Below are 57671 nucleotides of genomic sequence, written 5' to 3' on the forward strand. Positions count from 1 at the left end.
TGGCGGCCATAGCGAATTGGACCCACCCCTTCCCATCTCGAACAGGGCCGTGAAACGATTCTGCGCCAATGATAGTATACTTCTCGTATGCGAAAGTAGGTCACCGCCAGGCTTTTATTTAAAATTCACTTCTGTGAGTTTATGCAATAGCCCTCTATATGAGGGCTTTTGTTTTTGTTTTATCAATTCTATTTAGAGATTGATATAATGGGATTCTTTGGGATGGGCGTTAAGCCCATTTTTTATTTGTGAAAACCGTGGTTTAGGGTTTGATATGCAGGATTTATACACATTGTTGGATAAGTCTCTGGCTCAATTGGGCTATGAGCTGGTTGATATGGAGATGTCCAATCGCGGCAAGTTGATACGCTTGTTTATTGACAAGCCTGAGGGTATCGACATTGATGATTGCGTGTTGGTGAGTAACCATCTGAGTGACCTGCTGGCAGTTGAGCATGATATTGATTACGACAGGCTCGAGGTTTCATCGCCTGGTATTGATCGAGTATTGAAAAAAGAAACAGATTATGTGCGTTTTGCTGGCGAGCGAGCGCAGGTTAAATTGCGCGTTCCGGTTGAAGGCAGGAAGAATTTTATAGGCATATTGCGTGGCTTGGATCAGGGTAGCCTAGTGATTGAATGTGATGGTGTAGAGCAACGTGTTGCATTATCAAATATCGACAAGGCAAGATTATCCCCTGAGTTCTAAGCACCAAATTTTTTGGCGGAGATTGAAATGAGTCGCGAAATATTATTATTGGTTGATGCACTGGCCCACGAGAAAAATGTGGCTAAGGCTGTGATTTTTACTGCATTGGAGCTAGCTCTGGCTTCTGCAACCAAAAAACGTTTCACTGAAGATGCCGATGTCCGTGTAGAGATTGACCGTGAAAATGGCGAGTATAATTCCTTCCGTCGCTGGCAAGTGGTGGCTGAAGATGTACTGGAAAATCCAGATGCTCAGATCGCCATAGGCGATGAACGCGCTCAAAATCTACCAGAAGGCGAGTATATCGAGGAGCCTTTGGAGTCGGTGGAATTTGGTCGTATTGGTGCGCAAGCTGCAAAGCAGGTTATTCTGCAAAAAGTGCGGGAAGCCGAGCGTGAGCAAATTCTCGATGATTTTCTCGCTCGTAAAGAGCATTTGGTCACTGGTGTGATCAAGCGCATGGAAAAAGGCAATGCCATCATCGAGGTGGGCAGGATTGAATCGATCTTGCCGCGCGAGCAGATGATTCCTAAGGAAAATCTGCGTGTGGGTGATAGGGTGCGTGCGTATTTATCCCGCATTGAGCGCGGTGGACGGGGTCCACAATTAATTTTGTCACGTATTGCACCTGAGTTTCTTATCAAGTTATTTGAACTTGAAGTACCTGAAATTGAAGAAGGCTTGTTGGAAATCAGGTCTGCGGCACGTGATCCTGGATTACGTTCCAAGATAGCCGTTAAATCCAATGATCAGCGTCTTGATCCTGTGGGTACTTGTGTCGGCATGCGTGGTTCACGTGTACAGGCAGTTACTGGTGAATTGGCTGGTGAGCGTGTGGATATCGTACTCTGGTCGATGGAGCCTGCACAGTTTGTTATTAATGCCATGGCACCTGCAGAGGTATCAGGCATTGTAGTCGACGAAGATGCCCATAGCATGGATGTGATTGTTGACGAAGAGCAGTTAGCTCAAGCGATTGGCCGTAGTGGTCAAAATGTGCGCTTGGCCTCTGAGTTGACCGGTTGGACATTGAATATTCTGACCGAAGAAGAAGCTGCAAAGAAAAACGAAGAAGAGCATACCGGTATTCTGCAGTTGTTTGTAGACAAGTTGGATGTGGATGAAGAGGTGGCTGATATTCTGGTGCAAGAAGGATTCAGTACACTGGAAGAGATTGCTTACGTGCCATTGTCCGAAATGAGCGAGATTGAAGCATTTGATGAAGACACCATCAACGAGTTGCGCAAACGCGCACGTGCAGCACTATTGACCGAAGCCATTGCTAAGGAGGAAAAGGTTGAGGAAGCTTCCGAAGATCTGTTGACGATGGACGGAATGGACGAGGCTACGGCTCGTACTTTGGCTTCAAAGGGTGTTTCTACGATGGATGATTTGGCCGATCTGGCGGTAGATGATCTGGTGGAATTGACCGGCATGGATATTGAGCGCGCTAAGCAGTTAATCATGACAGCACGTGCTCCCTGGTTTGCTTAAGCCGCAAGAGTGGATTTGCGCAAAGTAGATTTAGCATAGCTAAAAAGAAATGCACTGTGAAACAGTGCAAACAGAAGAGACTGGAGTAACAGAATGGGACAATCGAGCGTAGCACAGTTTGCCAATGAATTAGGGCTGCCGGCTGAACTGCTTCTGGAGCAACTGAAAGGTGCTGGCGTTAATAAATTAGCGTATGAGGATACCCTGACGGAACAGGATAAGACCTCGTTGCTAGAGTATTTGCGCAAAGAGCATGGCGGACAGGCGCCCAAGGACAAGATTACGCTTACCCGTAAGCAGGTAACTGAAATCAAGAAGTCAGATAGCAGCGGCAAGGCTCGTACCATACAGGTTGAAGTGCGCAAAAAACGCGTGCTGGTCCGTCGGGATTCCCCACTTGATTCTGTCAGCGAAGAAGAGCCATTGATTGAAGTGTTGGCAGAGCAGCCTGTTGAGGTTGCCGCTGAACTTCATGTTGAGCCTGAAATTGTAGCGCCGGTTGAGGTTGTAGCTGAAATTGAGCCTGAAGTGGCTGAGCCTGTGATTGAAGCCGTGCCACAAGTGATTGAGGCTGAAAAAGCACCTGAAGAAGTGAAGGCGGAAGAGTCTGCCCCAGCACCGGTGCCTGAAAAAGCAGTTGAGCCTGCTGTCCGTACCAGATTGACGGCTAAAGAGATTTTTGGGGCAGATGAGCTTGCCTTGCGTGAAAAGGAAGCCAAGCGGCACGCTGCTCTGGCTGCCATTCAGGCTGATGATTTACGCAAGAAGCAGGAACTGGCGCAGCGTCGTGTGGAAGAAGAGGCAAAACGTGCTGCCGCTGCTCTGGCTGCCACTACCAAGCTGTCTGAAGGGACGTTGCATAAGCCTGCGGCAAAAGAAGCGCCAAAAGTGGATGACAAGGGCGCCAAGAAGGGTGCCAAGACTGCCAAGGTGTGGCCCGATAGCGATAACAAGAAGCGCGGCGGTGTTAAAGGACGTGGTGATTCAGCTGGCGCCACAGGATGGCGTGCGCACAAGGGCAAGGCATCCAAGTCGCAAAAGAATGATAGTGATCAGCAACATGCATTCAATGCGCCAACAGAGCCTATTGTGCATGAGGTATTGGTCCCGGAAACTATTTCCGTGGGTGATCTTGCTCATAAGATGGCAGTGAAAGCCAGTGAGGTGATCAAGGCGCTCATGAAGATGGGCATGATGGTCACAATTAACCAGGTATTGGATCAGGAAACCGCGATTATTATCGTGGAAGAAATGGGCCACAATGCCAAAGCGGCTGCTTCAAATGATCCGGAAACTTTCCTGGATGATGAAGAGCATGCAGAAGCCATACAGGAATCGCGTCCGCCGGTAGTGACCGTGATGGGTCATGTTGATCACGGTAAAACCTCGTTGCTGGATTATATCCGCCGTAGCCGTGTGGCTTCTGGTGAGGCCGGTGGGATTACCCAGCATATTGGCGCTTACCATGTGGAAACTCCACGCGGGATGGTGACTTTCCTCGACACCCCTGGCCATGAAGCGTTTACTGCAATGCGAGCCCGTGGAGCCAAGGCGACTGACGTCGTGGTCCTGGTCGTGGCAGCCGATGATGGTGTGATGCCGCAAACCATTGAAGCGGTACACCATGCCAAGGCGGCTGGAGTGCCACTGGTGGTGGCTGTGAACAAAATTGATAAGCCTGAAGCCAGTCCGGAACGCGTCAAGCAGGAACTGGTGACGCATTCCGTGGTGCCTGAAGACTGGGGTGGTGACACCATGTTTGTGGAAGTCTCTGCCAAAACCGGTGTGGGTATCGATAACTTGCTGGAAGCGGTTCTGCTGCAGGCTGAAGTGCTTGAGCTTACAGCCGCCAAGAATACGCCTGCCAAGGGATTGGTCATTGAAGGCCGTCTCGATAAGGGTCGTGGTCCTGTATCTACGATTCTGGTGCAATCTGGAACGCTGAAGCGTGGCGATATGATATTGGCGGGCACTGCGTATGGACGTGTACGTGCAATGCTGGATGAATCCGGTGCCGACGTGAAGGAAGCTGGTCCATCAATCCCGGTTGAAATTCTGGGCTTATCGGATGTGGCAAGTGCTGGCGAAGAAGTAATTGTGTTGAATGATGAGCGCAAGGCCCGTGAAATCGCCCTGTTCCGTCAAGGCAAGTTCCGCGACGTTAAACTGGCACGCCAGCAGGCGGCCAAGTTGGAGAACATGTTCCAGCAGATGGGTGAAGGCGAAGTCAAGGTATTGCCGCTGATCATTAAATCGGACGTGCAAGGTTCTTACGAAGCATTGGCGACTTCTTTGCAGAAATTGTCTACTGATGAAGTCAAGGTCAACATTATTCATACCGGTGTGGGTGCCATTACCGAGTCTGACGTCAACCTGGCTGCAGCATCCAAAACGGTGGTGATCGGTTTCAATGTGCGTGCAGATGCAGGGGCGCGTAAGTTGATTGAAAGCTCAGGCGTTGATGTGCGCTACTACACCATCATCTACGAAGCCGTGGATGAAGTGAAAGCGGCGCTGGGCGGCATGTTGTCGCCAGAGCAGAAGGAAAGCGTGATTGGTACCGTGGAAATCCGCGAAGTCTTCCGTATTTCTCGAGTAGGTGCTGTCGCTGGTTGTTATGTGCAGGATGGTGTCATCCGCCGTAACTCCAAGATTCGCCTGTTGCGTGACAACGTTGTTATCCATACCGGTGATTTAGATTCATTGAAACGCTTCAAGGATGACGTCAAGGAAGTGAAATCCAACTTTGAATGTGGCTTGTCTCTGAAGAACTACAATGAAATTGAAGTTGGCGATATCCTCGAAGTATTCGAAGTCGTTGAAATAGCGAGAACCCTCTAAGCTTATGGCTAAGGTATTCTCAAGAAGTGATCGAGTGGCAGAGCAGATTCAGCGAGAAATGGCTGATCTGCTCCAGTTTGAGGTCAAAGACCCACGCGTGGGTATGGTGACGGTGACAGAGGTTGAAGTCACTGGTGACATGGCACATGCAAAGATCTATTACACCGCCTCAGCAGGCACTGCGGAGTTGCAAAAAGGGCTGGAGAAAACCGCGGGTTTTCTGCGTAGCCAGCTGGCCAAACGCTTGTTGCTGAGAACAGTACCGCAACTGCATTTTGTTTATGATGCCTCGATTGATCGTGGCATGCACATCGCCAAGCTGATTGATGATGTGCTCTCATCACCTTCAGTGGATGATGAGCAGGGCAGCAAGTAATCACAAGGCTGGATAGGGTTTGCAGTTCAAACGCATCAAACGCCATGTCAATGGCGTTCTGCTACTGGATAAGCCGCTGGGAATTTCTTCCAATCAGGCATTGCAGATAGTGAAACGGCATTACCAGGCTGCCAAAGCTGGTCATACTGGTAGTTTGGATCCCTTGGCAACAGGCTTGCTACCGATTTGCCTGGGTGAGGCGACCAAGTTTTCACATTTTTTACTGGATGCAGATAAAAGTTATCGGGCATTGGTCAGGTTAGGATCAACGACGACGACTGGCGATGCGGAAGGGGCAGTGCTTAGCACTGCCGAAGTAGATGTAAGCCTGCTGCAGATAGAACAGGTCTTGCTGAAGTTTACTGGCGAGATTGAGCAAGTTCCGCCTATGTATTCAGCGCTGAAGCATCAAGGCAAGGCCTTGTATGAGTATGCGCGGGATGGGGTGGAGATTGAGAGACCGGCGCGCCGTATTACTATCCACGGAATCAGGTTGGAAAAGTTTGATATTGATGCGGGTGTGCTTGAAATAGTGGTGAGCTGTAGCAAAGGTACTTATATTCGGACTTTGGCCGAAGATATAGGCTGTGCGTTGGGCTGTGGTGCTCATTTGGGCGGTTTGCGCCGTTTGAGCACGGCACATTTTCAGCTACAGGATGCATTTACGCTGGAACAGCTTGAAGCCATGAGCGCTGAGGCTAGAGATGACATTTTGCTCTCGCCGGATGCGGCAGTGGCGGATATGCAGGTAGTAAAACTGGATGACGATAGCGCTTTTTACCTGTTACAAGGGCAAGCGGTATGGAAACCTAATACCCGGATTGATGGATTATTCAGGATATACCGGGAGAGTGGCGAATTTCTTGGGTTGGGCGAGCAGGATGCCAGCGGAAAAATCGCTCCCAAAAGATTAGTCGTAATAAAAGCATGAAAAATTATATATTTAATATTAGAACCGCTTGTTAAGTAATAGATTTTAAGGTTAAAATGCGCGGTTCAAGAATAGGAGAAAAAGATGTCTATTTCGACTGCTGAAAAAGCCAAGATTGTTGGCGACTATCAACAAGCTGCAAACGATACTGGCTCCCCAGAAGTGCAAGTGGCACTTTTGAGCAGCCGCATTAGTACATTAACTGATCACTTCAAGGTTAATGCCAAGGATCACCACTCACGTCGTGGTCTGCTGAAAATGGTAAGTCAGCGCCGCAAGTTGCTGGACTACCTCAAGCGCAAGAATGCTGATCGTTATCGTACATTGATCGAGCGCCTGGGTCTGCGTAAGTAATTATCGCGCACTTGTGAATTCATAAGATAAGCCGAAAGCAAAGCGGAAACGCGATGCTTGTCGGCTTATTTTTTTATCTAAAGGACATATATCGTGAAAGCAATTAAAAAAACGATTGCCTACGGTCAGCATGAGCTGACCATTGAGACTGGTGAGATTGCTCGCCAGGCTGATGGTGCTGTAGTGGTGAGCTACGGTGACACCGTAGTGCTGGTGACTGTGGTTGGAAAACGTGAAGTCAAGGCTGGCCAGGATTTCTTTCCCCTGACTGTGGATTATCAAGAGCGTACTTACGCGGCTGGTAAGATTCCTGGTGGTTTCTTCAAGCGTGAAGGCCGTCCTTCTGAGAAGGAAACACTGACTTCCCGTTTGATCGATCGCCCATTGCGTCCTCTGTTCCCGGAAGCCTTTCTGAATGAAGTTCAGATTGTCGCTACTGTGATGTCATCAGATAGCGAAATCGATTCTGATATTCCAGCCATTATTGGTGCTTCCGCTGCTCTAGCTGTTTCCGGTATTCCATTCTATGGCCCTATCGGTGCTGCACGTGTTGGTTACATCAATGGTGAGTATGTACTCAATCCAACAGCTAGCCAGCTGAAAGAAACTGAGCTGGATCTGGTGGTAGCTGCGACTAACAGTGCTGTGCTGATGGTGGAATCTGAAGCCAAGGAACTGCCAGAAGACATCATGCTGGGCTCCGTGGTCTATGGACATGAGCAAATGCAGGCTGTGATCAATGCGATCAATGAGCTGGCTGCTGAAGTGGGTAATGAGCCATGGGATTGGGCTCCACCTGCAGAAAATACCGCTTTGATCGAAAAAGTAACGGCAGCGGCTGGCGATGATATTAATGTGGCTTACCAGATCAAATCCAAGGGCGCACGATCTACCAAGCTGGATGAAGTAAAAAGCCGTGTACTGGCTGAGCTGGTGACTGAAGAAACTTCCAGTGCCGAAGCTGGTGAAATCAAGAACATTCTGCATAATCTGGAAGCCAAGATTGTACGTAGCCAGATCCTGAATGGTGAACCTCGTATTGATGGTCGTGATACCCGCACTGTGCGTCCTATCAGCATCCGTACTGGCGTATTGCCGCGCACTCACGGTTCTGCATTGTTCACCCGTGGTGAAACACAGGCTCTGGTGGTTGCTACCCTGGGTACTGGCCGTGATGAGCAGATCATTGATGCACTGCAAGGTGAATACACTGATCGCTTTATGCTGCATTACAACATGCCTCCATACGCGACTGGCGAAACTGGCCGCGTTGGTACACCCAAACGTCGTGAAATTGGTCATGGTCGTTTGGCCAAGCGTGCTTTGCTGGCTGTATTGCCAAGCAAGGAAGAATTTGGTTATACCATCCGTGTCGTATCGGAAATTACAGAATCTAACGGCTCCAGCTCCATGGCATCCGTCTGTGGCGGCTGTTTATCCTTGATGGATGCTGGTGTGCCAGTCAAGGCTCATGTCGCGGGTATTGCGATGGGTCTGATCAAGGAAGGTAACCGTGTAGCGGTCTTGACAGACATTCTGGGTGATGAAGATCACCTGGGCGATATGGACTTTAAGGTAGCGGGTACTGAAAGTGGTATTACTGCATTGCAAATGGATATCAAAATCACCGGTATCACTGCTGAAATCATGCAGGTTGCATTGTCACAAGCCAAGGAAGGCCGTTTGCACATTCTTGGCCTGATGAAGGAAGCCATGGGCGAAACCCGCCAGGAACTTTCAGCCTTTGCTCCACGCATCATCACCATGAAGATCAATCCGGAAAAAATCCGTGACGTGATCGGCAAGGGTGGCGCAGTGATTCGTGCCCTGACTGAAGAAACTGGTACCACCATCGATATCGAAGAGGATGGCACCATCAAGATTGGTTGCATCAGCGCCGAAGCCGGGGAAGAAGCCAAGAAGCGTATTGAGGCGATTACAGTTGAAGTTGAAGTTGGCCAAGTGTACGAAGGTACCGTGATCAAGCTGCTTGATTTTGGCGCGATTGTGACCCTGTTGCCAGGTAAAGATGGCTTGCTGCATATTTCTCAGATTGCCCATCAGCGCGTCAATGCGGTGAGCGACTTCCTGAAGGAAGGCCAAGTTGTTAAGGTCAAGGTACTTGAAGTTGATGAAAAGGGTCGCGTCCGTTTGAGCGCCAAGGCTTTGATTGAACAGCCTGCCGCGGAAGAGCCAGCAGCTTCCGAGCAGCAGGATGCTTGATTAGCGACATGAAGCAATAAATAAAAAGGCCGGATATCCATCCGGCCTTTTTTATGTCTTTAACTTAGGCGCTATGCAGTGCCGGCAAATTTTGGCTATGCCATCCCACGCCGATAATAACTAGGTCGGCATGATTTACGCACTGTTTACTTGGCGACCTGCTTCTCGCGGATTTCGTCCAGTGTTTTGCAGTCTATGCACAGGGTTGCTGTTGGGCGAGCTTCCAGCCGTTTCAGGCCAATCTCGATGCCGCATCCATTGCAATAGCCGTAATCACCTTCATTAATCTTGGACAGGGTTTCGTCAATCTTCTTGATCAGCTTGCGTTCACGGTCGCGGTTGCGTAACTCAAGAGCCATGTCGGATTCCTGGCTGGCCCGGTCATTAGGGTCAGCAAACATGGTGACTTCGTCTTGCATGGTGTGGACCGTGCGGTCAATATCATGACTAAGCTCTGCTTTCCAGTCGTTCAAAATCTTGCGGAAGTGATCGCGTTGCTTTTCATTCATGTACTCCTCATCAGCCTTGGGCTGGTAAGGAACAAATTGTCGTGTAATTGCTTCAGCCATGTGCGCCTTGAAGTTAATTTTTGATTAACAGAAAAATAAAGCAGGCGCAAGTGTACACCGAATAATTCAGTGATGCAAAAGCCTTAACCACCTAGTGTCGGAATAAAAGCAGATAGCTTGATACCAGTGGTTTGCTTTCCTGGTCAGCTTGGTGTTTTTTCGCGCAACTCAAGCGCTGTCAGCGTGTTCTGCATCAGGGTAGCCACCGTCATTGGGCCTACACCACCAGGGACGGGCGTGATCCAGCCTGCTCGTTCCTTGGCCACGGCAAACTCCACATCACCGCTGAGGGTTCCATCATCCAGCCGGGTAATGCCGATATCAATGACGATCGCGCCAGGCTTGATCCATTCCCCCTTGACGAGACCTGCCTTGCCAGCTGCTGCCACCACGATATCGGCGCGTTCAACATGACCACGCAGATCCTTGGTGTGTCGATGGCAGCTGGTGACTGTACAGCCTGCTAGCAACAATTCCAGCGCCATGGGGCGACCCACATGGTTGGACACGCCAACCACGACAGCATCCATGCCCAGAATCTTGATATCGGTGGACTCCAGCAGCTTGATTACACCAAACGGTGTGCATGAGCGCAAAGTGGGCTGCCGGACAGCGAGCCTGCCAATGTTGTAGGGATGGAAGCCATCCACATCCTTGGCTGCGCTGATGGTTTCTATGATCTTCTTTTCTTCTATATGGGCAGGCAGTGGGGACTGTACCAGGATGCCATCCACCTCATCATCGGCATTGAGCTGAGTGATCAGGCTCAAAAGATCGGCTTCTGTAATGGTCGCTGGCAGATCATACGAAAGGGAACGTACACCAGTTTTCTCACAGGCCAGTTTCTTGTTACGGACATAGATGGCGGAAGCGGGATCAGCGCCTACTAAAATCACTGCCAGTGTTGGCGCACGTAAGCCAGCGGCTAAACGATTGGCTATTAATGATTTTGTCTCGCTTAAGGTGATTTCGGCGATCGCTTTTCCATTGAGGATGTTGGCAGTCATAGCAATTTTTTTGAAAATAATGCGCTATTTTAGCAGAATCAGTTTGACCTTCCCTCTGGGATGCGCTATATTTCTCGCCCTCGGGGTGTAGCGTAGCCTGGTAGCGCGCCTGCTTTGGGAGCAGGATGTCGGGAGTTCGAATCTCTCCACCCCGACCAGTTTCAAAAAATGTCTAGATTGCCCGACAATCTGCCCGTAGCTCAATCGGATAGAGCACCAGCCTTCTAAGCTGGGGGTTACAGGTTCGATTCCTGTCGGGCAGGCCATTTTCTGGTTCCCCAGTTTCAATGGTGGCTGTAGCTCAGTTGGTAGAGTCCTGGATTGTGATTCCAGTTGTCGTGGGTTCGAGTCCCATCAGCCACCCCATCAATGTTCTATATTAAAATTCCAATAGCAGTCAGCGTGTATCTGCGTATTACTTTCCAATGCATTACGTCAAAAGCAGGTGATGTGATGCAGGAAAGCTCTTATGGATAGTGGCTTAAATAAAGGCTGAGCTTTTTTACAAGCCACTAACCATCATTACTCTTCGTCGTACTCCTCTTCCTCATCTCCCGCATTATCAATAAAGCCTTGTACATCATCGACAGTGATGCCTGTGCCATTATTAATGGATTCGATTTTTTTCGATGAAAAGGCCAATACCTCGGTGGCAACATGTTCTGCCGAGTATTGGTTGATCCTGTAGATGAGCGACTCCATGAACTCGGCAAAAGTCGTATCTTCCGTTACCACTTCATAGGTGTGATCCAGCGCAATTTGGGCGATGGATGGAAAATAGTCGTTGATGGCATTGATGGCGTTTTCGTCTAGAGACATAGCTAATTCCTCATGAATGGTCGGATAATTATCCACTAAAGTGCGTGAGGCTTCTTAATTTCTCACATTACCCGCATGTCTAGGCGCTTGCCTTGTGTGATTTGGGGGATGTGCTTATAGTAGCGCCATGAAATTCACACTTTCACCGCCCAGATTTTTTCATGAAAGCTGCCTTGATGGCTGAACAGCGCCCCGCATTAATCATTATTGATGACGATCCACTGATCACAGATACCTTACATTATCTGTTGGGCAAGGATTTTGAAGTCTATGTGGCCGAATCACGTGCCCAGGCAAAGAGTCTGTTGCGGCAGCTGGAAGAGCCACCTTCATTGGCCCTAGTTGATCTTGGCTTGCCCCCAGTACCCCACAAGCCTGATGAAGGCTTCAAGGTCATTGGCGAGTTGCTGGCGCATGCGCCTACGATGAAGATACTGGTGCTGTCTGGCCAGAATGAAGAGGTTAACGTTAAACACGCACTGGCATTGGGCGCGGTAGATTTTATTCCCAAGCCGTGCAATGTCGAACGCTTGCGCGAGCTATTGCATAATGCCTTGAAGTTGCAAGATGCAGAGTTGGGCGAAGAGCTTAAAGCGCAGGAGGGTTGCGGTCTGCTCGGTGATAGTCTGCCCATGCAAACCCTGCGTACGCAGATGACGCAATTTGCTGATGCACCTTTCCCTGTGTTGATAGAGGGGGAGTCAGGTAGTGGCAAGGAGTTGGTTGCCAATTGCCTGCATCGATTGAGTCGGCGCTCTCAACAGCCTTATCTTTCTATCAATTGCGCTGCGATTTCGCCCACCTTGGCGGAGTCCATCCTGTTTGGGCATGGCAAAGGCTCCTTTACCGGGGCAGCCAATGCCCATAGCGGATACTTTGAAGATGCCGGTGAAGGCACCTTGTTCCTGGATGAAATTGGTGAGCTGCCTCTTGAGCTACAAGCGAAGCTATTACGTGTGCTGGAAAACGGTGAATACCAGCGGATTGGTGAAACGCAGACCAGGCGCAGCCGTGCACGGATCGTTGCGGCAACCAATCGTGATTTGCGTGAAGAGGTACGTGCCGGGCATTTCCGGATCGATCTCTACCATCGTCTCAGTGTGTTCTCGGTACGGGTTCCGCCATTGCGGGATCTGGAAGAGGATCGCTATCTTCTGTTGGAGCATTTCAACAGTTTCTACTCGCGCGAGACCGCACAAAAACCGTTTGAACTGGACGACAAGGCAAGACAGCGCTGGCTGGGTTACCACTTTCCCGGCAATGTGCGTGAATTGCGCAATATCATTATCCGCCTGATTGCAAAATATTCGGGGCGTGTGGTGACTGATGTGCAACTGGCAGCTGAGCTGGATCTGATGCATGCCGGCATGACTACAGGAGCGGTGGAGGCGTCATTGGCAACGGATGATGCTTCCATGGCGAACCAGGCATATAAACACCTGCAGACTCAGGCCAATGTCAACCTGGACCAGGTGCTGAAGTCCTGGGAGCGTGCCTATGTGGATGCTGCAATGAAAATTACGCATGGCAATCTGAGCCAGGCAGCCAAGCTGTTGGGGATTAACCGTACAACTTTGTACAGTCGCATCCAATTGCAGCAGGACTTCAAAGGCGAATAGTGTATTACGCCCATTTCGGCTTGAAAGAGCCGCCATTCAAGATCACACCGAATACGGATTTCTTCTTTTCAGGAGGCAATCGGGGTGCGGTGCTTGAGGCATTGCTCTATGCCATTACCAGTGGCGAAGGCATCGTCAAGGTGGTGGGCGAAGTGGGTAGCGGTAAAACCATGCTATGTCGCATGCTGCAGACCATGTTGCCTCCCCAGGTAGAAAGCGTTTACCTGGCGAATCCCAGCATGGCGCCGGAAGACGTGTTGCAAGCAATTGCGCTGGAGTTACAGCTGGTGCTCCCGGCAAATGCAGACCGTCTGCAAGTCATGCAGGCGTTGCAGCGTTATTTGCTGGAAAAACATGAAGCAGGAAAGCACGTCGTTGTTTTTGTTGAGGAGGCTCAGGGCATGCCGTTGGCAACCCTGGAGGAAATTCGCTTGCTGACCAATCTGGAAACGCGGCATGATAAATTGCTGCAGATTGTGCTGTTTGGTCAGCCAGAGCTGGATGAAAACCTTGACCAGCGTCATATCCGCCAACTGAAAGAGCGCATTACCCACAGCTTTTATTTGGGGCCATTGCAAGAAAACGAAATTGCCGAGTATTTGATCTTCCGTTTGAGGGCTGCTGGTTATTTTGGCCCCCCTTTGTTTACCAAGGCTGCGATACGCTTGCTGTCTCGCACAGCGCAAGGGTTGGTGCGACGTGTCAATATCCTGGCCGACAAAGCCTTGTTATCTGCATTTGCAGCCAATGTGTATCAGGTTGATCAGAGGCATGTGCGAGCCGCCATCCAGGATAGTGAGTTTGCTGCAGCATTGCCTCCTAACAAGCGAGGTGTGAACCTACTGCTAGGTGCGGCATGTTTAGTATTGCTCACGGTGTTTGGGAGCTTGACCTGGTTGTGGTTACATCAGCCTCATGTGGATGATGCACAGGTGGCGAGCAGTCAACAGCCGGAAACTGTAGTGGCGGAAGCAGAGCCGATAGATACATCAGGTAATATTGTTTCTGATGTGCATCACAATGTATTGCTTGAAGATAGGCTAGCATCCACCGATGCCTGGCTGGAGCAGCAGTCAGAGGGGGGCGTGACCATCCAGCTGATGCGTAGCGAGGATGAGGATGCGGTCAATCAGCAGCTGAAAGAGCTGACCAGCGTGCTAGAGCTGGATAATATTCATGCCATTCGGACTAAAGTTGAGTCAAAAGCTTTCGTTAGCGTATTGTATGGCGCATATTCGAGTCGTCAGGATGCCGCGACGGCACTGAGATTGTTACCCGAGTCGGCCGCCGCCATGCCACAATTGCGGACAATCGCAGGAATCAGGGAAGAAGTGAAGCAACATCAATAGCTTCGTTGCAATCGCATCTGGATTGTGGGATAAATCTCTGCAAATCATTACATTAAAAATAAGGGGGTATTTTGCCCGGTCAGCTGCATAAAATTGCCAGTATCTTGATCCTGCCATTGCTTGGCCTGGCAAGTTGCGCTCATCAGTCCACAGTATCTCCTTCCACTGGGCATATTTCCGAGTCCACTGCAGTGCCAGTTGCGCCCGCCAGCATTCCGAAGCCAGTGAAAAACACCACCTTTTTGCCACCTCCCACCCCTCGAGTCAAAGAACAAACCTATAGCGTCGTGGTGAACGATGTCCCGGTAAAGGAGATATTGTTTGCGCTGGCCAGGGAAAGCAAACTCAATATTGATATTCATCCTGCCATACAGGGGCGGGTGACCTTGAATGCGGTGGACCAGACCTTATCCGCGATTCTGGAACGGCTTGCCAAGCAAGTGGATCTGACTTACAGGGTGGATGGGCATGTGCTGAGCATCACACCGGACATGCCGGTGTTGCGCAGTTACAAAGTGGATTACGTCAACATGTCGCGTGATACCACAGGCTTTATTGGCGCTGCTGCTGAAATTGCCAGTACCGGGCGTAGCGCCTCGACGACTAGTGGTGGTGCAGGTGGTGGCTCAACAAGTGGTTCCTCATCTGGCACAGGAGCCGCAAACAGTTCAAGAACTGCAGTGAATAGTCTGGCGACTAACCATTTCTGGGAAACCCTCATTCAGAACCTGAAGGACATTCTTACCGAGACCGATAAAGAGGTCATTATTACCCGCAGTGGTACAGCGGCATCTCAACAAGCTGCTGAAGTCGCTGCTGCAGAGAATGGTGACAGGGCTGCCACGCAACAAGCCCCCTCGCGGAATGTGACGCAAGAGCGTGAGGAAGCACGTACAGAGTACAAGACCCTATTTGCTGCCACGGTCATTGCTAGCCCGGAAACGGGGATTGTCAGTGTGCGTGCGACGCATCGTCAGCATGAGAGGGTGCAAGAATTTCTCGATAAGGTCATGAGCAGTGCCAAGCGGCAAGTCTTGATAGAGGCCTCTATTGTTGAGGTAACACTCAATGATACTTATCAAGCTGGGATTGATTGGACCAAGTTGGGTAATGGTTTCAATATGACGAATCAATTAGGCTTGAGTACCTTGCTTGCGCCTGCGGGTGTGGCGGGGACAGCAGGTACGACATTGCCTTTTAGTATTGGCTATTCCAGTGATAACAGCAGCGTGGATTTTAATTTACGGCTATTGCAGCGATTTGGCGATACCAAGGTGCTATCCAGCCCTAAATTGATGGTGCTGAATAACCAGACCGCGGTTATGAAGGTGGTAGATAACCTGGTTTATTTTACGATCCAATCCCAGGTGTCTCAGGGGGTTGGTCAAGGCTCTACGAATTTACAATCAGTCACTACAACACCTAATACTGTGCCTGTGGGTATGGTGATGAGTGTGACGCCACAAATCAATGATGCCGGGCAGGTCAATATCAATGTGCGCCCGACCATTTCTCGTGTCTTGAGTTACGTGGATGATCCTAATCCGCAATTAACCTTAACCAATGGAACTACCACGACCAGAATCGAGAGCCGGATTCCACAAATCCAGGTACGTGAGTTTGAGTCTGTCTTGCGGGTGAATAGTGGCGATACTGCTGTGTTGGGTGGCTTGATGCAGGACAATGTGCAGCAGGCGACAGATAAGGTGCCTGGCATTGCCAAGCTGCCATTGGTAGGCAAGCTATTTACCGCGCGCAGCAATTTTAATGTCAAGACCGAACTGGTGATTTTCCTGCGTCCTGTGGTGATCCAGAATGCCAGCCTGGAAAGTGATGAACTGACTACTTATAAGCAGTATCTCCCGGCACAACAATTGCAGAAACTGATCAATGAGTCTGTTAATTAAAGCGCTGCAAAAAGCCGAGAATGGCAAGAATGATCAGCAACTGGATAAGGCTGAGGTAGAGGACTTTTTGCTGGAGCTGGCCCCGGTCGGGGCTTCTGAATATGATCCCCGGGCGGGATTGTCGACTAGTCGAGAAACTACCGCGAAAAGCAGCCCCGATACAGCCGCTTCTTCCAGTCAGCAGGTGGCAGCCAAGTTGCTGGCAGCAAAATCTACCGGGCCAGTAAGGGTGGACTCCCGCATTTCTCCCTTAGTGTTGGGATTCTTGTTACTGGGTTTGATTCTGGCGATTGGTGCTGGGTTTTTCTGGTACCTGAATTCCCTGACACAACCCGAAGTAATTGTGCCGCGACCAGTGGCACTCAAGCCAGTAGACGTGCCGGAGGTGCCTGCTCAGCTAGAATCGGAGCTGGTGGCACCGCCAGAAGAGAATGTTGAGACTAAGGCAGCATTGGCAGGGCCAGTTGAACCAGTACAAAAACCAGACACTATTGCAGCAGCACCATTAGCTAATCCACGACTACCCACTGCGGCCAAGCCAGTTATGGCATTTGGTGAGCCGGTGGAACCTAATGCGAACAGCAATGTGCAAATCAGCCGTAACCGTCCAGTTACCGGCATCAACAGCACCGTCATGCTGGCCTATCAGGCATTTAATCGAGGGGATGATGCCGGTGCGCAACAGGCTTATCGTCAGGTATTACAGAGTGATGCGCGCAATGTCGATGCTTTGCTGGGGATGGCGGCCATTGCCGCTCGGCAGCAGCGGTATCAGGATGCGCTGGGGTGGTATGCAAAGGTGCAGGAAATTGAGCCTCGTAATAACATTGCGCAAGCAGCAAAACTTGAATTGCTGGGGCAAGGCGATCCATTGACGAGCGAGTCAAGGCTGAAGAGCATGATTGCCCAGCAGCCCGAAGCGGCTTATTTGCAGGCAGCCCTGGGTAATCTCTATGCTGAGCAGGCACAATGGCCTCTGGCCCAGCAAGCATATTTTCAAGCGCATCATTTAGATGCGGCCAATCCTGAATATGCGTTTAATCTGGCGATCAGCCTGGATCAATTAGGCAAGTCAGTCCTTGCGCTACAATATTATCGTCAGACCCAAGCATTATTGGCGGTACGAAATTCTGCTGCTGTGGATAGAGCACAGCTTGAGGTGAGAATCCAGCAGCTCCAATAACCAGCTATCCGCTCATAGGATGTCTGGTTAGATAACAAGCCTGGGCCCTGGCCTGGGCAATAACCAAGATAAAGACCCGCATTTCATGGTAGAACAGCGTCGCAAGCTCCGGTTGGGCGAATTGATGGTACAGCAGGGCCTGATCAGTCAGGACCAATTGCGTATTGCCCTGATGGAGCAGGATCAAAGCAATATTCCACTGGGTAGGCAACTGGTACGCCTGGGATTTGTCACCGAAGCGATGGTGCGCGACCTGGTGGCGCATACCATAGGCCAGGAAAGTATAGACCTGGCGACAGTGGTTGCTGATGGAGAAGCCTTGCGCATGGTGCAGGAGGGTTTTGCCCGCCGCTATCACTTGTTGCCAGTGGCCTATGATGCCCTCAGTAATCAACTGACGGTCGCCATGTCCGATATGTTCAATGTGGTAGCGCTGGATCAATTGCGTGCCATTATTGGTGGCCAGATACAAGTCAAACCGGTGCTCGCTGCAGAGGCGCAGCTTGAAGAATATATTGACCAGTTTTACGGCTATGAGCTATCAGTTGATGGCATTTTGCGCGAGATCGAAACCGGTGAAATTGATTATCAAAGCCTGCAGACCGGAGGTGACGAATATACCCAGCCGGTAGTGCGATTGGTCGGGGCATTGCTGATGGATGCGGTCAAGCGTGGTGCCTCTGATATCCACTTTGAACCTGAATATGCATTTCTACGCATCCGTTATCGTATTGATGGCGTGTTGCAGCAGATACGCAGCCTGCACAAGACTTACTGGCCTGGGATAGCAGTACGGCTCAAGGTCATCAGTGGTATGGATATCGCGGAAACGCGTTCCCCTCAGGATGGTCGTCTGAATATGAATTTGTCAGGGCGGCCTATCGATTTTCGTGTCGCCAGCCATCCCACCATCCATGGTGAAAATATCGTGTTGCGGGTACTGGACCGCGAGAAGTCCATCATCCCACTTGAGCGCATGGGCTTGCGTGACCATACGCTTGAGGAACTCAAGCTCATGATGACCCGCCCGGAAGGCATCCTGGTGGTGACCGGGCCAACGGGTAGCGGTAAAACAACCACGCTTTACTCCTTGCTGTCTTTTCAGAACACCGAGGCTGTGAACATCATGACACTGGAAGATCCAGTGGAATATCCTGTGACCATGATGCGGCAGACCTCAGTAGCGGAAGTAAACAAGGTGGATTTTGCCAATGGCATACGCTCCATCATGCGGCAAGACCCGGACATCATCCTGGTGGGGGAAGTACGGGATGCAGATACGGCCACCATGGCATTTCGCGCGGCCATGACCGGTCATCAGGTCTTCACTACACTGCATACCAATTCAGCGTTGGGTACCTTCCCGCGCTTGCTCGATATTGGCATTTCGCCGGACATCATGGCGGGCAATATCATAGGCGTGGTGGCGCAACGCCTGGTGCGTGTGCTATGTCCGGAATGTAAAGAGGCTTACTCACCGAATGATGATGAACGTAAATTGCTGGCGGACAAAGCCAGGCCAGATATCAGGATTTACAGGCCAGTCGGCTGCAAGCAATGTTCTCACAGCGGTTACCGTGGACGGATGGCCATCATGGAGTTGCTGCGCATAGACAGTGATATGGACTCACTGATTGCCCGGCGTGCGCATTTTGATGAAATGCGCACCATGGCATTGGAAAAAGGATTTACCACCCTGGCAGAAGATGGCATCCGGCGCATAGTAGAAGGGCATACCAGCCTGGCTGAAGTGATGCGCGTGATTGATTTGACCAGTCGCGTCAGGTAACACGGCAATGCCGACATTCAACTACAAGGCAGTGGATCAAGTCGGTAAATCTGCACAAGGGCAGATTGATGCCCTGAATGAAATTGACCTGGAGTTACGTCTCAAGCGTATCGGGCTGGATTTGATTACTTTCCGGCCGGCCCCCAAAACGCATTCTATCTTTACGCGCAAGAAGGTGAGCCTGCAGGATCTGGTGATTTTTTGCTTTCAGCTGGAGCAGTTGAGCAGTGCCGGGGTACCGTTGCTCGAGGGCTTGGTCGATTTGCGTGACAGCACGACCAACCTGCATTTCCAGAAGGTGATTGGCTCGCTGGTGTCATCGGTTGAAGGTGGCAAGATGCTCTCACAGGCACTGGCAGAACATCCGCTGGTGTTTAATCGGGTATTTATCAGCCTGATACGCGCTGGTGAGCAGACAGGCCGTCTTCCCGATATCTTTCAGCATCTGGCCAGTACCTTGAAATGGCAGGATGAGTTGATTGCCCAGACCCGCAAGTTACTCGCCTACCCTGCATTTGTGCTGGTGGTGGTGCTATCTGCCGTGGTGTTTCTGATGACGTATCTGGTGCCACAGATGGTGTCTTTTCTTACCAACATGGGGCAACAATTACCCTTGCAGACGCGGATACTGATTGCGGTGTCCAATGCTGTGGTCAATTACTGGTGGCTGATGATCTCCTTACCCTTGATCCTGTTTGCCGGGCTGGCGATAGCCATCAAGAACAGCCCGGAAATGCGTTACCGGTTCGATATGCTCAAGCTCAAGTTGCCCGTCACCGGGGATATCCTGAATAAAATCATCATGGCGCGGTTTTCCCGCTATTTCGCATTGATGTACCAGACCGGCATCCCGGTACTGGATGGGATGCGGAATTGCGAAGAGATTGTGGATAACCGTGTGGTCGCAGATGCATTGAATCGTGCCTGGCAACAAATCAATGCGGGCGATAGCATGAGTGAGAGTTTTCGCAATGCGGGATTGTTTCCACCCCTGGTTGTGCGCATGATCCGAGTGGGAGAAAGTACGGGCGCACTGGATAAATCCCTGCTGAACATCAGTTATTTTTATGATCGGGATGTGAATGAGTCGGTCGAGAAAATGTTGAAGATCATAGAACCGGCATTGACCGTATTTTTAGGTGGCATTCTGGCCTTGATAATGTTTTCAGTGCTCGGTCCGGTGTACGATTCGTTTAGTCAACTTAAACTCTAGCGCCTGTTCATCATTCATGTTCGAGAGAATCATCCTTTGTGCCAGCCATGACCGCCTCACTGCAGGGCGCTGGAGTTTTGGTCGCTTGCGCAATTACGAGCTGTTCAATAATGATGCGCAAGGCCAGCAGGCGTTTGCCCATTTTCTCCAGCGTTACGCGTATGCGCCGATTTATTTGCTGGCGGATGCACAAGAAGAAGACTTTCATCTAGAGACCTTGCCGCATACCACAGGCAAGGCTCGCCAGGAGATGTTGCAGCGCAAGCTGAACCAGGTGTATCGCGGTGCTGATTTCCGTACTGCCCAGTTCGTCAATCGGGAGCGGGATAAACGCAAGGATGACCGATTTCTGTTTGTGGCGCTGACCAACGGGGATTTCCTGCAGCCATGGCTTGAAGTTATTGGCGCGCAGCAAGCTCCACTGGCGGGCATTTACAGCCTGTCCATGCTCAGCCAGGTTTTCTTGCGCAAGATGAACATCACGGCCCCCAATATTCTGTTGAGTGAGCATCTGGCATCTGGGCTGCGGCAAAGTTTTCTGCATGAAGGTAAGTTACGCATCAGCCGGTTGGTACATATACCCCCTGAGGCCTACGAGCAGTTCGCTTATTTTCATTTGGTTGAAACAGATAAAGCGCGTCTTTATCTGTTGAGCCAGCGTTTGATTGCACGGGACACGGCCTTGCAAGTGGTTCTGCTCACAATTGATGAAAATGCGGAACAGATTTGCCGTAACATTGAGCAAGAGCAAGGCCTGAAGTGCCAGGCAGTCAAGCTGACTGAGGTGGCGCGCCGCTATGGATTACCCTCGCATCTGATTGAACATGTGCCAGAGTTGTTGCATATGCATTTGCTGGCACGGGGCAATAGGCCAGACAATCTTGCGCCTGACCCGCTCATCAAGACCTACAAGCTGGAATTATTGCGCAAGAGCATGATGGCAGTGGCGCTATTGATTGCTCTGCTGGGTTTACTGCTGACTATTTTCTATTTACACCAATCGATTGGTGAAGCACATGAAATTCAGCAGGCGATGGCAATAACCAGCGAGCAGGAGCAACGGTATAACGAGGTTGCCAATGACTTTCCGGTGACACCGCTGCCTGGCATGGATCTGCAAGTGGCAGCCGAGGTACGCGATGCTATCCAGCGGCAGGAGGGTTCACCACAGCATATGATGCATGTATTGAGTCGTACTCTGGAGAGCATGCCCAATATTCAGCTCAACCGTTTGCGTTGGGTGCTGAGCAATGATCTGGCCATCAAGGACGAAGAAGGTTCGGCTACCCAGCCAGTCACCGTAGCTAACGCCACGGTGTTTACCCCACAGCAAAACGTGCTCTACCAGGTGGGGTTTGTGTCTGGGGAAATTCGCGGATTCACGGGTAATTATCGGGCGGCATTGGACACTGTCCATCGATTGGCAGAAATGCTCAAAGCGAACAATGCGGTGGCTGACGTGGTGATTCTGCAACAACCTGTGAATGTGAGTTCATATACCAGCTTGCAAGGCAGTACTACGGATGAGCGCACTGCCCAGCGCCAGGCGGCCATATTCAAAATCAAGCTCGTGCTAAAACCGGAAGTGCCAGCATGAAGTTGACCACGCAAGACTGGCGCCGATTGAGTGTTCCGTTGATAGCACTATTGCTGGCACTCGTGTTTGCGGTATTGATTGTCAGTTTTGCCCAGGCGTATCGAGACGAAACCAGCCAGAGGCTGCAACAACAGCAAAGCCAGCTGATGCAAGCGCGGGCACGTTTGCAGTCATCAGGACAGGAGCGCGAAAATATCATTCGTTACCTGCCGGTGTATCAGCGCCTGATCAACCAAGGGTTTATAGGCGAAGAGCGACGTATCGAGTGGGTCGATGCCTTGCGCAATATCCATCAACAAGAGCGCATGTTTGGCATCAAGTACAGCATTGGTGCACAAGAGCTTTTTAAACCAGTCTTTATCAGTCATCTCGGACCATTCAGCCTGTATCGCTCGATCATGAAGTTGGAGTTGCCACTGCTGCACGAAGGGGATTTGCTGGTCTTGCTGGATTCACTCAAACGTCAACAAGCAACGCCTTTTCTGGTGCGGGAATGCACCATCAAGCGTACAGGTACAGTCAGTGCCACCATCTTGACGCCTGTAGTGACTGCAGAGTGCGAGCTTGACTGGCTGACACTGCATGAGTCCACCTTGGGAGCTACACCATGAAGCATCTGCTATGGGTATTACTGCTGGTGGCACATAGTGTAATAGCGGCAGAAGATGTTGGCCGCTTGTTTACCACCCCAGCAGAACGAGACGCTCTTGATAGGTTGAGACAAAATACCCGCGGCCAGATGCTGGAGCAAATACCCACTCCGGAAGTAACGGAGACAACACCAGCCGTATCTGCTGCGCAGAGGATTTCAGTACAGGGATTTGTTCGGCGCAGCGATGGCAACAAAAGCACAGTATGGATCAACCACCAGCCACTGCAAGAAAACTCGGAGAGTGGCAGCGTACGGATAGGCAAACTCACCACTGGCAAAAACACGGTCTCCATTACCCTGCCAGATCAGGGACGCAGCATTTCATTGAAAGCAGGTCAGTCATATGACCCTGCCAGCGGTGGAATTATCGAAAACAATGTCCATGCTCAGCCTGCCCAGGAAAACTCAGCACGCGTGAATGGTGCTGAAGAGGGCACTATCAGGTAGATGATCTCAAGATGCTAAGGCGGGAGGCACACAATTCATTCAGCTTTCCTTACCAACAAGGGGCTGCGCTTCTTTTATTGATTTTTATAATAAGCATGGCAGCACTTACTTATTTGCTTAACTCTCTTAATACGCCCTCATTAAAGGCGCGCCAGGCTGAAAAATCTGACTATATCCTGAGCAATGCCCGTGAGGCTTTATTGGCATACACCTTGGGTCGAATAGGGACTGGTGAATGGCCGGGCGGCATGCCTATACCTGATTATCTGGCGGAAACACCGCCAGTTTATGATGGAGAGCCTGATGGCGGATGTATGAATGCCAGTAAGCCGAATGGTTTGCCACTGATTAATAATGGCCAGAATATGCGCTGCTTGGGGCGTTTGCCTTGGCGTAGACTTGCTATGTTGACTAGCAGTTCAAGTCAGCAAGATAGTATGGGCGAAATGCCCTGGTATGCTGTTTCTGCTAATTTGGTGGATGGTTCATGCATGATGGTCAATCCTGGGATGTTGAGAATGAAATACCAGGGATATGTGTGTAATCCTTCAGGAGCCAACCTTGCACACCCATGGCTCACAGTCCGTGACGAGCGAGGTAATGTGGTGAGTGACCGGGTTGCATTCATCGTGATATTGCCAGGGCCACCACTAGGCAGTCAGTATCGCTCTGACATGCTTGCAGCCGAGGTGACAAATTATCTGGATACACTAGTAGTGCCTGATAACTGTGTTAAACCTTGTGTGCCTGGTACTTATAGCAATGCCAATCTCGATAATGACTACATTATTCCTGGGGCGACGCAGATAGGGATGGCAAATGACAGGTTACTGTATGTGACCATTGATCAACTGATGCCTTTGTTAGAAAAGCGAGTAGTGCTGGAGGTTAAGAAGGCATTAGATTATCCGCGTATTTATGGCATTGCTTATAGACCATGGTTGTTGCCTTTTAGAAGTCCAGAAGTTCTTGCAAACTTTACTTGGATTGATGGTGAGTATAGTTCTAAAGGTTTGGTGCCGTTTGTGATTTGTGACACCAGTGGCTCACAAAAAAATTGTAATCCCAATCAATTGTATCGATTGCGCTTGATTTTAAGATATCCAGAATTGAAGGAACATTCTGGAACACTTAGTGGAATGACATTAGAGGGACTCTTGGAATATCTCAATTATTTTGAAGATAAGAAAGATAAATGTACAAAAATTGATGTCACGATAGCGAGTTCTAACAATCCTAACTTTCGATGTGACGATACACTGGATACTAATTTGCCTCATGGAGTAACCGAACGGGTAGTGAAAATTAATATACCTAGTATGGTTAAGCAACAAAGTTATTTCGTATTAAATAATACAACGCATGCTCAGCGTATTTTTCTAACAAAATATGGTGCTTTAAAAAAAGTGCTAACAATTGAAGACTATGATGGTATCAATCTTGTTGGGGAGGCACACTTAGACTCTATAGCTTCAACGAGCATGGAATCATTACTGGCTACGCAAATTCAGTATCCCATACTTCCTGCCTGGTATAAAGAAAACGAATGGTATCGATATATCTATGCTGCGCTTGCGCCTGCTTATCAACCAGGTGCAAGTCGCTCCTGCACCGAAGGGTGCTTGCAAGTGGTAGTTAATGGACAGATCAAGGCGGATAAGTTGCCACTGATTGTGATGAGTGCAGGCGTCGAACTGAACCAGACATTATTGAAATCAGGCGCGCAATTTAATGTGAGCAATCCGGCCCAGCAAAGAGATAGTGCTAACTTGCAAGACTATTTTGACAGTACAAATAACATCTCTGAAAGTCTGGTGTTTGATCAACAATGGCCACTTACTTCTATGTTTAATGATCAGGTGGTGTGGTAATGAGCCGGCATCAGGGGTTTACCTTAGTGGAAATGGCAGTCGTGCTGGTGATATTTGGATTAATCATAGGTGCTTTGCTGATTCCCATGAGTGCTCAACGTGATATTCAGTACATAGAGTCTAATCGGGATAAATTGAAAACGATTAGTGATGCTCTGATTGGCTTTGTGGTGTTGAATGGTCGCTTACCTTGTCCTGCCATATCTGCCGATGTTTCTCTAGCGAACGGTGGAGTAGAAGATTGTTCAAGCAGCACTCAAGGGCTTGAAGGGTTCCTACCTTGGCGCACCCTCCATGTTGATTTTAGTGATGCATGGCGCCGAGCCTGGCGTTATCGAGTAGATCAAGGGTTTACCAATGTTATTAGTTTCAGCACCAATATGCTGGCATCGCCAACTACTCCCTCGTTATTTGTCGATGCACTGGATCTGCAAGATGCCAATGGGAATAGCCTATTATCAACATCTTCCCCAGAAAGGCCATTGGCAATAGTCTTTTCCACTGGTAAAAATCTATTGGCCGATGAGCGGAATGGAGTTACAGACAGTATTTATCAAGTTAGCGATTTCTCACCTACGTATGATGACATGTTGATCTGGATTGCCCGCCCGGTATTGCTGAATAAACTCGTTTCGGCGGGAAGATTACCTTAATGAACGACAATCAACTCTTACGCTACAGCCGTCATATTCTATTGCCCCAAATCAGTTACGAGGGTCAGGAGCAGCTGGTCAACAGTCATGCATTGATCATCGGTGCTGGTGGTTTGGGCTCGCCAGTGGCGCTTTATCTGGCCGCGGGAGGGGTGGGGATATTAACTATCTGTGACTTTGATGAGGTGGATCTCACCAATTTACAGCGTCAGATTATTCACAGCACACAATCGGTTGGTATCAATAAGGCGCTTTCAGCGCAGCATACTATTGCCGCGATCAATCCTGAAGTCAGTGTGCGGCCCGTTCAGGAAAAAATAACCGAGGACTCTTTACGAGCATTGGTGGAGGCCGCCGATGTCGTGATTGACTGCACTGATAATTTCACGATTCGGTATGCGGTGAATCAGGTATGTGTGGATTTGCGTAAACCGTTGGTGTCAGGCGCTGCGATTGGGTTTGAGGGGCAGGTGACGGTGTTTGATATGCGGCATGAGGATAGCCCATGTTATCACTGCCTGTTTCCTAACCTGGGTGGTGATGAAGGTCTGCGCTGTGCAGAGAATGGGGTGTTTGCACCGCTGGTGGGTATGATAGGCACTACGCAGGCGGCCGAGGCAATGAAGCTGTTGCTGGGTCTTGGGAAAAGTTTGCAGGGGCGCTTGCTATTGCTGGATGTACAAACCATGGACTGGCGTACGCTTAAATTAAGCAAGGATCCTGCTTGCCCGGTCTGCCATCCATAAAAAAGGGAGCCTAGGCTCCCTTTAGCATTTTCTGGCGTCGTTACTTACTGCTACCTACCAATGCTTTGACCGCACTGACAATATCGCCAGGCATCACGACTATCTTGCTATTGCTGGAGCTGGACATTTTCTGCAAGGCCTGAATATAACGGTCGCCCAGCAGGAAGGTGGCGGAGGTATCGTTTTGCTTTACTGCCTCCGCAATCATACGGATGGATTCAGCGGAGGCTTCTGCCGCCACCTTTTGCGCTTCTGCATCTTTTCTTGCTGCTTCCAGTCGGGCCTCGGCATTGAGGATCAGCGACTGTTTATCGCCCTCGGCTCTGGTGACCACGGCTACCCGTTCACGTTCGGCAGAAGCTTGTTGTTCCATGGCATGCTGCATATTGGCTGATGGTTTAATGTCCTGGATTTCCACTGATTTGACGGTTAATCCCCAGTCGGACGCTTCATCGGCAATTGCAGTTTTCAGCTCTGACTTGATGCGTTCGCGCGAGGTCAGCGCTTCGTTCAGGTCCATGCCACCTATGATGGAGCGCAGGTTGGTCTGTACCATGTTGCGCATGGCCTCACGGAAATCCTCAATGCCGTAGACAGCTCGCTCAATGTTGGTGACTTTGATAAATGCCAGTGCATTGGCAAGGATGACGGCGTTATCCTTGGTAATGACATCCTGCTCAGGCACATCAAGGATGATGTCCTTGGTGGTGACCTTATAAGTCACTTTGCTGAAGATCGGGTTGATGATGTGCAGGCCAGGGGTAATGACGGCATTGAATTTCCCCAGTCTTTCCACCACCCACTCCTCACCTTGCGGCACGATACGTATGCCTTTCCAGGCCAGCACAGCGGCGGCGGCAATTAATACAAAAGCAAATTCAAACATGGTGTCTCCTCGTTGTAGATTCAGGTTTTGCTTGTGACGCGCAGTCGATTGCCTTCCACCGCCACCACGATGGCATCAGCGCCTGCTTCGATTTCTTCATTGGCAATAGCAACCCAATCCCGGCTGCCCAATACGCCCTGCGCAAATTCTATGCGGCCATTCTGCTTACTGCTGACCGCCTGGGTGATGGTGCCGATGCGACCGATCTCATCACCGCGTGATTGGCCGATGTTGGAGTCAGTGGTTTCTTTTTTGTAAAACTGCCTCCAGAGGATAAGCGAGCCTAATGCCAGCACAGTGAATATCAACAGCTGCCATGCAATATCAATCGCCGGAAAAATATAAGCCAGCAGGCTCAAACAGAGTGCGGCAATACCAAACCAGAGGATATATAGAGTTCCAGAAAGCATTTCCAACGCAATCAAGATTAATCCAAGAATACCCCAAGCCCAGATTGGTTCCAGCATATGACGACCTCATTTAAAGAGATGCTTATCCTAACAGAAACTTTAGCTGCAAATCAGTGTCGGGTAAGTGGGGGGAATTTTTAAGCACGAAGCGTGTGGCATACATGACAGCATGCTGCCATCAGCAGGTATGAAAATGCCTATTGAGTAGCTTAAGTCATATTCATTAATTCAAGGAGGTCGTGTGAAAATTCCAGCATTAGGTTTTGCTTTGGCGTTAACGTTTGCTTCGGCAGCTAACGCCGCTAATATCAGTACTCTTGATCAGTGGGATGGGACAATAGATTCAAGCGTGTCGCCATTCGGTACACCTGATACTGCTACCTATGGTCAAACCATTTCCATTGGGGATGTAGCACAGGTGCTGCAATCGTTTACTTTCAATCTGACGGCATTGGATGCGGCGTTTACCGTTGAAGTGGGTACCTGGACGGGATCCAGGGTGGGGGAGATTGTTTACCAGTCTGATCCATTCAGTTTTTCAGCGCAGAGCGAGTTTACCGCGATCACTGCAAGTCCTGACATCACGTTGAATGCCAATAGTCAGTATGTCTTGTATTTCACGACATCCGGCATACAGAACAATCAGGAAAGTACCAATGCTTGGGGGCTGACCGCTGATAGCGCGTATACAGGCGGCACATTTGTCTACCTCAACAATGGAAATGACCGTAGTCGGTTGACAGGGTCTCCATGGGTCACGACGCTAGGTGGGGACCTTGCTTTCAGCGCAAATCTGGCCGCCGTACCTGAACCTGCCACATATGGCATGTTACTGGCTGGACTTGGTTTGATAGGCATTGCAGCGAGACGTAGAAAAGTGGTTTACGCAGCTTAAATCTGTAGTTTTGAGAAAGGGCCGGGTAACCGGCCCTTTTTTATTATTCACGCATTGAAAATAGCCCTCTGCCTAGTCTTAACGGACTATTGTGGAGTGTGTGGTAAAGAGCGTAAAACATATAAAAATTAATAATTTATAGATACTTTTAGCATGGTGGAGGAGTAAATGAAAGCTTCTGTCTTAAGTGTTACGTTGATGATGGCATTTGCCACGATTGCCCAGGCAAATACTGACACCACAATCAGTACTGTGGAGGCGTGGAATTGGTCCTCAGGTGTACAACCATTTGGAGAAGGCAATACAGCCACCTATGGACAAACGATTACTACAGGTGAACAAGGTTTGTATCTGGATTCATTTACGTTTTACCTGTCTCCTTTAAACATTCCATTCACTGCCGAGGTGGGGACATGGAATGGGGATCGCATTGGCGAGATTGTCTATCAATCGGCTTCCATCCTGTTGAGCGCAACCGGGAGTTTCAACCCGGTGACAGTCAATCCGGGGATTAATCTGGTGCCTGATGCGCAATATGTGCTGTATTTCACTACCTCAGGTATTCAATCGGGTACCACCGAGACTAACCGCTGGGGGTATCTGGATGACGGTGCATCATATGCCGGCGGGGAGTTTGTATTTATCAATAATGGTAATGACCGTAGTCAATTAACTCAGGATGCCTGGACGACTAACTGGAATGGCGATTTGGTATTTTCTGTGAATGTGGTTGCCGTACCGGAGCCATCAACCTATGGTTTGTTATTGATCGGTCTTGGTTTAGTGGGGTACACAAGCAGACGCAAGCAGTTGTTTGGCTAAAAAATTTCTCTTGATGTATCAAAGGCCAGGCAACTGGCCTTTTTATTTGGTCATCATCAATTGGTTCTTTTCGTTGCCTCATCTCATACTCGCAGATTACACTTGCAAGCAAAAAGGGGAGGGGTGATATGCCGATTTTTGTACTGGTGGTATTGGTGATTGTCGTGGTTTATTTCATCATGGTTTATAACGGTCTGGTGTTGCTCAAGAACAATGTAGAAAAAGCCTGGGCCAATATTGATGTGTTGCTCAAGCAGCGGCATGATGAATTGCCCAAGCTGGTGGATACCTGCAGGCAATACATGCAGCATGAGCAAGATACCTTGCAGAAGGTAATCCAGGCACGGTCACGTGTTTCTGAGGCACGTGAGCTGCATGATGTGGCCGCGTTAGGTGCAGCAGAAGGTGCATTGCGTGCGGGACTGGGAAGCTTGTTTGCCGTGGCAGAGTCTTACCCTGAGTTGAAGGCGAATGAGCAGTTCCTGCATTTACAGGCGCGTATCAGCGGGCTGGAAAATGCCATTGCGGATCGCCGCGAGTTCTATAACGACAGTGTCAATATCCATAATGTTCGCATTGCCCAGTTCCCGGATCTGGTAGTTGCCCGTACGCTGGGTTTCAGCCGCCAGGCTTTGCTGCGATTTGCCAAGAGCGAATTGCAGGATGTGGATATTGCCAAGCGTTTCAATCAGTAATTCATTGCTTTAATTCCTCGTGATATTCCAGGGCTGGCGCCGTCATTACGTCGATCTACTGACTTCGGTCAGTCATCTGGCGTTGCTGCTGGTTGCACTACAGTTCAGGCGGCCAGATGTGTGGCAATGGTGCTTGGGTTTGGTAGCCTTGATCAGCGGCTTTGCCTGGGCCTCCAATTATCGGCGTGTACGTGCTATTGCCGACCTTCCGACCTCACGCATTAGCTCGGCAGCACAAGGCTATGTTGAGCTGTATGGCCGGGCGGTGCCAGATCCTGAGCATTTGATCGTCAGCCCGTTTTCAGCGCGGCGCTGTGTCTGGTATCGCTATCAGGTTTATCGCAAGCGTGGGAACAAAGACTGGCATCTGGAGCATCAAGGCGTGAGTGGTGAAACGTTTGTGATCTCTGATGGTAGCGGGCAATGTTTTGTTGATCCTGATCATGCAGAAGTGATAGGCCCGGAGCGCAGGGTAAGCTATGAGGCAGATTACAAGCGGGTGGAGGAGATTCTATTTGCCGGGGCCATTTATGTGCTGGGTGAATTGACCACAGTGGGCGGAGCCAATACCCCACTCAATAAAAGCGAGGATGTATCGGCCTTGCTTGGCGAGTGGAAGCAGGACAAAGCGAGTTTATTGCAGCGCTTTGATCTGGATGGCAATGGCGAGATCGATCTCAAGGAATGGGAGCTGGCACGTCGTGCCGCGATCCGCGAAGTGGAGAAGCAGCACTGTGAGCTGAGAACAGCCGCTGGTGTCCATATCATCAGGGCACCTGCCGATGGACGCATGTTCTTGCTCTCCAGCCGTTCTCCTCATCGTCTGCGTCAGCAGTATCTGTGCTGGGGCTGGGTGCATGCGCTGATATTGGCTGGAGCCATGGCCGCCATTTTCTGGGTGAGCCAGCATCCCTGGTAACAGGATCATCAATCCGCAGTTTTTGCAGGGGCAGGCGTTATGGCGGCGGGTCGCTATGCTAAAATCCCACCCCTATGAGCACAGATAACTCCCAAGCCAATACCCTGGATAAATCCTTTGAACCCAAGAACATAGAAAGCCGCTGGTACCAATTCTGGGAAGAGCATGGCTACTATGCTGCTGGTCTGGATTCCACTAAACAAGATAATTTCTGCATCCTGCTGCCACCACCGAATGTGACCGGCACCCTGCATATGGGGCATGGTTTCAACCAGACCATCATGGATGCATTGACCCGTTACCATCGCATGCGCGGCGACAACACCTTGTGGCAGCCTGGTACTGACCACGCGGGCATTGCCACCCAGATCGTGGTGGAACGCCAGCTGGATGCACAAGGCGTGAGTCGTCATGACCTGGGCCGCGAGAAATTCCTGGAAAAAGTCTGGGAATGGAAAGAGTATTCCGGCGGCACCATCACCAAACAAATGCGCCGTCTGGGCACCTCGCCCGACTGGAGTCGCGAGCGTTTCACCATGGATGAAGGCTTGTCCAGGACAGTGACCGAGACCTTTGTCCGCCTTTATAACGAAGGCCTGATTTATCGCGGCAAGCGTTTGGTGAACTGGGATGTGAAGCTGGGTACCGCTGTCTCAGACCTCGAAGTGGTGCAGGAAGAGGAAGATGGATCCCTCTGGCATATCAACTATCCCCTGGCTGATGGTTCAGGCCATCTCACCGTAGCGACTACCCGTCCTGAAACCATGCTGGGTGATGTGGCTGTGATGGTACACCCTGAAGACGAGCGTTATGCACACCTGGTGGGCAAGACCGTCAAGCTGCCGCTGTGCGACCGTGAAATCCCGATTATTGCTGATGATTATGTAGATCGCGAGTTCGGCACGGGTGTGGTCAAGGTGACGCCTGCGCATGATTTCAACGATTATGCGGTGGGCCAGCGGCATAAACTAAAGCCACTATCTATATTGACGTTAGATGGAAAAATAAAAAGCTCTGAATTTGATGATTTTTCTTGGGGCCATAAAGCTAGTAAAGATGGTTCAATATTAGCGGATACTGATTTGACTTCAGAGCCGACAGTAAATTTCATTCCTCTGAAGTATCAGGGATTAGAACGTTTTGATGCCCGCAAGCAGATAGTCGCTGATCTTGAAGCACAGGGTTACCTGGCTAAGGTTGATAAGCACAAGCTCAAGGTGCCGCGTGGCGACCGGACCAATGTCGTGATTGAGCCGATGTTGACCGACCAGTGGTTTGTCGCCATGAGCAAGCCCGCAGCCGATGGCAAGAGCATCACGCAAAAGGCGCTGGAGGTAGTGGCTTCTGGCGAGATCAAGTTTGTGCCGGAAAACTGGGTGAATACTTACAACCAGTGGCTCAACAATATCCAGGACTGGTGTATTTCCCGCCAGCTATGGTGGGGTCACCAGATTCCTGCCTGGTATAGCGATGAGGGCAAGGTTTATGTCGCGCATAATGAATCCGAGGCGATACAGCTTGCAGCCAACGATGGATATCGCGGCAATTTGAAGCGCGATGACGATGTGCTGGACACCTGGTATTCCTCAGCGCTGTGGCCTTTTTCCACATTGGATTGGACCGGTGACGAGGAAAAGGATCAGGCTAACCAGGCCTTGCAACAATACCTGCCTTCCTCGGTACTGGTGACGGGTTTTGACATCATCTTCTTCTGGGTGGCACGCATGGTAATGATGACCAAGCACATCACCGGCAAGATCCCGTTTAAACATGTTTACGTCCATGGCCTGATCCGCGATGCGGAAGGCCAGAAGATGTCCAAGTCCAAGGGCAATGTGCTGGATCCGATCGACCTGATTGATGGTATCGGGCTGGATGAGCTGGTGAAGAAACGCACCACTGGTTTGATGAACCCCAGGGATGCGGAAAAGATTGAGAAACGCACCCGCAAGGAGTTCCCAGAGGGCATTCCTGCGTTTGGTACTGATGCATTGCGCTTCACTTTTGCCTCGCTGGCCTCTCCAGGACGCGATATCAAGTTTGATTTGCAGCGCTGCGAAGGTTATCGCAATTTCTGCAACAAGCTGTGGAATGCCACGCGCTTTGTGCTGATGAACACCGAGGGCCAGGATAACGGGCTGGAAGATTGCAAGACCAAGCCAGAAGGCTATCTCAAGTTCTCGCAGGCAGACCGCTGGATAGTGAGCCTGTTGCAGCATACCGAGGCGGAAATTGAACGCAGCTTTGCTGAATATCGCTTCGATAATGTGGCACAGTCCATCTACAAGTTTGTCTGGGATGAGTATTGCGATTGGTACCTGGAGCTGGCGAAAGTACAGTTGCAGACCGGTGACGAGGCTGAGCAGCGCGCCACGCGCCGCACCTTGTTACGCGTGCTGGAAACCATATTGCGCCTGGCGCATCCATTGATGCCATTCATTACCGAGGAAATCTGGCAGACCGTTGGTCCGCTGTCTGGGCGCACAGGCCCCAGTATCATGCTGGAAACCTACCCCCAGACCCAGCCTGCCAAGGTGGATGCCAGTGCTGAAGCCTGGGTTGCCCTGCTCAAGCAGGCAGTGGATGCCTGCCGCAGTTTGCGTGGAGAAATGGGCGTGTCACCTGCCACACGTGTGCCGCTGATTGCGGCTGGTGATGCAGAAAAGCTGGCAGCTTATGCGCCGCATCTCAAGGCCTTGGCCAAGTTGGCAGAGGTAGAGATTGTGGCAGAACTACCAGAAGCGGATGCCCCCGTGGCACTGGCGGGTGATTTCAAGCTCATGCTCAAGATCGAGATCGATGTTGCGGCCGAGAAAGAGCGCCTGAGCAAGGAGATCAACCGTATCGAGACGGAGGTTGGCAAAGCCCAAAGCAAGCTGGGTAATGAAAGTTTTGTTGCACGTGCGCCTGCTGCAGTTGTAGCGCAAGAGCAGGAGCGCCTGACCGTTTTCCTGTCTACACTGGAGAAACTACAGCAGCAATTGGCTAAGCTCAAGTAAGAGGCTGATCTACCAGAGTAAATAAAAAGCCTCCATTCGGAGGCTTTTTATTTGGTGTTGATTCTGTATGGTGCAGAGCGCTCAGCAAAGACTGAGATGCTTAGGTGATAGGCCTTGTTCTTAAGCTGTACGTTTCCTGATATGGAAAATGAATTCCTTCTGCGGTGCGTCAGCATTTTCTGCCATGTCCAGTATCTCGTGGCCGGTTTGTTTGCAGAATGCCTGAAAGTCTTTGACAGAGCCTGGGTCTGTGGTCACAACTTTTAATACATTGCCCGCATCCACTTCCGCCAGAGCTTTTTTGCAGCGCAAAATAGGCAACGGGCATTTGAGTCCACGTGCATCGAGTTCGGTCTGGAATTCCATGATCATTCAGTCTTGGTCGTAAAGGTATAGCCTGCATTACCCCATGCCAGGATGCCACCTCGCAGGTTATATACCTTGTCACGCCCCTGGCCCGCCAGGAAGACGGCAGCCTGGGCAGAACGGATGCCGCTATGACAGTAGAACACAAGTGCGGTGTCAGGATGTTCGGACAGCAAGCCTGCCATGCCAGGGATCACTGACATGGGGAGGTGCATTGCCCCTTCGATAATGCCGCGCGCGACTTCGTCGTCGTTACGTACATCCACCAGGATAATTGTTTGTGATGACAAAAGCGTATGCAGCTCGTTCGCATCGATATCAATATGGCTAGCCATAATAATGTAAACCACAGATTGCAAGCCCGCCATGATATCACAGCCCTATTGGCTATCTGTTCGCAGGTGAGCATAAGAAATGCACGCTACATTTGGATAGGTAACAGGCCGCACAATGTTGATTGATAGGGCGAGAACCTGCTTGCATTTACTCAGGCAGAGGCTCGATCGGGGCAGGCTGTCCGTGTTCGCGCCAGGTCAGCCATACGCGCATATCAAACTCCAGCTGGTGATAGTCTGGTTCCATGTGACGGCATAATTGGTAGAACGCCTTGTTGTGATCCTTCTCCTTCAGGTGGGCAAGCTCGTGCACTACGATCATACGTAAAAAACCTTCGGGAGCATCACGAAAAAGGGTAGCGATGCGGATTTCATTTTTATTCTTCAGCTTGTTGCCCTGTACGCGCGCCACGAAAGTGTTGGTGCCGAGCGTTCCCTTGACGGGGTGCTGTCGATTGTCGAATTGTACTTTAGCCACAGCCGATGCATTTTTCAGATGTCGCTGCTTTATGTCTAATACATATTGATATAGCGCCTTGTCCGTCTGTATATCATGGCGGGCCGGATACTTGCGTTCCAGCCAGACACCAAGCTGCCCTTTTTCCAGCAGTGTGCAGATTTGGACAATAAGGGTGGCAGGGTATCCGTTGAGGTAGGGAAGCTTGGTCATTGTGGTATGGAAGTGTGGGCACATCCATCACATCAGGATGTCTGGCATGTACGAGAGAATGGTAGTGTTTTTGACGGGTGATTGCCAGAGGTTTTCCAGAACCTCTATACAGTCTCATGGCTGTTGTTAGTCGGATAAGCGTATTCACTTCTGCTCACAGTTCTATTTCTAATGAAGTACTGGTGCATCCTTCTGGTGAAGCAGCAAGCTGCTCTTCAATACGTTGATACGCTGAGTTACATCATGTTTTTCAGATTCACTCAATGACTCCCACCATGTTTTAATATGGTCGTTGCGGTAAGGCATTGCCAATTCTTTATGATGTTTATATTCATCGGCAGGAAACGAGTTTTTACTGTTCCGTAAATGCTTATCGAAGAATCCAAGAATAAAATCATTTTCCATATTGATTGCTTTGGTTGCAGGGGTGGGGCCAATCAACATGTCGCTTAGAGGCGTGCGTAGGAAAAGACTGAAGTCTGAGAGGCCATTGTGGGTAACGCCTTTCAATTGAATGCGATGGATATCAGGATGATCTCCCGCGTGCTCAAAGCTCTCATAGGCGAAATCATTCAAACTCCGGCGGGTATATGACTTTTCAATCCCGAAGCTTTTGTAGAACAAATCAATATCTGAGTGCAACATCAGAAGAGGCTTCCCAAGGTCAGCATTAACAGGCAGGTAGTGGAAATCTCCCCCATCAATATTGACCACCGCTCCGCAGCGGCTATCCAGCATACAGACAGCCCCACTGACTGAACCACCAAAAGAAAGCCCCATTTCTCCGGTACGGGTTAAATTGCTTGCGGCCACAATACTATGTACTGAAGATGGGACGACACTGTGTTGAAGCTGGTCATGCACAAATAATCGATCCTGTACCCAGACAGGCGCACTCTCGACAACGAGTCTTTGTTTCTCTGACAACATTTCCATTGCCCCGTCGACATGGGCTATTAGTTGTTCTGAGATAGAGTGTGCAGTAAAGCTTTTCGACATTGTAGGCGGCAAGATACCAGCTCCAATAGACGATTTTCTGGCAGCAGCAATCAACTCCGGGTCTGTATCCGCAATCGTGTGATCAGCAAATACGGTGGGAAGAGCGTCATGAGTATGTTGAATGGAATAGATCACATAGCCATGACTTGCAAGATGCTCCATCAGCACTGTGTTCCAACCCAGCGAAGAAGCATAGCCATGGCTGAAAAATACCGTAGGCAATTGACTTGCTCCCTTAATCAGGGGCGCATCAGCGAAGGAGTTTGTCTGGGCATTGCGCATGTAGGTAAACAAAGGAGAGAAGCCAATAAATTCACCAATGCCGCGTATGGTGTATTGAGTCTCGTCTGCACTGAGATAGGGTTGTGGGGCTTGATGTTGAGGCCTGGTGGCTGGATACCACACCCTAATCAAGAGACGGCGAGGCTCAGCCTTATTTTGTGTAAATACCCCCAAACGGTTGTGATCCACCAATTCAAACGTTTTAACCCCAACAGCATGCGGTCCGCTAGGTTTCGGTAAATCTGGAATAGGGAATAACCAGAGTACAGCAATGCTTAATAACACAGTCAAGCTGATGCAGAATCCAGATATCTGCATTCGTATACGAGAATGGTTAAATCTTTGCCCCGCTAACAGGCCGCTCGCGACAACTACTCCTACGATTAGGCCACTCCAAGCTTGCCACCGGTCTTCAGCAATACTCCAGATGCATATCCCAATCACTGCCATAACACTCATCCACAGCCATTTATTGTTTTTCGGTACCGTGAAAAACCAACTGGATAGCATGATTAATAAGGCAATGGTCAGGATGAGGTCGGTAAGTAACATTAAATATTCCTGCAATTCACGAAGCTAGTCCCTGCTTGTTCTAATTGATTGTTATTTTTAAATAGTATTTGTAATAAAATGTTAAGTTATAATGAGAATTATTTCCAATAGCGATTTCTAAGGATAAAATACAACCCCTCTAAATTGCAACATTGGCAATTTAACTCATTGATTCCGGGGATATCATGTCATTAAAGGTCATTAAAGCTGCCGTATCAGGCCAGCTTATCATCACTTCTGCTATGTTTGGATTGTCTGCTCATGCGGCAGAGCCAACCACTGCTAACACTGCTTCTCAAGGAAATGCTCAGCAGGAAGAGGCTACCCTCCCCGAAGTCAGTGTTAAATCCAAGTCTGAAGCCGTTGAAGAAAGCTATGCAGGTGGCCAAGTGGCTAAACGTGCCAATCTTGGTCTGTTGGGGGTCAAGAGTGTCATGGATACGCCATTTAACCAGACAAGTTACACCGCCCAGACCATAGAAGATTTCCAGGCACGTAGTCTGTCAGATCTCCTGATCGCTGATCCTTCAGTACGCCTGTCTAGTGCGCGTAACAACATCAATGAGGATTTCGCGATCCGCGGCTTTAGTGTTGCTAGCCAGGATGTGGCCTTGAATGGCATGTATGGCTTGTCGCCTTATTATCGAGTACCACTGGAGTTTGTTGAGCGCGTGGAAGTGCTGAAGGGCCCAAGCGCGCTGCTTAATGGCATTCCCCCCAGTGGCAATATTGGTGGCAGCATCAATGTGGTGGCCAAGCGTGCAGGCAATGATCAATTGACCCGCGTCACTGCCAGTTACCTGTCTGACTCCATATTTGGTACCCATGTTGATATTGGCCGACGTTTTGGCCAGAACCAGGAATTTGGCGTACGCGTCAATGGCATGTACCGTCATGGCAATACCAGCCAGGATTTGCAAAAGGCCGAAGATCATCTGGGTTCCTTGGGTCTGGATTATAGGGGCGAACGCTTACGCGTTTCCGCAGACCTGATTTATCAACGCCAGGATACAGATCGCGTGAGTCGTCAATTCAGCCTGGGGCCAGCAGTGACCAAGCTGCCTGGTGCTCCCGACAATAAACTCAATTACCCTGGCACCGGTTATTCAGATATGAAGGATAGATCGCAGGTGATTCATGCTGAATATGACATCAGTGATCATCTGACGGTCTATGCCGGTTATGGCACCAGAACCAGTCGCATGAATGCCGTCGCTGGAAATCCTGAGATTAAGGATAATGCAGGAAACTTCAGTTCATCGGCAGTCTTTTGGCAGTTGTTCAATATAGACTCCCGCTCTCTGGAGGCGGGTTTACGCACCAGGTTTGAGACTGGACCTGTCAAACATGCAGCCTCTTTCAATGGCAGCAAAGTAAACCAAACCACCTCTATATTCATGACCCCAGTGATGGGTACTTTATTGTCTAATCTCTATGACCCGATATACACCAGCACAGCCAGCACTTCGGGGATTGAGACCAACATCACCAAGTATGAAGGCGTTGAACTGAGTAGTTATGCGCTGGCAGACACTTTGTCGTTTAATGAAGATAAGGTGCAGATCACATTAGGTGCTCGTCACCAAACTGTGAAATCACCAGAATATGTCTTTGGTACTGGTGCTAAAACCGGGGAGTACGACAAGAGCGCTGTCACACCTGTGCTGGGTGTGGTGGTCAAGCCATGGGAGCATGTGTCTCTGTATGCCAACTATATTGAGGGCTTAAGCCCTGCAAAGGCAGCGCCCGCTTTTCTCAATGTGGCAAATGCAGGCCAGGCATTTAGTCCCTTCAAAACCCAGCAGCGCGAAGCAGGGGTAAAGGTAGATTTCGGCAGGTTCACTACGACTGTTAGCTTGTTTGAGATTGAGCGCCCAACCGCGAGCATTAATAACAATGTGTATGGTTATAACGGTGAGCAACGTAATCGTGGCCTGGAGCTCAACCTGTTTGGTGAGGTTGTCGATCATGTGCGCTTACTGGGTGGTGCAGCGTATACACAAAGCAAGCTGAGCAAGACGAGCGGCGGTACTTTCGATGGTAACCGTGGGGTTGGTATTTCCAGGATACAAGCCAACCTTGGTGCAGAATGGGACACTTTGTTTGTACCAGGCTTGACCTTGAACGCGCGTGCTATCTACACTGGAAAACAATATAACGATCAGGCCAATAATATTGATATTCCGAGCTGGACCAGGTTTGATATAGGTGCACGGTATAAGACAGTTATTCAGGATAAGCCTGTTGTGTTCCGTGCCAATATCGAAAACGTGTTTGACCGGGATTACTGGAGTACTTCCAACAACCCGACCGAGCCAGGTTATCTTTACATTGGTGCTCCGCGCACTTTGCTAGTGTCTGCAACAATCGATTTCTAAATTTTAATAGTTATCTTCATACATGCCCCTATGGCTTGCCATAGGGGCATGTGCCATTTCAGTGACAGCACATATAGGGTTAAAAACTATGAATATCCGTCTCTGGTATCTGACTCATAAATGGACAAGTCTGATCTGTACGATCTTCCTGATCATGCTTTGTATTACGGGCCTGCCTTTGATTTTCCACGAGGAGATCGACCATCTTGCTGGAGAGGCTGAAGCGCCGGAGCTGACAGAGGATTTACCCGCTGCCAGTATGGATGTCATTGCTCAAGCCGCCTTGAAAAAACGTCCTGCAGATGTCATTCGCTACATGTTTTGGGATGCAGAAGAGCATCCTCATGTGACGCTGGTTTCGATGGCCCATTCGATAGATGCGCCACCTGACGAATTCAGTATTGTTTTGATCGACTCTCGCACGGCACAAGTACTTGACGAGCCTCCAGCTAACGAGGGCTTTATGTACATTATGCTTAAGCTACACACCGACATGTTTGCAGGATTGCCAGGCATGTTGTTCTTGGGTCTGATGGGTCTGTTGTTTGTGGTGGCTATTATTTCTGGCATCGTTTTGTACCATCCTTTTATGCGTAAACTGGACTTTGGCACTATCCGCAAGACCCGTAGCAAACGCCTAAAATGGTTGGATGTCCATAATTTACTGGGGGTGGTTACGATTGTATGGGTGCTTGTTGTCGGGATTACAGGTTCCATCAATACTCTTAGCCAGATCATTATCGGACTTTGGCAACAAGACCAGATGGCGGAAATGATCGCGCCTTATAAAGGGCTATCTGCGCCTGAAAACATTGGTTCAGTGCAGGCTGCTCTTGATACGGCTGAAGCGGCAGTGACCAATATGGATATTCGTTTTGTTGCGTTTCCGGGCACTATGTTTTCAAGTCCTCATCACTACACCGTTTTTCTCAGTGGAACAACACCAGTGACTTCACGCCTCCTGCAACCTGCGCTCGTCGATGCACAAACAGGAAAGCTGACAGAAACCAGAGAAATGCCGTGGTATGTCAAAACCTTACTATTGTCACAGCCCCTGCATTTTGGAGACTATGGTCAATTGCCCTTGAAGATTATCTGGACCTTGTTCGACCTGCTGACGCTGGTGGTGCTGGGGACTGGAGTATATTTATGGTGGGGTAGAAGAAAAACCGCCGACAAACGTATCAGTGATCTTGAGCAATTACACCGAGATTATGCAATCAATGTAAAGGGGCAAAACTCGTGAAATCCTTTATCCAGATTTGGGGCATGCCCATTGCCTTGGCGGTACTGACAGGATTTGGTCTACTCGCAGCATTATTGGCTACAGGTATATGGCATTGGCTTTCCTGGTTGAGCATGAGTATTCCCTTGATGATCGTGTGGCGAGCTTGGCGCAAGGCGTCGCCATCCTAAGAATGCCATGATTAGACCAATAACTCTCTCCACAATCCAAGCCGTGCCAGTTTGTATATTTTGAATGATGCCCAACACCAGTCAGCCACTTAATCTCAAGCCTTTGATGGCCGCCTATATGATCTGCACCATGACGATGATGGCTTTTGTATCAATCATAGGCCCGATTGCTCGATCGCTAAGCCTTGCGCCCTGGCAAGTGGGGACAGTTGTAACAGTGGGAGGTGTGCTATGGATGCTGTCTTCCCGGCCCTGGGGTGAGCTCAGTGATAGACGAGGTCGAAGAGTCGTGTTGTTATCAGGCTTGGTGGGCTTTGCCATTGCCTATTTTATGATGAGTGCCTTATTGGTTTATGCAATGTATTACTCATTGTCAGTCTGGCTTGTCTTTGCTGGTTTGTTGCTGACACGTGGCGCTGTGGGCGCATGCTATGCAGCCATCCCTTCCGCAGGGCAGGCGCTTGTGGCAGACCATGTCATCCCTGAAAAGCGGGCTGCAGCTATTGCCTCTTTGGGGGCAGCGAATGGGGTAGGTTTGGTTGTAGGCCCAGCAGTGGCGGCGATGCTGGCACAACATAGCCTGGAGCTACCGCTGTATGTGATTGCAGTACTTCCTGTCTTTGCTATTGGCATTATGTGGAAAATATTACCCGGCAAAGGACCGACGCCACCTCAACATTTGAATCCCTTGAAGTATCAGCGATACCAGATTACGCAAACCCATGGTCATCGCATTTGCTGCCATGTTTTGCGTCTCTATCGCGCAGATCACGGTAGGTTTCTTTGCGATTGACCAACTGAAATTAGAGCCGGCAGAGGCTCTTGCAGCAGCCGGACATGCTTTGACGTCGGTAGGGATAGGGTTGGTTTGTGCGCAACTTATCGTCCGGAAATTGAGCTGGTCTCCATTACGGATGATTTTTCTCGGCGCATTGGTCAGCAGTGTGGGTTTTGGGGCTGTAGCATTTGCCACAACGAGCTTGGTGCTGGACGTGTGCTTTTTTATAGCAGCTGCCGGGATGGGGTGGGTGTTTCCGGCATCAGCGGCATTGGCTTCAAATGCGGTGGAGTCCCATCAGCAAGGGGCAGCCGCTGGAGCAATTGGTGCAGCACAAGGATTAGGTGTAGTGATAGGGCCACTTGCACGAACATTGCTATACGAAGTCAACATCAGCATTCCCTACTTCCTTGCTGCAAGCTTGTTGCTTGGCGTTTGCTTATGGCTTCTAAAACCCCCGGCCTGAGTGACGGGGAAAGTCTTAATCTGTGAGCGGTGGCCTGTATTAAGAATGACTTTGATGATATTAAAGTCATTCCCAACTTCACGTCCTGATTCCTTGTTATTAGGAATCGCGTATAGCTAGAACCAGTGAATGGAACGTCTCGGCAATATTGGCAATGAGGTATTCTGCAATGCATCGGCGTGCAATGCTTCACAGGCAATATGCCGAAAAATGAAAAAGGGCCAGCTCATTTCTGAAGCTAACCCTTTGGTATTCTTTGGTGGCCAGGGGCGGAATCGAACCGTCGACACGCGGATTTTCAATCCGCTGCTCTACCAACTGAGCTACCTGGCCATACTACTTGCTTATTACGTTGGCTCTTGAAGCTCACGCAAGGCCAGCATTATAGCAAACTTGAGGAATTCGTCTAGATTTGATCGAAAATATTCGTTTTTTATTTCTATCATTCAAAAAACACCCCCGCTCGGGTATGCTCGCTGCTTGATTTGAAAAGAAGATTTCATGATGGCGACTAGTCCTGTCTTTAGCGTAGAACCACTGAATAAAAGCCTCCAGGCCGAGTTGAAGGCCAGTATTGATAACAAGACCAAGCCTTTGGGTGCTTTGGGCGTGCTTGAAACATTAGCATTACAGGTGGGCCTGATTCAAAACACGCTGACCCCCGCTTTGCAGCGCCCAGTTATGCTGGTGTTTGCCGGGGATCACGGTGTGGTAGAGGCGGGCGTCAGTCCTTATCCGCAAGTAGTGACGCAGCAGATGGTGCTGAATTTCCTGGCTGGAGGGGCTGGCATTAATGTCTTTGCCCGGCAACAGAATATGCGGATACGGGTGGTGGATGCCGGTGTTAATCATGAGTTCCCGGCACATCCTGACCTGATTCGGGCCAAGGTGGGCATGGGAACCAATAATTTCCTCGATACTCCAGCCATGACCACGGAGCAATGCGCGCAGGCGTTGTGCGGTGGACGTGCACTAGCTCATGCGGAGATCGCCTCTGGCAGCAATGTCATGGGCTTCGGTGAAATGGGGATTGGCAATACGACATCAGCCTCAGCGCTGGTAGCCGTATTATGCAAACTGCCGGTGGAAAGCTGTGTGGGGCGCGGTACAGGCCTGGATGATGCCGGTGTAGCAAAGAAGGCAGCCGTGATCAGTACAGCGATTGATCGCCATCAGGTGTCGGCTGACCAACCCTTGCAGGTATTAGCTACTTACGGTGGCTTTGAGATCGCCATGATGGTGGGGGCCATGCTGGGGGCTGCAGAACGTAAAGCCATTCTGTTGATTGATGGGTTTATTGCCACAGCGGCTTTGCTGGTGGCGAGCCGGATAGCACCTGAGGTGCTTGAGTATTGTGTCTTTGCTCATTGTTCAGATGAGTCTGGACATGATTTGTTATTGCAACAGCTCAATGCAAAACCGTTGTTGAATCTGGGCTTGCGCCTGGGAGAGGGCACCGGGGCGGCATTGGCTTATCCTTTATTGCAAGCGGCAGTGAATTTTCTCAATCAGATGGCTTCATTCAGTTCAGCCAATATCAGCCGTCAGGACAATGCATGAGGCAGCAATGGCGATTGCTGCTGCTAGCATTAGGGTTTTTTACCCGATTGCCTTTACCGGCCATTCCCGATTTCCAGGAAAGTGATTTGAAAGAGGCCGCGCGCTATTTGCCGCTGGTTGGCTGGTTGGTGGGGTTCGTAGCTGCGCTGGTGATTGGCTTGTTGAGTGATAGTGTGCCGCTAGAAGTCGCCATTATTCTCAGTATGGCCGTGACCGCATACATGACGGGTGGATTCCACGAGGATGGGTTGGCAGATAGTGCAGACGGCCTGGGTGGAGGTTGGAAAAAAGAGCAGGTGCTCACTATCATGAAGGATTCACGCCTTGGGAGTTATGGCGCGCTAGCCTTGATATTGGCACTATTGCTCAAGTTTGAAAGTCTGCTGCATATCCCCTTGCCGCTGTTGCCGCTGGTGCTCTTTGCCGGGCATGCCACCAGCCGCTTGGCTGCTGTATTGGTGATGGCCACACAGGAATATGTACGTGACGAAGGCAAGGCCAAGCCGATGGCCAGTAAACTTTCTAAAACCAGCCTGTTATTGGCAACGGTATTTGGCCTGCTTCCCATGCTGTTTCTACCACTGCAGATGTGGGCCGCCATGTTGCCGGTAGTCATTGTCTGGCTCTGGTTCAGCCGCATATTGAAAAAGCGCCTGGGTGGCTATACGGGGGATTGCCTTGGCGCCATGCAGCAATTGACTGAAATTGCCTTTTACCTGGGTGTACTAATCTGGAGTTGATACTAAGTGGACATTTACTTAATCAGGCACACCACGCCTGATGTAGTACCCGGCACGTGTTACGGACAAAGCGATGTGGATGTGACAGAGACGTTCCTCGCCGAGTTTGATGCTTTGCATCCCAAACTGAGGGGCGCGCACGCCCCAATTATTTATAGCAGTCCCTTGCAGCGTTGTCTCAAGCTAGCACAATCTGTGGCTGCGACCTTGAGTCCACAAGAGGAAGTGAAACAGGATGCCAGGCTCAAAGAGCTGAATTTCGGTGACTGGGAAATGCAGTCCTGGAACGATATTCCGCGTGGGCTGGTGGATGTTTGGGCAGAGGATCATGTGCAACAGGTACCGCCTAATGGCGAGTCTTTCCACCAGCTATCACTGCGGGTTGGGGAGTTTGTCCGTGAGCTGGATCATCCAGATCGGCCAGCACTGGTATTCACGCATGCCGGGGTCATACGTGCCATCACAGGATATGCACTGGATTTACCCCTTATACATACGTTTAAGCTGCAAATTGACTATGCTAGTGTGACGAAAATCGTGATAGAAGATAAGGTGACGCGCGTAGCATACGTCAATAGATAATCCAGATGCATACACATCTACTGTTACCAAGGGGGCAGCGTGTCAGTGAAGTCATTATTGGCTAGGGCGGATGCTTTGCTTGCGCAGGACAAGCATAGCGAAGCGCTTGAAACCTACAACCTGGTACTGGCACAGGATGATGCCAATTTCGATGCCCTGGTGGGATGTGGCCGTGCGCTTACCTCTTTGCGTCAGTATGATTTTTCTCTGGCACATTTCAATTTTGCACTCACCCTCAAGCCGGATGCTGCCATCGCTTATCACTACCGTGCCCTGGCCTATCATGGTGCCAAACGTTTTGATGAAGCCTTGCTGGATCACCAGAAAGCACTGGAGCTGAACCCCGGCGAAATTGCGACCTTTCTTAATCTTGCCAACACGCTGGCTGAGCTTGATCGTGCAGAGGAAGCGCTGGAGTTCTATAACGGTGTGATTGCCATGTGGCCCAAGTATGCGATTGCCTACAACAATCGCGGTAATCTGTTTCTCGATAACCGAATGATAGAAGAAGCGCTGGTTGACTATGCCCAGGCTGCCAAGCTGGACCCAGGCCAGAATAAATTTCGCTGGAATCAGGGGTTGATGCAGATACTCCTGGGGCAGTATCTGGAAGGGTGGAAGCTATATGAAGCCGGTTTCGAAACTGCTGGTTTTGCGCGAGGTGAGCGCAAACGTTGCCCACAACCGCAGTGGTTGGGGAAGTTTGATGTCAAGGGTAAACGCGTCTTGTTGTACGCGGAGCAGGGCTATGGCGACACCATGCAGTTCTGTCGGTATGCCCATCAGGTAGCAGCGCTTGGCGCGCAGGTCATCCTTGAGGTGCAGGCACCTCTGGTGGGGTTGCTCAAAAGCCTGGGTGAGCAGTTTATCGTCGTGGCACAAGGGAGCGGGTTTACTGAGTTTGACTATCACTGCCCCATCATGAGCTTGCCTATGGTGTTTGGCACCACCCTAGAGACAGTGCCTGCAGAGGTGCCATATCTGGTTGCCGATAAAAGTCGGCAGTCAGCATTCAATCTTGGTGTATCCAATCAGATGCGCATTGGCCTGGTCTGGAGTGGGTCTGCTAGCCACAAGAATGACCATAGACGTAGTATCCCGCTGGCTACACTCGCTGGTCTGCTCAAGTTGCCAGCCAGCTTTCATTGTCTGCAGAAGGAAATTCAGCCGCGAGATCAGGCTTTGCTGGCAGAGTTGCCCTCGATCGCCCTCCATACTGAACAGTTGAAGGATTTTAATGATACCGCTGCGCTGGTGGATGCCATGGACCTGGTGATTAGCGTGGATACTTCAGTCGCACATCTGGCCGGCGCATTGGGCAAGCCAGTATGGGTGTTGTTACCGTTTGTGCCAGACTATCGCTGGTTACTGGATAGAACAGACACCCCATGGTATCCCACTGGCAGATTATTCCGCCAGCCTACAGTCGGGGATTGGGATGCCGTGCTGACTGCGCTGGAACATGCATTGTTGCAACAGCTTACTTCCCCATAAACCCACATCAAGGTAGCAGCATGCAAAAGCGCTCTTCTGGCACACCCTCCAGCCTGATTTCCGGTTTGATGAATAAACAGGGGCTGTCCAATCAGCCCAGTGTTTCTGTGCAAAACCTGTTGCAACAGGCCATCAGTTTGCAACGAGACCAGCAGCTAGAGGAGGCGATCAAGCTGTATAGGCAGATCCTGCAACAGCAAGCAGGGCATTATCAGGTGTGGACGCTGTTATCTACGGCGTATCTTGCGCTCAATGATTATGCGCAAGCCCTGGAGTGTATAGGGCACACTCTGGAGCTCAATCCCGGGCAGTTTGATGCATACAATATTGCTGGGGATGCCTTGTTTCTGACTGGGCATTACGAAGAGGCGGCAAAAGCCTATAGCGAGTCTTTGGTGCGCAATCCATCCCAGGCCAGCACCTATGTGGATATGGGCAATGCAATGAGCCGGCTGGGTGACACCAATACAGCGGAGCAGTGTTACCGAAAAGCCCTGACAGTGGATGCCCATCATGTGGCAGCGCATAACAACCTGGGCCTCATTTTGCAGGAACGGAGCTTGTTCGAACAGGCTCTGGAATGTTTCAAGCGGGCTCTGGCGATGGATCCCGGCAATGCGGATGCCTTGCTGAATGCCGGTAGTGTATTAAAAGAGTTGCAGCAATACGATCAATCCTTGCAGTATTACGACCGCCTGTTGAGGTTGCTACCCGACCATGTCTCCGCCTATAACAATCGCGGCCTCGTGTTGCATGCAATGGGGCATTATGATGAAGCACTAGAGAATTATAGCCAAGCGATTGCGCTGGATCATCAACATGCCAATGCCTATCTGAATCGTGCCATTACATTGACGGTATGTGGTCGTTATGAGGAAGCGAGGCAGGATAATGACCAGGCCATTGCCCTCGCTTCCAACAAAACGCGGGCGTATAACAATCGTGGAAGCCTTCACCAGGAACTGGGCATGCTGGATGAAGCGCTCGAGGATTATCGCCAGGCGCAATTACAGGATGCCGACAATGCGATCGCGCAATGGAACGAAGCCATCATTCACCTGGTGCGTGGTAATTGGGCTAAAGGGTGGCCGTTGTTTGAGGCGCGTTGGGCTGCGTTACCGACTGCACAGGGATTGCGCAGGGTGTATGCTCAGCCACTCTGGCTGGGTGATGCCCCGCTGCAAGGCAAGCGCATATTGCTCTACCCAGAACAGGGCTTGGGAGATGTGATCCAGTTTGCCCGTTATGCCTCGCTGGTCAAAGCCTTGGGCGCACATGTCATCTTGGAGGTGCCTTCCTCCTTACTGAGCATCATGGCTAGCCTGGATCAGGATATCCAGCTGATCGCCAGTGGCGACACGGTTGCGTTTGATTACCAGTGCCCGCTCATGAGTTTGCCCTTGGCATTCAAGACCACCCAGGAAACCGTACCGGCTCAATCCGCTTATTTATTCTCAGATGAGGCGAGGCTGCCTGCATTCAACCTGACAGAGCCGCATGGCCGCCGCGTAGGGCTTGTGTGGTCTGGTGCCGCCAGCCATGCTCGAGACCATAAACGCAGTATTCCCCTGGAACAATTGGCTTCCTGGCTGAATTTGCCTCTGGATTTTCACAGCCTGCAGCAAGAAGTCCGGCCTCATGATGCGCGGAGCCTGGCCAATCTGCCACAGCTGACTACGCATCAGCCGGCATTGCAGGATTTTGCCGATACCGCTGCACTGATTTCAGCCATGGACCTTGTGATTTCGGTCGATACCTCAGTCGCACACATGGCAGCCGCCTTAGGTAAACCCGTATGGTTATTGGTGTCTTATATGCCAGATTATCGTTGGATGCTGGATCGTAGCGATAGCCCTTGGTATCCATCGGTCAGAATTTTCAGGCAGCCTACCCTGGGCGATTGGGACAGCGTCATTGCCCAGGTTAAGGCGGAACTTGAGGTTTGGGCTAGTCAGCAGCGCTAGGAGCTGGCGCGGTGCTTGTATCTAGTTAGGTTAGGTGAGAGATTGCTGAACTTGGCTTAAAGCTGTTTCCAGCCGGAGCCACGCGTGTTGCTCCGGCAAGCCCATCCGCAAAGCCGACTGCGCGTTGAAGAAGCGTGTCCATATCCCCAGTTTTGCCAGTTGCTGCTGTCTCTCAGCGGCATTGGTCATGGGTAACCATTGAAACAGTGCAGTTGATCCCGATGGGGACATGCCGTATTGCGTTAACAGCTTGCCCAATCTGGCACTATCTGTTTGCAGGCGATACCGTGTTTGCGTTTGCCAGGCGGTGTCGCTGAGGGCTATTTCTGCCACAAAGCGTGCCGGGCCACTGACTGGCCATGGCCCCAGCAATTCCTCGCAGGCTGTCAGCAAGGCAGGTGCAGCTAATATAAAGCCGACACGGGCACCCGCCAACCCAAAGAATTTACCCAGTGAGCGCAGGACGATCAGCCCAGGTTTCCCCACGGATGTCGCTAGACTGAATTGCGGCGTACTGTCCATGAAGGCTTCATCCACCAGTAGCCATCCACCACGATGCGCCAACTGCGCATGCCATTCCAGCAGTGTGTCCGGAAAGATGACTCTGCCGCTAGGGTTGTTGGGGTTGCACACCAGCAAGACATCGGTCTGATCCAGCGTGGATGCATCGGGTAAGGTGGCAATCTGCCTGACTTCATGCCCTTGTTGCTGCCAAGCCCAAGCATGCTCTGCATACATGGGGCCCAACACAGTCACGCGGCTATGTGCTCGCAGGCGTGGCAGGGATTGGATGGCAGCTTGTGAACCTGAGATGGTCAATAGGTGGGGAGTCCCATAATACGCGCTGGCAGCCTGTTCAAGCACCTGGTCAGTTTCCGGCAGGCGCTGCCAGCTCATCGCCGGAATCTCAGGTACGGGATACCCGTGAGGATTGATGCCAGTGGACAGGTCAAGCCAGTCTGTGCGTGCAATGCCAAAATGCTGCGCTGCTGCTGTGAGGTTGCCACCATGTTCAAGCATGCATGAATCCTGTCATGACAAAGGCCAACGCCAAGACCCCAACCCATAGCCAAATACTGCGTTGAACCAGTGCCACGGCTGCCTGGATATGCTGGGTGTTGGCGTCAGGCCCAATGCCAAGGGTGGGTCTGGATTTTATTTGACCATGATACGGTGCCACACCACCCAGTGTGACTTGCAATGCCCCTGCTCCCGCTGCCATCACTGGTCCTGCGTTGGGGCTATACCAGGTAGGTGCCTGTGTTTTCCAGCAGTGTAGTGCAGTACGGGTATGCCCGCAAAGCGCGTAGCTCAGGGCAGTCAGGCGTGCGGGGATGAGGTTGAGCATGTCATCCAGCCGGGCAGCGGCCCAGCCGAAATAGAGGAATCGAGGAGTGCGGTAGCCCCACATGGCATCCAGCGTGTTCGCCAGGCGAAACATGAGCGCACCCGTGCCACCCAGTAATACAAACCAGAAAATGGCGCCAAAGATGGCATCATTACCGTTTTCCAGGACGGATTCGACGGTGGCGGTGGCAATCTCGGTCTGGTTCAGGTCTTGGGTATCACGGCTTACTATCATGCTGACAGCATGGCGGGCTTGCGAAAGGTCGCCCGCATGCAGCGCATGGTAAATACGCATGGCATGCTCATTCAGGCTGCGAGCGCCGACGGCAAAGTAAAGCAGCAGGATATCGGCGATCCAGCCATACGGTAAATGCGTGATCCAATAAGCAATCGCGATGAGCGGCAATAGCAGTAACAACCAGCCTAATACTCCACTGAGCCTGGCGAGCCATGGTGGCTGATCTCTATTCATCCGTTTTTCCAGCCAGTGGGCCAGATTGCCAAATCCTGCCAGTGGGTGCCATTGCCGTGGCTCGCCCAGTAAACGGTCCAGCCATAATGCTGCAATCAGCAGGGCTGGGGTTACGAGGTAAGTAGTGGGATAATGGGTCAATGACATACGCCAAAACATTGATGGTTCAGGGTACCACCTCTGATGCGGGCAAGAGCACGCTGGTGGCTGCAATTTGTCGGGTATTGTACCGCAGGGGTGTCCAGGTGGTGCCATTCAAGCCGCAGAACATGGCGCTTAACTCAGCCGTGACCATCGATGGTGGCGAGATCGGGCGTGCTCAGGCGGTACAGGCACAGGCATGCGGGTTGGCGCCGCATACCGATATGAACCCGGTGCTGTTGAAGCCCAATAGCGACACTGGTTGCCAGGTCATTATTCACGGCAAGGTGGCTTGCAACCTGGAGGCCAATGCCTACCATGCCTACAAACCGACCGCGATGAAGGCCGTCCTGGCTTCATGGCAGCGCTTGCGTGAGCAATGCCAATGCGTGGTAGTGGAGGGGGCGGGTAGCCCGGCGGAAATCAACTTGCGTGAAAACGACATTGCCAATATGGGGTTTGCCGAGGCGGCAGATTGCCCGGTGATCCTGATTGCCGATATTCATCGTGGCGGCGTATTTGCCCATGTGGTCGGTACCCTGGCGCTACTTTCTGAATCCGAGAGAAAACGCGTCATCGGAGTTGTCATCAATCGTTTTCGTGGCGACATTGCCTTGCTGCAGCCCGGACTGGATTGGCTGGAGCAGGAAACCGGCAAACCCGTGCTCGGTGTGTTGCCCTATTTGCACAACCTGCACATTGAGGCCGAAGATGCCGTGGCCCGCGAAACACTGAAAAAACCTCAAACCTGGTTGCGTGTGATTGCGCCGGTATTACCTCACGTCAGTAACCATACGGACATGGATGCCTTGCGCCTGCATCCGCATGTGGATTTTCAATTCATTGAATTGAATGAGCCCCTACCTCCAGCTGATTTGATCATCCTGCCCGGCAGCAAGAATGTGCGGGGTGACTTGGCTGCGCTCAAGACACATGGCTGGCAGGAGAAAATTGCACGGCATTTGCGCTATGGCGGCAAGATGCTTGGAATCTGCGGCGGGTTTCAGATGCTCGGGCAGAAAGTGCATGATCCTCATGGCATGGAAGGGGATGAGGGTTCCAGTGAAGGATTTGGCTGGCTGGAGATGGAAACGACGTTGACCAAGGAAAAGCATCTGAAAGAGGTGGAGGGTAAACTCACCTTTGCCGATGCCATGGTGACAGGGTATGAGATCCATATGGGCGTGAGCAGTGGCCCCGCTTTAAACCATCCTTTACTACATATCGGTACACAGGCAGAAGGTGCTATATCAGAGGATAACCAGATAGCGGGTACTTACTTGCATGGATTGTTTGATCATGCAGAAGCGACCGAAGCTTGGCTTGTATGGGCAGGGTATCGCGATGTGGCTGCCGCTGAAACAGAAATGGCACGCTATGACTATGTTGCCTTGCGTGAAGCAAGCCTGGAGCGGCTGGCGGATGAGGTGGAGCGGCATCTGGATTGGAGCACACTTCAGCCTTATCTGCCTTAACTTAATAGAGGGTGTGAAGGCAACCGCGATAGTGAAGGCGTAATCATTCGGCTTATCACATCAAATTTTCTAAGTACGCTGATCCTGTCATCAATGGTTGTATCTGATTCAGCTATGGTAAAGACAAAAAAGCACTCTGATCAGAGTGCTTTTTTGTGGGGTTTGCCATGGCATAGGTGCATCAATTAAAATGAGAATCATTTTTATATATCCTTCATTCAATGGCATCCCAAGACAGTACCTTCGGTCAACAAGCGATTAATACCTTGTATACCACCCACCATGGCTGGTTGCAGGCTTGGTTGCGACGTAAGTTGGGGGATGCTGCGGATGCAGCGGATGTCGCGCAGGATACCTTCATGCGCATTCTCACGGCCCCCGAGCATATTGCCGAAAAGCAGGCAGGTTGGGAGTTGCAGGAGCCCAGGGCTTATCTTACCGTAGTGGCAAAGCGCCTTGTCGCTAACCTTTATCGCAGGCGTGCATTGGAACAGGCCTATCTGGATTCGCTAGCGCTGATGCCGGAGTTGTCCGCCCCCTCTCCTGAACATCAATTCGTGATTCTCGAAACCTTGCAGCAGATCGATATGCTGCTGGATGGTTTGCCAACAAAGGTACGTGCGGCATTTCTCATGGCGCAGCTTGACGGCATGACGTATGCCCAAATCGCCATGCAGTTGGAAATCAGCGAGCGTACGGTAAAACGCTATATGGTGGAGGCCATGGCGCGTTGCATCATGTTGTTGCCATGACAGTACCCATGCAGGAAGAAGTGGCGTTGCAGGCCGCAGAGTGGTTTTTCCGGCTGCAGGAGCCTAATGCAACCGAGGGCGAACGGCAAGCCTGTGGTGCCTGGCGTGAGGCGGATCCTGTGCATGAAGCTGCCTGGCAGCGCGCCTTGGAGGTAAGTGCCAAGCTGGGCGTTCTGCCCGGCGGATTGGCCTATGCCACCTTGAAACGCACGCAGCAGCAAAGCCGTCGTCACGCCATCAAGACGCTGGCTCTGTTGATTTCGACAGGAGTTGTGGGTTGGCAAGGCTGGCGTAGTGAACCAGCACGGTTGTGGCGGGCAGAATATAGCACCAGTACCGGGGAGCATAGGCAGGTACGGCTGGCAGACGGCACCGAGGTGCATCTCAACACGGCGAGCGGCATCAATACCTACCTGGATGCCAACCAGCGTCAGATTTTACTGGAGGCGGGCGAAATCCTGATCCAGACGGCACCCGATGCCAGGCCGATGTTGGTGGAAAGCAGTCATGGCAGGATGCAACCCCTGGGCACGCGTTTTATCGTGCGCCAAGCGGCACACCATACCCAGCTTGCGGTGCTGGAAGGGTCGGTGGAAATTACGACGCTGGCGGGTGAGCGAGGTGTCATTGAAGCTGGTTGGCAAACTAACTTTGGGTCAGCAGGCATTGCTCCTGTAGAACCTGTGACACCGCATGCGGATAGCTGGACCAAAGGAGTGCTTTATGCACGTGAGATGCGCCTGGCCGATTTTGCCGCAGAGCTGGGTCGTTATCGTCATGGCGTGGTGCGTTGTGCACCAGAGGTTTACGAGCTGCGTATCTCCGGGGTATTTCAGATCAATAATACCGATGCCGTGATTGGAAGCCTGCCCATGATGCTACCTGTGCAAGTGAGTTACCTCACACGGTATTGGGTAATGTTCAGTGCGCCGGGTACACCGGCGGCGTAGCGCAAGGAAATTGTCTTTTTATTGTCCCCTTTGCCAGCCTGGCGTGTGAAGTGAGTTGAAAGCGATTCGCATTCAATTTGCTAAAGGGGATTTCATGCAGCAGAAACATTCTTTCCATCATCTGGGCCAGGCTGTGCGCGGTGCACTGCTTTTCATGGCGATCAGCAGTACGACCCTGGTGCATATCGCGCAGGCGGAAGACAACACGACACAAGCCGCACTCAGTTACCAGATCAAGGCTGGGCCACTGGAACAGGCACTAAGCGAGTTTGCCAGTGCAGCAGGGGTGAGCATCACCTTACCTCCCGCGCTGGTGAACGGCAAAACCAGCCAGGGCTTAAATGGGCGCTATGGCATACAGCAAGGTGTCGATACCTTGTTGGCTGGCACTGGTTTACAAGCCGTGGAAAGTAACAAGGGCATTTTTGTGCTGCAAAAAGCCAAGACGCTACTCAATGATAAAAGTGGCGCGGCCTCCACCTTGCCTGAAGTCAGTGTTTCTTCCAGAGCAGAACGTAGTGCCGTAACGGAGGGGACAGGGTCTTATAATGCCAAGGCCGTGGCGATTGGTAAAACGGAGCAAACCTTGCGAGAAATTCCGCAATCGGTATCGGTGATGACACGCCAACAGATGAACGATCAGAATTTTACTACGGTGGCCGAGGCATTGAACCAGATGACTGGGGTGCGGAGTTACGGGTATGAGCGGGATGAAAGTTTTGTGATTCGTGGTTATAACGCCAACACGCAATTCAATGGCGTTCCGCAGCAAGGCAGTTCTGGCCATTATGATCTGGCTCTGTATGATCGCGTCGAAGTATTGCGCGGCCCTTCAGGGTTGCTCACCGGCAGTGGAGAGCCTGGGGGCACGATTAATTATGTACTCAAGCGTCCGCAGGATGCACTGACGATGTCTGCGGTTGCCGGTCTGGGGTCATGGAACCAGCAGCGCGCAGAGTTCGATGTTGGTGGGCCTTTGAATGCTGATGGTAGCTTGCGGGGGCGAACGGTCATGGTCTATCAGGATCAGGACAAGTTTTATGATGTGGGCAGCAACCGAGACAAATTATTATATGGCGTACTGGAGTATGACTTGACGCCTAACACTACCGTCGGCTTATGGGCCAGTTATGCTGATCGCAGTTACAAGACCTTCTGGGGCCTGCCCACTTATACGGATGGAAGCTTGCCCGGTCGTCGTTCCACCTTTGTTGGCATCGACAAAAATGCCGAGGATGAAGGTAAGAACATTTCCCTTGATTTAAAGCACAAATTTGACAGCGGCTGGGTGGCCAAGGGAGTTTACAACTATAAAAATACTGAATACACAGGGTTTGGTGTGTTCTCATTGACCCCAGTCAATATTGCAACTGGCTTGAGTAATACCGTACAGGTCGGCTTTATCGAAACCGAAACCACATGGCGCAGCATGGATTTTAATTTGATCGGGCCTGTGGAATTATTTGGTCGTACGCACACCCTGACCGTGGGATATAACAAGTCTGAGAATGATTATCTCGGTGGTTCAAATTATATGTCTGCCAGTAATCGTGACCCCTTGCGCAATCATCACTGGGATGATGTATTAAATCGCAACATACTGAGTAAAAGTCAAACCTATACTGAGCAATCCGGTATATATGCCTCGGCAAGAATCAAGTTGCTGGACCCTTTGAGTGTGATTCTTGGAGGGCGTTGGTCGGACTACAGTAGTAAGGATCGTACAGGGTGGCCTAGCTCTAGTAAGACTGCATGGGAAAAGAGTGATGCGAATACGAATAATGAATTTACGCCTTACGGAGGCCTGGTCTGGGATATCAACCAGCAATTCACCTGGTACGCCAGTTATGCGGATACTTTTGTGCCACAAACTGAGCGTAATCTGAATGATCGTGTCCTGGACCCCAGAGTGGGTTGGCAGATAGAAACTGGGTTGAAAGGGGAGTTTCTCGATGGTCGGTTAAATACATCGGTCGCCTTGTTCCGCATCCGTGACAAGAACCGCGCCATGCAGGATACCTCCGTCGCAGGCTGCACAACCTCGACGGGTGATTGTTACCGCCAAGCAGGTGAAGTGCAAAGCCAGGGTTTGGAGTTTGAGGTTGCAGGGCAGCCAAGCAGTAATCTCAATCTTTCTGTGGGCTATACCTACAATCATGCGCAATACCTGAGCGATGAATCGGTTTCATCAGGAACCCGCTTTGAAGCGAACCGCATGCCCCGTCATATGCTCAAGTTCTGGTCGCAATATCGATTCGATGGCAGCACTCTCTCTGGTGCATTGCAGGGGCTGAGTGTAGGTGCCGGTGTGCAGGCGCAAAGTGAGATATATACCACGACCGCCCATCAAGGCAGTTATGCCATTACCTCTGCCAAACTAGGCTATGAGATCAATAAACACTGGGATGCATCGCTGACAGTCAATAACCTGTTTGACCGCAAGTATCTGCAATATCCTGGGTCCACCTACTATTTCAACATTTACGGCACCCCACGGAATGCCTTGCTGATGGTGCGCTGGAAGTATTAAACCATGACGCATGGCATTGTGTTGGATGCCTGAAGGTACGTTTAATAAACACCCCATTTGGGGTGTTTTTCTTTTGTTGCCAGGGTTTGCCATGGCATGGGGCAATCAAATAGAATGATAATCATTTTTATATATTGCCAACATCGTCATGAATTTCCAGGAAAGTGTCAGCCAACAAGCGGTCACAGCGCTTTACAGTAGCCATCATGGCTGGCTGCGCGGTTGGTTGCGGCGCAAGCTCGGGTGTAGCGAGCAGGCGGCGGAGCTTGCACATGACACTTTCCTGCGTATTATCGCTGCGCGCAATGTGAGCGATATTCGTGAGCCAAGGGATTATCTAGCCACGATTGCCAAGGGCCTGATGTTTGACCTGTTCCGCAAACAGGCGCTGGAAAGGGCATATCTTGATGTGCTCGCCAGTATTCCCGAGCCCGTCATACATTCCTTGGAGGAGCGCGCCTTGATGTTGGAGGCCTTGTTGCAGATCGACCGCATGTTACATGGGCTCAAGCCCAAGGTGCGGCAAGCATTCCTGCTTTCTCAACTGGAGGCGCTGACTTATGCCGAGATTGCAGTCAAGTTGAAGGTGACCAAACGCACCGTGAGCAATTACATGACGACAGCCCTTGAGCATTGTTACGACCTGATGGAGTCCACATGACTCAGGAATCCAGCATCCGTCGCCAGGCGATAGGCTGGTTTGTGCGTCTGAGTTCTGGGGAGGCGAGCGAAATCGATCATGTGCAATGGCGGCAGTGGTATGAAGCTAATATTCGCCATCAGGAAGCCTGGGCTAGGTTGGAAGGTCTGCAGCATTCTTTGCAGCGTGTGCCAACCAATATCAGCCTGCCAACCTTGCAAGGCGTTTCCCAGAACAGGCGCTCCCTGCTTAAGGGCATTGCGGTGCTGGGCATAGGCTCGACATTCAGTTATGCCATGTATCGTGAAGGGTGGATGGCGGAATATCGTACCGGCACGGGTGAGCAACGCGAAGTCAGGTTAGCGGATGGTTCGGCAGTCGTGCTGAATACAGCAACAGCAATGGATGCGCACTATGATGCCCATAGACGTATGCTGACCTTGCATGAGGGAGAAATTGTGGTTGAGACTGCCAAGGATAAGCATATTGGCAGCCCGCGTCCTTTCAATGTGGTCACTGAACACGGACGTATCCATGCCCTGGGAACACGTTTCCTGGTACACACGCATGGAGATGCAACCCTGGTAGCCGTGCTGGAACATGCCGTGGATATTTATCTGGAGCATGCATTAAGTCCAACCAGGTTAGAGGCGGGGCAACAAACAATCATCAGGCATGGACAGGTGACAGTAATTACCCCTGTAGCGGCCAATATTACTGCCTGGCAGCAAGGCCATATCATTGCAGTGGATTGGCGTCTGGCAGACCTGGTGGCAGAGCTGGCTCGGTATCGTGCCGGATGGTTGC

The 57671-nt window shown here is 50.8% G+C and carries 51 protein-coding genes, 4 tRNA genes and 1 rRNA gene (1 of these 56 running past the window's edge); 44 read left to right on the forward strand and 12 right to left on the reverse strand.

Translation table 11 applies throughout. From position 1 onward, the window contains the following. From rrf to pnp, 8 genes are all read left to right on the forward strand, one after another. Window positions 1–112, forward strand: a 5S ribosomal RNA gene (rrf, locus tag LG201_RS09450); the annotation flags it as partial. 162 nt (window positions 113–274) lie between these two features. Beyond that, window positions 275–709, forward strand: a complete 435-nt coding sequence (gene rimP, locus LG201_RS09455) for a ribosome maturation factor RimP (RefSeq protein ID WP_226771960.1) — start codon at window positions 275–277, stop codon at window positions 707–709. Window positions 710–736: 27 nt separating this feature from the next. Then, a complete protein-coding gene (gene nusA, locus LG201_RS09460; protein WP_226771961.1) occupies window positions 737–2203 on the forward strand; it encodes a transcription termination factor NusA in 1467 nt (488 codons plus the stop codon). Between the two features lie 93 nt (window positions 2204–2296). Then, window positions 2297–5044, forward strand: coding sequence for a translation initiation factor IF-2 (gene infB / locus LG201_RS09465; protein WP_226771962.1), 2748 nt, complete (start codon window positions 2297–2299; stop codon window positions 5042–5044). Window positions 5045–5048: 4 nt separating this feature from the next. Next, window positions 5049–5420 carry a 30S ribosome-binding factor RbfA gene (gene rbfA, locus LG201_RS09470; protein ID WP_226771963.1) on the forward strand — a complete coding sequence of 124 codons (372 nt, stop codon included), beginning with the start codon at window positions 5049–5051 and terminating at the stop codon, window positions 5418–5420. Window positions 5421–5439: 19 nt separating this feature from the next. Continuing rightward, window positions 5440–6351 carry a tRNA pseudouridine(55) synthase TruB gene (gene truB, locus LG201_RS09475; RefSeq protein WP_226771964.1) on the forward strand — a complete coding sequence of 304 codons (912 nt, stop codon included), beginning with the start codon at window positions 5440–5442 and terminating at the stop codon, window positions 6349–6351. 84 nt (window positions 6352–6435) lie between these two features. Beyond that, window positions 6436–6705, forward strand: coding sequence for a 30S ribosomal protein S15 (rpsO, locus tag LG201_RS09480; RefSeq protein WP_226771965.1), 270 nt, complete (start codon window positions 6436–6438; stop codon window positions 6703–6705). 93 nt (window positions 6706–6798) lie between these two features. Continuing rightward, window positions 6799–8928: a polyribonucleotide nucleotidyltransferase gene (pnp, locus tag LG201_RS09485; RefSeq protein WP_404809730.1), complete on the forward strand. Its 2130-nt coding sequence runs from the start codon at window positions 6799–6801 to the stop codon at window positions 8926–8928. A 146-nt stretch (window positions 8929–9074) separates the two neighbouring features. Here the strand turns inward: pnp and dksA are convergent, their stop codons facing one another. Together dksA and folD are read right to left on the reverse strand one after the other, a co-directional pair. Then, window positions 9075–9497, reverse strand: coding sequence for an RNA polymerase-binding protein DksA (dksA, locus tag LG201_RS09490; RefSeq protein WP_226771966.1), 423 nt, complete (start codon window positions 9495–9497; stop codon window positions 9075–9077). Window positions 9498–9640: 143 nt separating this feature from the next. Further along, window positions 9641–10504: a bifunctional methylenetetrahydrofolate dehydrogenase/methenyltetrahydrofolate cyclohydrolase FolD gene (gene folD / locus LG201_RS09495; RefSeq protein ID WP_226771967.1), complete on the reverse strand. Its 864-nt coding sequence runs from the start codon at window positions 10502–10504 to the stop codon at window positions 9641–9643. Between the two features lie 81 nt (window positions 10505–10585). Here folD and LG201_RS09500 point away from each other — a divergent pair. From LG201_RS09500 to LG201_RS09510, 3 genes are all read left to right on the forward strand, one after another. Then, window positions 10586–10662: transfer RNA gene (locus LG201_RS09500), tRNA-Pro, on the forward strand. A gap of 31 nt (window positions 10663–10693) precedes the next feature. Further along, window positions 10694–10770: transfer RNA gene (locus LG201_RS09505), tRNA-Arg, on the forward strand. A gap of 24 nt (window positions 10771–10794) precedes the next feature. Further along, window positions 10795–10870: transfer RNA gene (locus LG201_RS09510), tRNA-His, on the forward strand. Window positions 10871–11026: 156 nt separating this feature from the next. Here the strand turns inward: LG201_RS09510 and LG201_RS09515 are convergent. After that, window positions 11027–11323 carry a hypothetical protein gene (locus LG201_RS09515; RefSeq protein WP_226771968.1) on the reverse strand — a complete coding sequence of 99 codons (297 nt, stop codon included), beginning with the start codon at window positions 11321–11323 and terminating at the stop codon, window positions 11027–11029. Between the two features lie 176 nt (window positions 11324–11499). On the opposite strand from LG201_RS09515, the gene LG201_RS09520 reads away from it, so the two are divergent. The 12 genes from LG201_RS09520 to LG201_RS09575 all read left to right on the forward strand — a co-directional run bounded on the left by LG201_RS09520 (window position 11500) and on the right by LG201_RS09575 (window position 26349). Further along, window positions 11500–12942 carry a sigma-54-dependent transcriptional regulator gene (locus LG201_RS09520; protein ID WP_226772167.1) on the forward strand — a complete coding sequence of 481 codons (1443 nt, stop codon included), beginning with the start codon at window positions 11500–11502 and terminating at the stop codon, window positions 12940–12942. Next, window positions 12942–14291, forward strand: a complete 1350-nt coding sequence (locus LG201_RS09525) for an ExeA family protein (RefSeq protein ID WP_226771969.1) — start codon at window positions 12942–12944, stop codon at window positions 14289–14291. The genes LG201_RS09520 and LG201_RS09525 overlap by 1 nt, the downstream gene beginning before the upstream one ends. Before the next feature lie 71 nt (window positions 14292–14362). Then, window positions 14363–16198, forward strand: coding sequence for a pilus (MSHA type) biogenesis protein MshL (mshL, locus tag LG201_RS09530; protein ID WP_226771970.1), 1836 nt, complete (start codon window positions 14363–14365; stop codon window positions 16196–16198). After that, window positions 16182–17381: a tetratricopeptide repeat protein gene (locus LG201_RS09535; RefSeq protein WP_226771971.1), complete on the forward strand. Its 1200-nt coding sequence runs from the start codon at window positions 16182–16184 to the stop codon at window positions 17379–17381. The genes mshL and LG201_RS09535 overlap by 17 nt, the downstream gene beginning before the upstream one ends. A gap of 85 nt (window positions 17382–17466) precedes the next feature. Beyond that, entirely contained in the window at window positions 17467–19170 is a 1704-nt protein-coding gene (locus LG201_RS09540; protein ID WP_226771972.1) for a GspE/PulE family protein, read from the forward strand. A gap of 7 nt (window positions 19171–19177) precedes the next feature. Beyond that, the gene (locus LG201_RS09545; RefSeq protein WP_226771973.1) at window positions 19178–20383 is read left to right on the forward strand and encodes a type II secretion system F family protein; all 1206 of its coding nucleotides are present in this window, start codon (window positions 19178–19180) and stop codon (window positions 20381–20383) included. A gap of 16 nt (window positions 20384–20399) precedes the next feature. Next, window positions 20400–21980, forward strand: a complete 1581-nt coding sequence (locus LG201_RS09550) for a hypothetical protein (protein ID WP_226771974.1) — start codon at window positions 20400–20402, stop codon at window positions 21978–21980. After that, on the forward strand, window positions 21977–22591 hold the full coding sequence (locus LG201_RS09555) for a hypothetical protein (RefSeq protein ID WP_226771975.1): 615 nt from the start codon (window positions 21977–21979) through the stop codon (window positions 22589–22591). The genes LG201_RS09550 and LG201_RS09555 overlap by 4 nt, the downstream gene beginning before the upstream one ends. Beyond that, a complete protein-coding gene (locus LG201_RS09560; RefSeq protein WP_226771976.1) occupies window positions 22588–23079 on the forward strand; it encodes a hypothetical protein in 492 nt (163 codons plus the stop codon). Before LG201_RS09555 ends, LG201_RS09560 begins: the two co-directional genes overlap by 4 nt. 95 nt (window positions 23080–23174) lie before the next feature. After that, a complete protein-coding gene (locus tag LG201_RS09565) occupies window positions 23175–24950 on the forward strand; it encodes a hypothetical protein (RefSeq protein WP_226771977.1) in 1776 nt (591 codons plus the stop codon). Continuing rightward, window positions 24950–25603: a type II secretion system protein gene (locus tag LG201_RS09570; protein WP_226771978.1), complete on the forward strand. Its 654-nt coding sequence runs from the start codon at window positions 24950–24952 to the stop codon at window positions 25601–25603. The genes LG201_RS09565 and LG201_RS09570 overlap by 1 nt, the downstream gene beginning before the upstream one ends. After that, window positions 25603–26349 (forward strand): HesA/MoeB/ThiF family protein, encoded by a 747-nt coding sequence (locus LG201_RS09575; RefSeq protein WP_226771979.1) that lies wholly within the window; start codon window positions 25603–25605, stop codon window positions 26347–26349. Before LG201_RS09570 ends, LG201_RS09575 begins: the two co-directional genes overlap by 1 nt. Before the next feature lie 40 nt (window positions 26350–26389). Here the strand turns inward: LG201_RS09575 and LG201_RS09580 are convergent, their stop codons facing one another. Both LG201_RS09580 and LG201_RS09585 read right to left on the reverse strand, forming a co-directional pair. Continuing rightward, the gene (locus LG201_RS09580; protein ID WP_226771980.1) at window positions 26390–27235 is read right to left on the reverse strand and encodes an SPFH domain-containing protein; all 846 of its coding nucleotides are present in this window, start codon (window positions 27233–27235) and stop codon (window positions 26390–26392) included. A 20-nt stretch (window positions 27236–27255) separates the two neighbouring features. Next, window positions 27256–27702 (reverse strand): NfeD family protein, encoded by a 447-nt coding sequence (locus LG201_RS09585; RefSeq protein WP_226771981.1) that lies wholly within the window; start codon window positions 27700–27702, stop codon window positions 27256–27258. 184 nt (window positions 27703–27886) lie between these two features. Here LG201_RS09585 and LG201_RS09590 point away from each other — a divergent pair, with 184 nt between their 5' ends. The 5 genes from LG201_RS09590 to LG201_RS09610 all read left to right on the forward strand — a co-directional run bounded on the left by LG201_RS09590 (window position 27887) and on the right by LG201_RS09610 (window position 33975). Then, entirely contained in the window at window positions 27887–28540 is a 654-nt protein-coding gene (locus LG201_RS09590; RefSeq protein WP_226771982.1) for an FxDxF family PEP-CTERM protein, read from the forward strand. Window positions 28541–28708: 168 nt separating this feature from the next. Then, the gene (locus LG201_RS09595; protein ID WP_226771983.1) at window positions 28709–29362 is read left to right on the forward strand and encodes an FxDxF family PEP-CTERM protein; all 654 of its coding nucleotides are present in this window, start codon (window positions 28709–28711) and stop codon (window positions 29360–29362) included. 128 nt (window positions 29363–29490) lie between these two features. After that, window positions 29491–30057, forward strand: a complete 567-nt coding sequence (locus LG201_RS09600) for a LemA family protein (protein WP_226771984.1) — start codon at window positions 29491–29493, stop codon at window positions 30055–30057. Window positions 30058–30076: 19 nt separating this feature from the next. Beyond that, window positions 30077–30976: a hypothetical protein gene (locus LG201_RS09605; RefSeq protein ID WP_226771985.1), complete on the forward strand. Its 900-nt coding sequence runs from the start codon at window positions 30077–30079 to the stop codon at window positions 30974–30976. Window positions 30977–31050: 74 nt separating this feature from the next. Beyond that, window positions 31051–33975 carry a valine--tRNA ligase gene (locus LG201_RS09610; protein WP_226771986.1) on the forward strand — a complete coding sequence of 975 codons (2925 nt, stop codon included), beginning with the start codon at window positions 31051–31053 and terminating at the stop codon, window positions 33973–33975. A gap of 120 nt (window positions 33976–34095) precedes the next feature. Here the strand turns inward: LG201_RS09610 and LG201_RS09615 are convergent, their stop codons facing one another. The 4 genes from LG201_RS09615 to LG201_RS09630 all read right to left on the reverse strand — a co-directional run bounded on the left by LG201_RS09615 (window position 34096) and on the right by LG201_RS09630 (window position 37179). Then, window positions 34096–34341, reverse strand: a complete 246-nt coding sequence (locus LG201_RS09615; RefSeq protein WP_226771987.1) for a sulfurtransferase TusA family protein — start codon at window positions 34339–34341, stop codon at window positions 34096–34098. A gap of 2 nt (window positions 34342–34343) precedes the next feature. Then, window positions 34344–34709: a rhodanese-like domain-containing protein gene (locus LG201_RS09620; RefSeq protein WP_226771988.1), complete on the reverse strand. Its 366-nt coding sequence runs from the start codon at window positions 34707–34709 to the stop codon at window positions 34344–34346. Between the two features lie 115 nt (window positions 34710–34824). Beyond that, window positions 34825–35346 carry a YgjP-like metallopeptidase domain-containing protein gene (locus LG201_RS09625; protein ID WP_226771989.1) on the reverse strand — a complete coding sequence of 174 codons (522 nt, stop codon included), beginning with the start codon at window positions 35344–35346 and terminating at the stop codon, window positions 34825–34827. A 168-nt stretch (window positions 35347–35514) separates the two neighbouring features. Then, window positions 35515–37179, reverse strand: coding sequence for an alpha/beta hydrolase (locus LG201_RS09630; protein ID WP_226771990.1), 1665 nt, complete (start codon window positions 37177–37179; stop codon window positions 35515–35517). 185 nt (window positions 37180–37364) lie between these two features. On the opposite strand from LG201_RS09630, the gene LG201_RS09635 reads away from it, so the two are divergent. The 5 genes from LG201_RS09635 to LG201_RS09655 all read left to right on the forward strand — a co-directional run bounded on the left by LG201_RS09635 (window position 37365) and on the right by LG201_RS09655 (window position 42217). Beyond that, window positions 37365–39557, forward strand: coding sequence for a TonB-dependent receptor (locus LG201_RS09635; RefSeq protein ID WP_226771991.1), 2193 nt, complete (start codon window positions 37365–37367; stop codon window positions 39555–39557). A gap of 88 nt (window positions 39558–39645) precedes the next feature. Further along, window positions 39646–40803 carry a PepSY-associated TM helix domain-containing protein gene (locus LG201_RS09640; RefSeq protein ID WP_226771992.1) on the forward strand — a complete coding sequence of 386 codons (1158 nt, stop codon included), beginning with the start codon at window positions 39646–39648 and terminating at the stop codon, window positions 40801–40803. After that, window positions 40800–40973: a hypothetical protein gene (locus LG201_RS09645; RefSeq protein WP_226771993.1), complete on the forward strand. Its 174-nt coding sequence runs from the start codon at window positions 40800–40802 to the stop codon at window positions 40971–40973. The genes LG201_RS09640 and LG201_RS09645 overlap by 4 nt, the downstream gene beginning before the upstream one ends. 64 nt (window positions 40974–41037) lie before the next feature. Beyond that, window positions 41038–41766: an MFS transporter gene (locus LG201_RS09650; protein ID WP_226771994.1), complete on the forward strand. Its 729-nt coding sequence runs from the start codon at window positions 41038–41040 to the stop codon at window positions 41764–41766. Beyond that, the gene (locus tag LG201_RS09655; protein WP_226771995.1) at window positions 41717–42217 is read left to right on the forward strand and encodes an MFS transporter; all 501 of its coding nucleotides are present in this window, start codon (window positions 41717–41719) and stop codon (window positions 42215–42217) included. Before LG201_RS09650 ends, LG201_RS09655 begins: the two co-directional genes overlap by 50 nt. Before the next feature lie 257 nt (window positions 42218–42474). On the opposite strand, the gene LG201_RS09660 is transcribed toward LG201_RS09655, so the two are convergent. Beyond that, window positions 42475–42550: transfer RNA gene (locus LG201_RS09660), tRNA-Phe, on the reverse strand. A gap of 168 nt (window positions 42551–42718) precedes the next feature. Between LG201_RS09660 and cobT the strand changes: the two genes are divergently transcribed. The 5 genes from cobT to LG201_RS09685 are packed head-to-tail and all read left to right on the forward strand — an operon-like array spanning window position 42719 to window position 48557. Beyond that, window positions 42719–43777 (forward strand): nicotinate-nucleotide--dimethylbenzimidazole phosphoribosyltransferase, encoded by a 1059-nt coding sequence (gene cobT / locus LG201_RS09665; protein WP_226771996.1) that lies wholly within the window; start codon window positions 42719–42721, stop codon window positions 43775–43777. Then, on the forward strand, window positions 43774–44517 hold the full coding sequence (locus LG201_RS09670; RefSeq protein WP_226771997.1) for an adenosylcobinamide-GDP ribazoletransferase: 744 nt from the start codon (window positions 43774–43776) through the stop codon (window positions 44515–44517). The genes cobT and LG201_RS09670 overlap by 4 nt, the downstream gene beginning before the upstream one ends. Window positions 44518–44523: 6 nt before the next feature. Further along, window positions 44524–45099: an alpha-ribazole phosphatase gene (gene cobC / locus LG201_RS09675; protein WP_226771998.1), complete on the forward strand. Its 576-nt coding sequence runs from the start codon at window positions 44524–44526 to the stop codon at window positions 45097–45099. Between the two features lie 39 nt (window positions 45100–45138). Further along, window positions 45139–46593 (forward strand): tetratricopeptide repeat protein, encoded by a 1455-nt coding sequence (locus LG201_RS09680; protein WP_226771999.1) that lies wholly within the window; start codon window positions 45139–45141, stop codon window positions 46591–46593. A gap of 20 nt (window positions 46594–46613) precedes the next feature. Beyond that, complete coding sequence (locus tag LG201_RS09685; RefSeq protein ID WP_226772000.1) at window positions 46614–48557, forward strand: tetratricopeptide repeat protein; 1944 nt, start codon at window positions 46614–46616, stop codon at window positions 48555–48557. 30 nt (window positions 48558–48587) lie between these two features. Here the strand turns inward: LG201_RS09685 and cobD are convergent, their stop codons facing one another. Together cobD and cbiB are read right to left on the reverse strand one after the other, a co-directional pair. Further along, window positions 48588–49577, reverse strand: a complete 990-nt coding sequence (gene cobD, locus LG201_RS09690) for a threonine-phosphate decarboxylase CobD (protein ID WP_226772001.1) — start codon at window positions 49575–49577, stop codon at window positions 48588–48590. Next, a complete protein-coding gene (cbiB, locus tag LG201_RS09695; RefSeq protein ID WP_226772002.1) occupies window positions 49570–50523 on the reverse strand; it encodes an adenosylcobinamide-phosphate synthase CbiB in 954 nt (317 codons plus the stop codon). The genes cobD and cbiB overlap by 8 nt, the downstream gene beginning before the upstream one ends. Before the next feature lie 14 nt (window positions 50524–50537). Between cbiB and LG201_RS09700 the strand changes: the two genes are divergently transcribed. From LG201_RS09700 to LG201_RS09725, 6 genes are all read left to right on the forward strand, one after another. Further along, on the forward strand, window positions 50538–51992 hold the full coding sequence (locus LG201_RS09700) for a cobyric acid synthase (RefSeq protein WP_226772168.1): 1455 nt from the start codon (window positions 50538–50540) through the stop codon (window positions 51990–51992). Between the two features lie 221 nt (window positions 51993–52213). Then, window positions 52214–52744, forward strand: a complete 531-nt coding sequence (locus tag LG201_RS09705) for a sigma-70 family RNA polymerase sigma factor (protein WP_226772003.1) — start codon at window positions 52214–52216, stop codon at window positions 52742–52744. Next, window positions 52741–53694 carry a FecR domain-containing protein gene (locus LG201_RS09710; protein WP_226772004.1) on the forward strand — a complete coding sequence of 318 codons (954 nt, stop codon included), beginning with the start codon at window positions 52741–52743 and terminating at the stop codon, window positions 53692–53694. Before LG201_RS09705 ends, LG201_RS09710 begins: the two co-directional genes overlap by 4 nt. Window positions 53695–53788: 94 nt before the next feature. Beyond that, window positions 53789–56224 carry a TonB-dependent siderophore receptor gene (locus LG201_RS09715; protein ID WP_226772005.1) on the forward strand — a complete coding sequence of 812 codons (2436 nt, stop codon included), beginning with the start codon at window positions 53789–53791 and terminating at the stop codon, window positions 56222–56224. Between the two features lie 148 nt (window positions 56225–56372). Continuing rightward, on the forward strand, window positions 56373–56885 hold the full coding sequence (locus tag LG201_RS09720; protein WP_226772006.1) for a sigma-70 family RNA polymerase sigma factor: 513 nt from the start codon (window positions 56373–56375) through the stop codon (window positions 56883–56885). Beyond that, window positions 56882–57671, forward strand: the 5' portion of a protein-coding gene (locus LG201_RS09725; RefSeq protein ID WP_226772007.1) for a FecR domain-containing protein. 146 nt of this gene lie beyond the right edge of the window; the window shows 790 of its 936 coding nt (coding positions 1–790); the start codon lies at window positions 56882–56884; the stop codon falls past the right edge of the window. Before LG201_RS09720 ends, LG201_RS09725 begins: the two co-directional genes overlap by 4 nt.

Origin of the sequence: Methylobacillus gramineus (genome assembly GCF_020532675.1) — a bacterium.
GTDB classification, from domain to species: Bacteria; Pseudomonadota; Gammaproteobacteria; order Burkholderiales; family Methylophilaceae; genus Methylobacillus; species Methylobacillus gramineus.

Excerpts from the sequence above, each read along its gene's own strand:
- rimP (WP_226771960.1), top strand. The coding sequence starts at position 275 with ATGCAGGATTTATACACATTGTTGGATAAGTCTCTGGCTCAATTGGGC.
- nusA (WP_226771961.1), top strand. The coding sequence starts at position 737 with ATGAGTCGCGAAATATTATTATTGGTTGATGCACTGGCCCACGAGAAA.
- infB (WP_226771962.1), top strand. The coding sequence starts at position 2,297 with ATGGGACAATCGAGCGTAGCACAGTTTGCCAATGAATTAGGGCTGCCG.
- rbfA (WP_226771963.1), top strand. The coding sequence starts at position 5,049 with ATGGCTAAGGTATTCTCAAGAAGTGATCGAGTGGCAGAGCAGATTCAG.
- rpsO (WP_226771965.1), top strand. The coding sequence starts at position 6,436 with ATGTCTATTTCGACTGCTGAAAAAGCCAAGATTGTTGGCGACTATCAA.
- dksA (WP_226771966.1), bottom strand. The coding sequence starts at position 9,497 with ATGGCTGAAGCAATTACACGACAATTTGTTCCTTACCAGCCCAAGGCT.
- folD (WP_226771967.1), bottom strand. The coding sequence starts at position 10,504 with ATGACTGCCAACATCCTCAATGGAAAAGCGATCGCCGAAATCACCTTA.
- LG201_RS09515 (WP_226771968.1), bottom strand. The coding sequence starts at position 11,323 with ATGTCTCTAGACGAAAACGCCATCAATGCCATCAACGACTATTTTCCA.
- LG201_RS09520 (WP_226772167.1), top strand. The coding sequence starts at position 11,500 with ATGGCTGAACAGCGCCCCGCATTAATCATTATTGATGACGATCCACTG.
- LG201_RS09535 (WP_226771971.1), top strand. The coding sequence starts at position 16,182 with ATGAGTCTGTTAATTAAAGCGCTGCAAAAAGCCGAGAATGGCAAGAAT.
- LG201_RS09540 (WP_226771972.1), top strand. The coding sequence starts at position 17,467 with ATGGTAGAACAGCGTCGCAAGCTCCGGTTGGGCGAATTGATGGTACAG.
- LG201_RS09545 (WP_226771973.1), top strand. The coding sequence starts at position 19,178 with ATGCCGACATTCAACTACAAGGCAGTGGATCAAGTCGGTAAATCTGCA.
- LG201_RS09550 (WP_226771974.1), top strand. The coding sequence starts at position 20,400 with ATGTTCGAGAGAATCATCCTTTGTGCCAGCCATGACCGCCTCACTGCA.
- LG201_RS09555 (WP_226771975.1), top strand. The coding sequence starts at position 21,977 with ATGAAGTTGACCACGCAAGACTGGCGCCGATTGAGTGTTCCGTTGATA.
- LG201_RS09560 (WP_226771976.1), top strand. The coding sequence starts at position 22,588 with ATGAAGCATCTGCTATGGGTATTACTGCTGGTGGCACATAGTGTAATA.
- LG201_RS09565 (WP_226771977.1), top strand. The coding sequence starts at position 23,175 with ATGGCAGCACTTACTTATTTGCTTAACTCTCTTAATACGCCCTCATTA.
- LG201_RS09570 (WP_226771978.1), top strand. The coding sequence starts at position 24,950 with ATGAGCCGGCATCAGGGGTTTACCTTAGTGGAAATGGCAGTCGTGCTG.
- LG201_RS09575 (WP_226771979.1), top strand. The coding sequence starts at position 25,603 with ATGAACGACAATCAACTCTTACGCTACAGCCGTCATATTCTATTGCCC.
- LG201_RS09580 (WP_226771980.1), bottom strand. The coding sequence starts at position 27,235 with ATGTTTGAATTTGCTTTTGTATTAATTGCCGCCGCCGCTGTGCTGGCC.
- LG201_RS09585 (WP_226771981.1), bottom strand. The coding sequence starts at position 27,702 with ATGCTGGAACCAATCTGGGCTTGGGGTATTCTTGGATTAATCTTGATT.
- LG201_RS09595 (WP_226771983.1), top strand. The coding sequence starts at position 28,709 with ATGAAAGCTTCTGTCTTAAGTGTTACGTTGATGATGGCATTTGCCACG.
- LG201_RS09600 (WP_226771984.1), top strand. The coding sequence starts at position 29,491 with ATGCCGATTTTTGTACTGGTGGTATTGGTGATTGTCGTGGTTTATTTC.
- LG201_RS09610 (WP_226771986.1), top strand. The coding sequence starts at position 31,051 with ATGAGCACAGATAACTCCCAAGCCAATACCCTGGATAAATCCTTTGAA.
- LG201_RS09615 (WP_226771987.1), bottom strand. The coding sequence starts at position 34,341 with ATGGAATTCCAGACCGAACTCGATGCACGTGGACTCAAATGCCCGTTG.
- LG201_RS09620 (WP_226771988.1), bottom strand. The coding sequence starts at position 34,709 with ATGGCGGGCTTGCAATCTGTGGTTTACATTATTATGGCTAGCCATATT.
- LG201_RS09625 (WP_226771989.1), bottom strand. The coding sequence starts at position 35,346 with ATGACCAAGCTTCCCTACCTCAACGGATACCCTGCCACCCTTATTGTC.
- LG201_RS09630 (WP_226771990.1), bottom strand. The coding sequence starts at position 37,179 with ATGTTACTTACCGACCTCATCCTGACCATTGCCTTATTAATCATGCTA.
- LG201_RS09635 (WP_226771991.1), top strand. The coding sequence starts at position 37,365 with ATGTCATTAAAGGTCATTAAAGCTGCCGTATCAGGCCAGCTTATCATC.
- LG201_RS09640 (WP_226771992.1), top strand. The coding sequence starts at position 39,646 with ATGAATATCCGTCTCTGGTATCTGACTCATAAATGGACAAGTCTGATC.
- LG201_RS09650 (WP_226771994.1), top strand. The coding sequence starts at position 41,038 with ATGATGCCCAACACCAGTCAGCCACTTAATCTCAAGCCTTTGATGGCC.
- LG201_RS09655 (WP_226771995.1), top strand. The coding sequence starts at position 41,717 with ATGTTTTGCGTCTCTATCGCGCAGATCACGGTAGGTTTCTTTGCGATT.
- cobT (WP_226771996.1), top strand. The coding sequence starts at position 42,719 with ATGATGGCGACTAGTCCTGTCTTTAGCGTAGAACCACTGAATAAAAGC.
- LG201_RS09670 (WP_226771997.1), top strand. The coding sequence starts at position 43,774 with ATGAGGCAGCAATGGCGATTGCTGCTGCTAGCATTAGGGTTTTTTACC.
- LG201_RS09685 (WP_226772000.1), top strand. The coding sequence starts at position 46,614 with ATGCAAAAGCGCTCTTCTGGCACACCCTCCAGCCTGATTTCCGGTTTG.
- cobD (WP_226772001.1), bottom strand. The coding sequence starts at position 49,577 with ATGCTTGAACATGGTGGCAACCTCACAGCAGCAGCGCAGCATTTTGGC.
- cbiB (WP_226772002.1), bottom strand. The coding sequence starts at position 50,523 with ATGTCATTGACCCATTATCCCACTACTTACCTCGTAACCCCAGCCCTG.
- LG201_RS09700 (WP_226772168.1), top strand. The coding sequence starts at position 50,538 with ATGGTTCAGGGTACCACCTCTGATGCGGGCAAGAGCACGCTGGTGGCT.
- LG201_RS09705 (WP_226772003.1), top strand. The coding sequence starts at position 52,214 with ATGGCATCCCAAGACAGTACCTTCGGTCAACAAGCGATTAATACCTTG.
- LG201_RS09710 (WP_226772004.1), top strand. The coding sequence starts at position 52,741 with ATGACAGTACCCATGCAGGAAGAAGTGGCGTTGCAGGCCGCAGAGTGG.
- LG201_RS09715 (WP_226772005.1), top strand. The coding sequence starts at position 53,789 with ATGCAGCAGAAACATTCTTTCCATCATCTGGGCCAGGCTGTGCGCGGT.
- LG201_RS09720 (WP_226772006.1), top strand. The coding sequence starts at position 56,373 with ATGAATTTCCAGGAAAGTGTCAGCCAACAAGCGGTCACAGCGCTTTAC.